This is a genomic window from Cognatundibacterium jejuense, assembly GCF_014284255.1.
In the GTDB taxonomy this organism is placed as follows: domain Bacteria; phylum Pseudomonadota; class Gammaproteobacteria; order Burkholderiales; family Burkholderiaceae_D; genus Undibacterium; species Undibacterium jejuense.
In genome coordinates, this window is the sequence record NZ_JACOFV010000002.1 from 346,030 (window position 1) to 403,700 (window position 57,671).

General features: G+C 46.2%; 60 protein-coding genes and 1 riboswitch (2 of these 61 only partly in view). Of the genes, 14 read left to right on the forward strand and 46 right to left on the reverse strand.

Annotation, left to right across the window (positions count from 1 at the left end; translation table 11 throughout):
- The 7 genes from H8K32_RS03940 to H8K32_RS03970 all read right to left on the reverse strand — a co-directional run.
- Positions 1-585, reverse strand: partial view of a hypothetical protein gene (locus tag H8K32_RS03940; protein ID WP_186911169.1) — the 5' portion only. 579 nt of this gene lie to the left of the window's left edge; the window shows 585 of its 1,164 coding nt (coding positions 1-585); the start codon lies at positions 583-585; its stop codon lies beyond the left edge, outside the window.
- Between the two features lie 35 nt (positions 586-620).
- A complete protein-coding gene (locus tag H8K32_RS03945; RefSeq protein WP_246447102.1) occupies positions 621-1,031 on the reverse strand; it encodes a type 2 periplasmic-binding domain-containing protein in 411 nt (136 codons plus the stop codon).
- Positions 1,032-1,448: 417 nt separating this feature from the next.
- The gene (gene metF, locus H8K32_RS03950) at positions 1,449-2,276 is read right to left on the reverse strand and encodes a methylenetetrahydrofolate reductase [NAD(P)H] (RefSeq protein WP_186911170.1); all 828 of its coding nucleotides are present in this window, start codon (positions 2,274-2,276) and stop codon (positions 1,449-1,451) included.
- Positions 2,276-2,617, reverse strand: a complete 342-nt coding sequence (locus H8K32_RS03955) for a phage holin family protein (RefSeq protein ID WP_186911171.1) — start codon at positions 2,615-2,617, stop codon at positions 2,276-2,278. The genes metF and H8K32_RS03955 overlap by 1 nt, the downstream gene beginning before the upstream one ends.
- A 70-nt stretch (positions 2,618-2,687) precedes the next feature.
- Entirely contained in the window at positions 2,688-4,097 is a 1,410-nt protein-coding gene (gene ahcY / locus H8K32_RS03960; RefSeq protein ID WP_186911172.1) for an adenosylhomocysteinase, read from the reverse strand.
- A 39-nt stretch (positions 4,098-4,136) separates the two neighbouring features.
- Positions 4,137-4,285, reverse strand: a riboswitch (S-adenosyl-L-homocysteine riboswitch).
- A 252-nt stretch (positions 4,286-4,537) separates the two neighbouring features.
- A complete protein-coding gene (locus H8K32_RS03965; protein WP_186911173.1) occupies positions 4,538-5,080 on the reverse strand; it encodes an adenine phosphoribosyltransferase in 543 nt (180 codons plus the stop codon).
- Between the two features lie 33 nt (positions 5,081-5,113).
- Positions 5,114-7,105 carry a monovalent cation:proton antiporter family protein gene (locus tag H8K32_RS03970; RefSeq protein WP_186911174.1) on the reverse strand — a complete coding sequence of 664 codons (1,992 nt, stop codon included), beginning with the start codon at positions 7,103-7,105 and terminating at the stop codon, positions 5,114-5,116.
- Positions 7,106-7,317: 212 nt separating this feature from the next.
- Here H8K32_RS03970 and H8K32_RS03975 point away from each other — a divergent pair, with 212 nt between their 5' ends.
- The 8 genes from H8K32_RS03975 (at position 7,318) to H8K32_RS04010 (ending at position 14,053) form a co-directional block, all read left to right on the forward strand.
- Positions 7,318-8,322, forward strand: a complete 1,005-nt coding sequence (locus H8K32_RS03975) for a KpsF/GutQ family sugar-phosphate isomerase (RefSeq protein ID WP_186911175.1) — start codon at positions 7,318-7,320, stop codon at positions 8,320-8,322.
- On the forward strand, positions 8,322-8,846 hold the full coding sequence (locus tag H8K32_RS03980; RefSeq protein WP_186911176.1) for a KdsC family phosphatase: 525 nt from the start codon (positions 8,322-8,324) through the stop codon (positions 8,844-8,846). Before H8K32_RS03975 ends, H8K32_RS03980 begins: the two co-directional genes overlap by 1 nt.
- Positions 8,843-9,466 (forward strand): LPS export ABC transporter periplasmic protein LptC, encoded by a 624-nt coding sequence (lptC, locus tag H8K32_RS03985; protein WP_186911177.1) that lies wholly within the window; start codon positions 8,843-8,845, stop codon positions 9,464-9,466. Before H8K32_RS03980 ends, lptC begins: the two co-directional genes overlap by 4 nt.
- 70 nt (positions 9,467-9,536) lie before the next feature.
- Positions 9,537-10,079 carry a lipopolysaccharide transport periplasmic protein LptA gene (gene lptA / locus H8K32_RS03990; RefSeq protein ID WP_186911178.1) on the forward strand — a complete coding sequence of 181 codons (543 nt, stop codon included), beginning with the start codon at positions 9,537-9,539 and terminating at the stop codon, positions 10,077-10,079.
- A gap of 1 nt (position 10,080) precedes the next feature.
- The gene (gene lptB, locus H8K32_RS03995; protein ID WP_186911179.1) at positions 10,081-10,845 is read left to right on the forward strand and encodes an LPS export ABC transporter ATP-binding protein; all 765 of its coding nucleotides are present in this window, start codon (positions 10,081-10,083) and stop codon (positions 10,843-10,845) included.
- 11 nt (positions 10,846-10,856) lie between these two features.
- On the forward strand, positions 10,857-12,341 hold the full coding sequence (locus H8K32_RS04000; RefSeq protein ID WP_186911180.1) for an RNA polymerase factor sigma-54: 1,485 nt from the start codon (positions 10,857-10,859) through the stop codon (positions 12,339-12,341).
- A 109-nt stretch (positions 12,342-12,450) separates the two neighbouring features.
- A complete protein-coding gene (gene hpf / locus H8K32_RS04005) occupies positions 12,451-12,795 on the forward strand; it encodes a ribosome hibernation-promoting factor, HPF/YfiA family (RefSeq protein ID WP_186911181.1) in 345 nt (114 codons plus the stop codon).
- Positions 12,796-12,958: 163 nt separating this feature from the next.
- Positions 12,959-14,053: an enoyl-CoA hydratase/isomerase family protein gene (locus H8K32_RS04010; protein ID WP_186911182.1), complete on the forward strand. Its 1,095-nt coding sequence runs from the start codon at positions 12,959-12,961 to the stop codon at positions 14,051-14,053.
- Positions 14,054-14,106: 53 nt separating this feature from the next.
- On the opposite strand, the gene H8K32_RS04015 is transcribed toward H8K32_RS04010, so the two are convergent.
- The 13 genes from H8K32_RS04015 to H8K32_RS04075 all read right to left on the reverse strand — a co-directional run bounded on the left by H8K32_RS04015 (position 14,107) and on the right by H8K32_RS04075 (position 30,649).
- Positions 14,107-14,835: an ABC transporter ATP-binding protein gene (locus H8K32_RS04015; RefSeq protein WP_186911183.1), complete on the reverse strand. Its 729-nt coding sequence runs from the start codon at positions 14,833-14,835 to the stop codon at positions 14,107-14,109.
- Positions 14,836-14,844: 9 nt separating this feature from the next.
- Positions 14,845-16,809, reverse strand: a complete 1,965-nt coding sequence (locus H8K32_RS04020) for a branched-chain amino acid ABC transporter ATP-binding protein/permease (protein ID WP_186911184.1) — start codon at positions 16,807-16,809, stop codon at positions 14,845-14,847.
- Between the two features lie 10 nt (positions 16,810-16,819).
- Positions 16,820-17,710, reverse strand: a complete 891-nt coding sequence (locus H8K32_RS04025) for a branched-chain amino acid ABC transporter permease (RefSeq protein ID WP_186911185.1) — start codon at positions 17,708-17,710, stop codon at positions 16,820-16,822.
- Positions 17,711-17,909: 199 nt separating this feature from the next.
- A complete protein-coding gene (locus H8K32_RS04030) occupies positions 17,910-19,067 on the reverse strand; it encodes an ABC transporter substrate-binding protein (protein WP_186911186.1) in 1,158 nt (385 codons plus the stop codon).
- A 319-nt stretch (positions 19,068-19,386) separates the two neighbouring features.
- Complete coding sequence (locus H8K32_RS04035; protein ID WP_246447118.1) at positions 19,387-20,043, reverse strand: DUF4197 domain-containing protein; 657 nt, start codon at positions 20,041-20,043, stop codon at positions 19,387-19,389.
- A gap of 114 nt (positions 20,044-20,157) precedes the next feature.
- A complete protein-coding gene (locus tag H8K32_RS04040) occupies positions 20,158-21,312 on the reverse strand; it encodes a deoxyguanosinetriphosphate triphosphohydrolase (RefSeq protein WP_390312840.1) in 1,155 nt (384 codons plus the stop codon).
- Between the two features lie 2 nt (positions 21,313-21,314).
- Positions 21,315-22,967 carry a bifunctional shikimate kinase/3-dehydroquinate synthase AroKB gene (gene aroKB / locus H8K32_RS04045; protein ID WP_186911188.1) on the reverse strand — a complete coding sequence of 551 codons (1,653 nt, stop codon included), beginning with the start codon at positions 22,965-22,967 and terminating at the stop codon, positions 21,315-21,317.
- An 81-nt stretch (positions 22,968-23,048) separates the two neighbouring features.
- Complete coding sequence (locus tag H8K32_RS04050) at positions 23,049-25,526, reverse strand: beta strand repeat-containing protein (RefSeq protein WP_186911189.1); 2,478 nt, start codon at positions 25,524-25,526, stop codon at positions 23,049-23,051.
- 56 nt (positions 25,527-25,582) lie between these two features.
- Positions 25,583-27,682, reverse strand: coding sequence for a type IV pilus secretin PilQ (gene pilQ / locus H8K32_RS04055; RefSeq protein ID WP_246447103.1), 2,100 nt, complete (start codon positions 27,680-27,682; stop codon positions 25,583-25,585).
- Positions 27,683-27,732: 50 nt separating this feature from the next.
- The gene (locus H8K32_RS04060) at positions 27,733-28,266 is read right to left on the reverse strand and encodes a pilus assembly protein PilP (protein WP_186911191.1); all 534 of its coding nucleotides are present in this window, start codon (positions 28,264-28,266) and stop codon (positions 27,733-27,735) included.
- Positions 28,263-28,916, reverse strand: a complete 654-nt coding sequence (locus tag H8K32_RS04065; RefSeq protein ID WP_186911192.1) for a type IV pilus inner membrane component PilO — start codon at positions 28,914-28,916, stop codon at positions 28,263-28,265. Before H8K32_RS04065 ends, H8K32_RS04060 begins: the two co-directional genes overlap by 4 nt.
- Before the next feature lie 24 nt (positions 28,917-28,940).
- Entirely contained in the window at positions 28,941-29,573 is a 633-nt protein-coding gene (locus H8K32_RS04070; protein WP_186911193.1) for a PilN domain-containing protein, read from the reverse strand.
- Entirely contained in the window at positions 29,573-30,649 is a 1,077-nt protein-coding gene (locus H8K32_RS04075) for a pilus assembly protein PilM (protein ID WP_246447104.1), read from the reverse strand. The genes H8K32_RS04070 and H8K32_RS04075 overlap by 1 nt, the downstream gene beginning before the upstream one ends.
- A gap of 397 nt (positions 30,650-31,046) precedes the next feature.
- Between H8K32_RS04075 and H8K32_RS04080 the strand changes: the two genes are divergently transcribed.
- Complete coding sequence (locus H8K32_RS04080; RefSeq protein WP_246447119.1) at positions 31,047-33,287, forward strand: penicillin-binding protein 1A; 2,241 nt, start codon at positions 31,047-31,049, stop codon at positions 33,285-33,287.
- A 64-nt stretch (positions 33,288-33,351) separates the two neighbouring features.
- Here H8K32_RS04080 and cyaY read toward each other — a convergent pair whose 3' ends face one another.
- Positions 33,352-33,663 carry an iron donor protein CyaY gene (gene cyaY / locus H8K32_RS04085; protein WP_186911196.1) on the reverse strand — a complete coding sequence of 104 codons (312 nt, stop codon included), beginning with the start codon at positions 33,661-33,663 and terminating at the stop codon, positions 33,352-33,354.
- A gap of 148 nt (positions 33,664-33,811) precedes the next feature.
- Between cyaY and lptM the strand changes: the two genes are divergently transcribed.
- Positions 33,812-34,024 (forward strand): LPS translocon maturation chaperone LptM, encoded by a 213-nt coding sequence (gene lptM, locus H8K32_RS04090; RefSeq protein ID WP_186911197.1) that lies wholly within the window; start codon positions 33,812-33,814, stop codon positions 34,022-34,024.
- A gap of 77 nt (positions 34,025-34,101) precedes the next feature.
- Here lptM and H8K32_RS04095 read toward each other — a convergent pair whose 3' ends face one another.
- The 6 genes from H8K32_RS04095 to H8K32_RS04120 all read right to left on the reverse strand — a co-directional run bounded on the left by H8K32_RS04095 (position 34,102) and on the right by H8K32_RS04120 (position 40,870).
- A complete protein-coding gene (locus H8K32_RS04095; protein ID WP_186911198.1) occupies positions 34,102-34,713 on the reverse strand; it encodes a 1-acyl-sn-glycerol-3-phosphate acyltransferase in 612 nt (203 codons plus the stop codon).
- 108 nt (positions 34,714-34,821) lie between these two features.
- Positions 34,822-35,445 carry a protein-methionine-sulfoxide reductase heme-binding subunit MsrQ gene (locus tag H8K32_RS04100; protein WP_186911199.1) on the reverse strand — a complete coding sequence of 208 codons (624 nt, stop codon included), beginning with the start codon at positions 35,443-35,445 and terminating at the stop codon, positions 34,822-34,824.
- A gap of 1 nt (position 35,446) precedes the next feature.
- Positions 35,447-36,427 carry a protein-methionine-sulfoxide reductase catalytic subunit MsrP gene (gene msrP / locus H8K32_RS04105; protein ID WP_186911200.1) on the reverse strand — a complete coding sequence of 327 codons (981 nt, stop codon included), beginning with the start codon at positions 36,425-36,427 and terminating at the stop codon, positions 35,447-35,449.
- A gap of 256 nt (positions 36,428-36,683) precedes the next feature.
- Positions 36,684-37,829 carry a c-type cytochrome biogenesis protein CcsB gene (gene ccsB, locus H8K32_RS04110; protein ID WP_186911201.1) on the reverse strand — a complete coding sequence of 382 codons (1,146 nt, stop codon included), beginning with the start codon at positions 37,827-37,829 and terminating at the stop codon, positions 36,684-36,686.
- Between the two features lie 60 nt (positions 37,830-37,889).
- Entirely contained in the window at positions 37,890-40,034 is a 2,145-nt protein-coding gene (locus H8K32_RS04115; protein WP_186911202.1) for a cytochrome c biogenesis protein ResB, read from the reverse strand.
- A gap of 167 nt (positions 40,035-40,201) precedes the next feature.
- Entirely contained in the window at positions 40,202-40,870 is a 669-nt protein-coding gene (locus H8K32_RS04120; RefSeq protein ID WP_186911203.1) for a c-type cytochrome, read from the reverse strand.
- Positions 40,871-41,076: 206 nt separating this feature from the next.
- Here H8K32_RS04120 and yihA point away from each other — a divergent pair, with 206 nt between their 5' ends.
- The 4 genes from yihA (at position 41,077) to sbcB (ending at position 46,133) form a co-directional block, all read left to right on the forward strand.
- The gene (gene yihA, locus H8K32_RS04125; protein ID WP_186911204.1) at positions 41,077-41,844 is read left to right on the forward strand and encodes a ribosome biogenesis GTP-binding protein YihA/YsxC; all 768 of its coding nucleotides are present in this window, start codon (positions 41,077-41,079) and stop codon (positions 41,842-41,844) included.
- A gap of 204 nt (positions 41,845-42,048) precedes the next feature.
- Positions 42,049-43,062: a porphobilinogen synthase gene (gene hemB / locus H8K32_RS04130; RefSeq protein WP_186911205.1), complete on the forward strand. Its 1,014-nt coding sequence runs from the start codon at positions 42,049-42,051 to the stop codon at positions 43,060-43,062.
- Positions 43,063-43,350: 288 nt separating this feature from the next.
- Entirely contained in the window at positions 43,351-44,601 is a 1,251-nt protein-coding gene (locus H8K32_RS04135; protein WP_186911206.1) for a sterol desaturase family protein, read from the forward strand.
- A gap of 101 nt (positions 44,602-44,702) precedes the next feature.
- Positions 44,703-46,133 carry an exodeoxyribonuclease I gene (gene sbcB / locus H8K32_RS04140; protein ID WP_186911207.1) on the forward strand — a complete coding sequence of 477 codons (1,431 nt, stop codon included), beginning with the start codon at positions 44,703-44,705 and terminating at the stop codon, positions 46,131-46,133.
- A gap of 51 nt (positions 46,134-46,184) precedes the next feature.
- Here the strand turns inward: sbcB and H8K32_RS04145 are convergent, their stop codons facing one another.
- From H8K32_RS04145 to rplE, 19 genes are all read right to left on the reverse strand, one after another.
- Entirely contained in the window at positions 46,185-46,823 is a 639-nt protein-coding gene (locus H8K32_RS04145; protein WP_186911208.1) for a peroxiredoxin, read from the reverse strand.
- 203 nt (positions 46,824-47,026) lie between these two features.
- Complete coding sequence (dsbD, locus tag H8K32_RS04150) at positions 47,027-48,838, reverse strand: protein-disulfide reductase DsbD (RefSeq protein WP_186911209.1); 1,812 nt, start codon at positions 48,836-48,838, stop codon at positions 47,027-47,029.
- Entirely contained in the window at positions 48,835-49,158 is a 324-nt protein-coding gene (gene cutA, locus H8K32_RS04155) for a divalent-cation tolerance protein CutA (protein WP_186911210.1), read from the reverse strand. The genes dsbD and cutA overlap by 4 nt, the downstream gene beginning before the upstream one ends.
- Positions 49,159-49,339: 181 nt before the next feature.
- Positions 49,340-49,732: a 50S ribosomal protein L17 gene (gene rplQ, locus H8K32_RS04160; RefSeq protein ID WP_186911211.1), complete on the reverse strand. Its 393-nt coding sequence runs from the start codon at positions 49,730-49,732 to the stop codon at positions 49,340-49,342.
- A gap of 122 nt (positions 49,733-49,854) precedes the next feature.
- Positions 49,855-50,832, reverse strand: coding sequence for a DNA-directed RNA polymerase subunit alpha (locus H8K32_RS04165; protein ID WP_186911212.1), 978 nt, complete (start codon positions 50,830-50,832; stop codon positions 49,855-49,857).
- A 103-nt stretch (positions 50,833-50,935) separates the two neighbouring features.
- Positions 50,936-51,559, reverse strand: a complete 624-nt coding sequence (rpsD, locus tag H8K32_RS04170; RefSeq protein ID WP_186911213.1) for a 30S ribosomal protein S4 — start codon at positions 51,557-51,559, stop codon at positions 50,936-50,938.
- 208 nt (positions 51,560-51,767) lie between these two features.
- Complete coding sequence (gene rpsK, locus H8K32_RS04175) at positions 51,768-52,172, reverse strand: 30S ribosomal protein S11 (protein ID WP_186911214.1); 405 nt, start codon at positions 52,170-52,172, stop codon at positions 51,768-51,770.
- A 31-nt stretch (positions 52,173-52,203) separates the two neighbouring features.
- Positions 52,204-52,569 carry a 30S ribosomal protein S13 gene (gene rpsM / locus H8K32_RS04180; protein ID WP_186884641.1) on the reverse strand — a complete coding sequence of 122 codons (366 nt, stop codon included), beginning with the start codon at positions 52,567-52,569 and terminating at the stop codon, positions 52,204-52,206.
- Positions 52,570-52,596: 27 nt separating this feature from the next.
- Positions 52,597-52,710 (reverse strand): 50S ribosomal protein L36, encoded by a 114-nt coding sequence (gene rpmJ, locus H8K32_RS04185; RefSeq protein WP_014004415.1) that lies wholly within the window; start codon positions 52,708-52,710, stop codon positions 52,597-52,599.
- A gap of 32 nt (positions 52,711-52,742) precedes the next feature.
- Positions 52,743-52,961: a translation initiation factor IF-1 gene (infA, locus tag H8K32_RS04190; protein ID WP_005663428.1), complete on the reverse strand. Its 219-nt coding sequence runs from the start codon at positions 52,959-52,961 to the stop codon at positions 52,743-52,745.
- 24 nt (positions 52,962-52,985) lie between these two features.
- A complete protein-coding gene (gene secY, locus H8K32_RS04195; protein ID WP_186911215.1) occupies positions 52,986-54,323 on the reverse strand; it encodes a preprotein translocase subunit SecY in 1,338 nt (445 codons plus the stop codon).
- A gap of 25 nt (positions 54,324-54,348) precedes the next feature.
- Positions 54,349-54,780, reverse strand: coding sequence for a 50S ribosomal protein L15 (gene rplO / locus H8K32_RS04200; protein WP_186911216.1), 432 nt, complete (start codon positions 54,778-54,780; stop codon positions 54,349-54,351).
- A gap of 28 nt (positions 54,781-54,808) precedes the next feature.
- Positions 54,809-54,988 (reverse strand): 50S ribosomal protein L30, encoded by a 180-nt coding sequence (rpmD, locus tag H8K32_RS04205; protein ID WP_186911217.1) that lies wholly within the window; start codon positions 54,986-54,988, stop codon positions 54,809-54,811.
- A gap of 10 nt (positions 54,989-54,998) precedes the next feature.
- Positions 54,999-55,517 carry a 30S ribosomal protein S5 gene (gene rpsE, locus H8K32_RS04210; protein WP_110255927.1) on the reverse strand — a complete coding sequence of 173 codons (519 nt, stop codon included), beginning with the start codon at positions 55,515-55,517 and terminating at the stop codon, positions 54,999-55,001.
- Between the two features lie 12 nt (positions 55,518-55,529).
- Complete coding sequence (gene rplR, locus H8K32_RS04215; protein WP_186884637.1) at positions 55,530-55,892, reverse strand: 50S ribosomal protein L18; 363 nt, start codon at positions 55,890-55,892, stop codon at positions 55,530-55,532.
- Between the two features lie 12 nt (positions 55,893-55,904).
- Positions 55,905-56,438: a 50S ribosomal protein L6 gene (gene rplF, locus H8K32_RS04220; RefSeq protein WP_186911218.1), complete on the reverse strand. Its 534-nt coding sequence runs from the start codon at positions 56,436-56,438 to the stop codon at positions 55,905-55,907.
- Between the two features lie 10 nt (positions 56,439-56,448).
- Positions 56,449-56,844 carry a 30S ribosomal protein S8 gene (gene rpsH, locus H8K32_RS04225; protein ID WP_186911219.1) on the reverse strand — a complete coding sequence of 132 codons (396 nt, stop codon included), beginning with the start codon at positions 56,842-56,844 and terminating at the stop codon, positions 56,449-56,451.
- Between the two features lie 14 nt (positions 56,845-56,858).
- The gene (gene rpsN / locus H8K32_RS04230; protein ID WP_186911220.1) at positions 56,859-57,164 is read right to left on the reverse strand and encodes a 30S ribosomal protein S14; all 306 of its coding nucleotides are present in this window, start codon (positions 57,162-57,164) and stop codon (positions 56,859-56,861) included.
- Positions 57,165-57,171: 7 nt separating this feature from the next.
- Positions 57,172-57,671, reverse strand: the 3' portion of a protein-coding gene (gene rplE / locus H8K32_RS04235) for a 50S ribosomal protein L5 (protein ID WP_186911221.1). Its footprint extends 40 nt past the window's final position; only the last 500 of its 540 coding nucleotides appear in the window; its start codon lies beyond the right edge, outside the window — the gene reads right to left on this strand; it ends in the stop codon at positions 57,172-57,174.

Genomic DNA, 57,671 nt, shown 5'->3' on the forward strand with positions numbered 1-57,671 from the left:
TGATACTGTAGTCGCCCAATCTGAGTCACCTAACTGCGTACGATAACTAACATTCGCACCGTTATAGGAATAAACAGGCCAGCCATACACGTCCGGTGCTGGTCTTACCCATGGATAAGCGTAACCAATATACAAATAGTCGCTGTAATAATACAAGGGAATACGAAAACGTCCGGCCTGGAAAGTCCAGTTAGAGTCCGCAGATGGCTGCCATGTCAAATATGCCCAATCCACAGTTGGCTTAGAACCTTGGTTAGGATTTTGAGAGCGAGCAACAACCTGGACAGTCGCCGATAGCGTCTGGCTGAATTCTTTTTTCAGTTGCAAGCCAACCAAAGATTCCTGATCAAATTGCCACCCTTTCGACTTCTCATAGACACCGGTATATTCCCAGTTTTGAATAGTGCACGGGCAATTATACTTTTGGTAGGTCCACGGAGCTGAGCTTCCCTGAGCTGAGCCGCTCATGACCTTTGCTCCAGTCAAATTATAAAATCCGGTGAGCTTCCAAGTTCCTTCGTCATCAAGATCGATCGCAGAAGCAAAGGCTGGAACCAGCATCAAAGCAAATAAAATTTTCTTCATTGCATATCTCCTAAAAGGTTAGTCAGTGATGTCGTTCAAGGAACGATAGCGACTACTTTTACCGTGTCATCCACAGAGGACTTGTCGATATATCCCATGGCGTTGGGAGTAGCACTGACAAACTTTTTAACTTCCGCATCCGTTTTAAATTCTTTGGGCGCTTTGGCTTTGCCCGTGAACAAAAGCTTTGACCAGATGGCTTGCACCTGCGCGGCATCTTTATCTAAGACTTTTTTGTAAAATTCTGCCCTGGCCGGAGAGTTTTCAGCCAATTCCACCGGAGCGAAGAGTGTGGAACCGCCAAGATAGAATTGCGCGACTTGCGCCAGATACATTTTGGTCGCAGGATTATCTTTATTCACAATCACGACAAGTTCAGCGTTGGCTGACATTGTGGCAAAGGAAAAAGATAACACTGGAATCAAGCAATAGAGTCTCAACTTCATTACCATTCCTCCAAAGTGAGCTGCGAAACGCAAGCACCTCTTTGCGAACACCCGCTATCACAGCAGACAGATTCCCCAAGATCGATTGATCAAAAGGTCCAAGATGTTCCGGTCTGATCGCAAAACTACATACAATCAGACTAAATGCTAATAAAACAATTTCGACAACCGGAAAATCCTCATTCCGGTCAGTACTTCACTGCTTATCCCTGTAAGAGGATGTAACACCATATTAGCCATAAGCGCAGGCAAGTAACAGGCTTATTTCAGTTCCGACCAAGAAAACAACAACAAAAATGCTGGGATAAACAACTGCTGAAAGAGTACAAATTAAAAATAAAAACGGATAGAAAAACCTTTCTATCCGTGAAAAAATCAGTCTGGAACCTTCGTATCTGAAGATCAAAATGTAGACAATTACACTAAACGTTCCCAGATCGCAGTGGTTGCAGCAGCTTGGTTGAGAGAGTAAAAATGCAATCCTGGCGCACCACCTTGTAACAATCGTTCACACATACTGGTCACAACATCGAGTCCGAACGCTTTGATCGACGCATTATCATCGCCATAACTATTGAGTTTGAGTCTTATCCAGCGAGGTATCTCAGCGCCACACATTTCCGAAAAACGTTGTAGCTGGCTGCTGTTGGTAATTGGCATAATTCCAGCAACGATCGGTGCAGTTACGCCCAATTTTTGCGCTTCTTCAACAAAACGGAAATATGCATCCGCGTTATAAAAATACTGGGTGATTGCGGCATCGGCACCCGCATTTATTTTGCGAACAAAATTGCTGAGATCATCTTGTGGCGAACGCGCCTGAGGGTGCATTTCTGGATACGCAGCCACCTCAATATGAAACCAGTTACCCGTTTCAGCACGAATAAATTCAACCAATTCAGCCGCATAGCGAAATTCACCGCCCATCCCATATCCACTCGGCAAATCGCCACGCAAAGCCACTAAGCGACGAATATCATGCGCTTGGTACTCGCGCAAAATGGTACGGATAGATTCACGTGTTCCACCAACGCAAGACAAATGTGGCGCAGCATCAAAACCTTCACGACGGATTTCGACGACGGTATCTAAAGTGCCCTGCTGTGTTGTACCGCCAGCGCCAAAAGTTACTGAAAAATATTTAGGATTCAGCGTCGCTAATTTGGCACGGGTAACACGCAACTTCTCTGTTCCCTCAACCGTTTTCGGGGGGAAAAATTCTATACTGAAATTATGCGGTTTCATTATTTTTGCAAAATAAGTGTCGAAAGTGTCCAAGAAATCACGCTATACAACAACGCACCGCCAACCGCAGCCCAAAACCCAGCAACATGGAAACCATCCACCATACTGGCAACCGCCCAGAACAACAGACCATTAATCACAAAGATAAATAAACCCATCGTAATTAAGGTGGCAGGTAAGGTCAGCAACACCAGCACTGGACGCAATACCGCATTGACCAAACCCAAAACCACCGCGACTAACAAAGCAGTTCCAAAACTATCAATCGATACCGAATGCATCAAATAAGGGATCGCCAATAAGGCGAGAGCATTGATTAACCAGGTTGCTAGCAAACGCATGAACACTCCAGACGTAAATGAGAAATAAAAAACTCCTCGTCACGCTTGGTGAAACGAGGAGTTATGTTACTTAGTAACGGTAGTGCTCAGGCTTGTATGGGCCTTCTTTGGTAACGCCGATATACGCTGCCTGCTCGTCTGTCAAAACACTCAATTGTGCGTTGAGTGTTTTTAACTGCAGACGCGCGACTTTTTCATCCAGATGCTTCGGCAAAGTGTATACGCCAACTGAATATTTATCGTTGTTCAAGAATAACTCAATTTGCGCAATGGTTTGATTAGCAAATGAAGAACTCATCACGTACGACGGATGACCAGTACCACATCCCAAATTCACCAGACGACCTTCGGCAAGCAAAATAATGCGTTTACCATCTGGGAAAACGACGTGATCAACTTGTGGCTTAATGTTTTCCCATGTGTATTTTTTCAGGGATGCAACGTCGATTTCATTGTCGAAGTGACCGATATTGCAAACGATCGCCTGGTTCTTCATCTTCACCATATGCGCGTGGCTGATGACGTGATAGTTACCCGTTGTCGTCACAAAAATATCGCCAAATTCAGCAGCGTATTCCATCGTCACAACGCGGTAACCTTCCATCGCCGCTTGCAATGCGCAGATAGGATCGATCTCTGTGACCCATACTTGTGCTGACAGAGCTCGCATCGCTTGCGCGCAACCTTTACCAACATCACCATAGCCAGCAATCACAGCCACTTTACCCGCGATCATCACGTCGGTTGCGCGCTTGATACCATCCACCAGAGACTCACGGCAGCCGTACAGGTTATCGAACTTCGATTTTGTGACTGAATCATTGACGTTAATCGCCGGGAAAGCGAGTTTGCCTTCTTTGTGCATTTGATACAAACGATGCACGCCAGTGGTAGTTTCTTCTGTTACGCCCTTGATTGCCGCAAGACGTTTGGAATACCAATCCGGCTCATTTTTCAAATGAGATTTGATCGCATTAAACAAGCAGATCTCTTCTTCTGACCCTGGATTATCGAGTACAGAAATATCTTTTTCAGCGCGAGTGCCGAGATGCAGCAACAATGTCGCATCGCCGCCGTCATCGAGAATCATGTTGGAGTAACCGCCGTCAGTCCATTCAAAAATACGGTGTGTGAATTCCCAGTATTCATCCAGGTTTTCACCTTTGAACGCGAACACTGGTGTGCCGCCTGCTGCGATTGCTGCAGCGGCGTGATCTTGTGTAGAGTAAATATTGCAGGAAGCCCAACGAACCTGTGCACCTAATGCATTGAGTGTTTCGATCAGTACGGCGGTCTGGATCGTCATGTGCAAAGAACCAGTGATACGCGCACCTTTTAACGGTTGGCTGGCAGCAAATTCTTCACGAATTGCCATTAAACCTGGCATTTCGGTTTCAGCAATTTGAATTTCTTTACGGCCCCAGCCGGCGAGACTAATGTCGGCAACGAGGTAATCTTGATGGGATGTTTGGGTAGTCATGATGGTGGCGTTCTCACGCCCTCCTTTCAATTGAAAAAAGTAACGTGAGCGCAGTTGTGGCAAGCGAAACCCGAAATATTCTCATTCTTCACATCAAAATTGATAAAAAGAAACCAAAACACACGGAAAACGCCTTTGACTCCAAGCCTGGCGAGAAAGTGATTCTCGTCGCAACGCTCCTTGGAAGATTTGAAGTATAGCGCAGCTTCTGCATTTTTGCATACGCCAGATGCTGCGCAATTAGCGATGTTTCAATCGGAGTCAACAATGACGTTCAATCAGCGCAAAAAACATCTGAACGATCAATTGCATTTTGTCATTACAATTATAAAAAAGCGATGTTCGTGATTGACTTTCCTACCAGAAATAACCTCTCGGACAAAAAAATACCTGATTCACGGTCAGGTATTTTTATGTGTCCAGGAAAATCTTAAGGCAAATCAATGCCCTTCGAAATTACATACAGTGAACAAAGGCAAACCACTGTCCTTAATGATTTTAGAACCGCCTAATTCTGGCAAGTCGACAATCACTGCGCCTTCAACCACCGTTGCGCCCAAACGCTCTAGCAATTTCTTACCTGCCATCATGGTGCCACCAGTTGCAATCAGATCATCGATCAACACCACGCGATCCCCTGCTTTGCAAGCATCGGCATGCAGTTCCACCGTTGCACTACCGTATTCAAGTTCGTATTGTTCGGAAACAGTGTGGAAAGGTAATTTGCCTTTTTTGCGAATAGGCACAAAACCCAAATTCAATTCATAAGCCAATACCGAACCGATAATGAATCCACGCGCGTCCAGACCCGCGACGACATCTATTTTTTCATCCATATAGCGATGTACAAACATATCGATCAAGACGCGAAATACCTTAGGATTCTGCAACAAGGGAGTGATATCACGGAACATCACACCTTCTTGCGGCCAGTTTGGCACGGTGCGGATATGTTGTTTAATGTATTCGGATGGATTTAACATCGCCAGATGTCCTTCAATTTTAAAAATAACCCGCTATTTTAACAGCCGCGCCTCTGCTCTAGCGACTGCTTCTGATGTACCGCGCAAAACTAATACATCACCGACCTGCAAGATAAGGGAATTTGTTAACTCAACCCGATTCTTGCCACGCCGGATTGCCTGTACATCTACGTCCAGTTCGGACAAGCGTAATTCGGGCAATAGTTTTCCGATAAACTGAGATTTATTGCTCAAAACGACAGTATGCAAACGAATTTGCATATGTTCAGGACTATCGGTCGCATCACTAATACCGTGGAAGAAACCGCGTAAGGACTCATAACGTGCATCGCGTGCCGCTTGTACCCGATGCACCACACGTCGCAATGGAACCCCGAGCAAAACCAGAGCATGAGAAGCCAGCATCAGACTGCCTTCCATGAGCTCAGGCACCACTTCTGTCGCCCCGGCCGCCTTCAGTTTGTCCAGATCGCTATCATCATGGCTACGAACAATCACTGGCAAACTTGGGTTCATCTCAGTAACGAAATGCAAAATTTTCAATGCCGACGCAGTACTTGTGTAGGTGACGACTAACGCTGCGGCACGATTAATCCCGGCGGCCATCAGGCTTTCACGTCGCGCAGCATCGCCATACGACACATTATCACCAGCAATTTGCGCTTCCTGCACGCGATCTGGATCCAGATCTAGTGCGTGGTAGTCAATTTTTTCTTCAGTCAGCAGACGCGCCAGACTTTGGCCGCTACGTCCAAAACCCGCAATGATCACGTGCTTTTTGGCGGTCATTGTCCGTGCTGCGATCTGCGTCAGTGCAAGAGATTGCATCATCCACTCATTGGCAGAGAACTTCATCACTATTGCATCCGATTTTGCCAAAATAAATGGCGATGCAAGCATAGACAAGACCATCGCTGCCAAAATAATTTGCATTAAGTTAGGATCAATCAAATGCAAATCACCAGTCTGACTCAGTAAAACAAAGCCAAATTCACCAGCTTGCGCCAATGCAAGACCAGTGCGTAAAGACACGCTGGTCGAGTTACCAAAGACTTTTGCTAAACCAGTGATTAGTACTAATTTAAGCAATATGGGAACGATAAACAACAATAACACCATCCAGATATTACTTAACACCACTCCTAAATTCAGCATCATACCTATTGTGATGAAGAATAACCCCAGTAACACGTCACGAAACGGTTTGATATCTTCTTCCACCTGATGCCGGTATTCCGTCTCTGAAATCAACATACCTGCAACAAAAGCACCGAGCGCCATGGATAAACCTGCTTTCTCTGTGAGCCACGCGGCGCCCAAGGTGACAAACAACAGATTGAGCATGAATAATTCTTGCGAACGCCGTTTGACTACAATTTTGAACCAGGTACGCATGATCTTTTGTCCAATGAACAATAAGATCAGCAAAGCCAATATCGCCTTAGCTCCTGCCCAGCCCAAGGTTTGCAAAATATCGCCGGAATGAGACGCCAGTGCTGGTACAAGAATCAATAGAGGTACTACCGCCAGATCCTGAAATAACAAAACGCTGATAATCTGACGTCCATGCAAGCTTTCTAATTCCAGGCGTTCTGTGAGCATTTTCGAGACAATTGCCGTGGAAGACATCGCCAGCGCGCCACCTAAAGCAAATGAAGCCTCCCAGCCTATCCGGAAAAACTGAGGTAACCATGTAGACGCCGCCCATGCAGCCAACATACTGACAACGACTGTCACAAATACCTGCGCCAAACCAAGTCCGAACACAGCTCTTCGCATTGCCATGAGCTTTGCCAGAGAAAATTCCAGTCCGATAGAGAACATCAGAAAAACTACGCCAAATTCAGCCAACTCATGGGTAACTACACCATCTTCTGCGACTTTAAGACCGAATGGGCCAATCAAAATACCAACGGTCAAATAACCTAAAATCGGTGGCAATTGCAACATGCGAAAAGCCACCACACCGAGCACGGCGGCGGCTAACAAAGCTAAAGTGATATCAAGCGCGTTCATAACTGACATTATTGCCGATTTACGTGAATCAACTGTCGTTTTCCTATGCTAAATTTACACTTAATTTGAACCACATTCGTACTTAGAACGTAATTTCAATCTCAGATTTTTCCCCTGTGTAATAACTTCGTTACATCTGGCAAAGTTTTTGCTTTATGGATTTCGTTTATACTATCGGGATGAACGATTTCAATGCATCCCAACCAAAAGACACTCAGACCATGTCTGACGTAGTCATCGATGATGCGGCACGACGTGCTGTTGAATTGGCATCAGAGACTTTGCAAATTGAAGCAGATGCTTTAATTGCTTTGCAGGCGCGACTCCAGAACGAAGATGCTGCCGGTTTTGCGCATGCGGTGCGTATGCTACTTTCTTGTAAAGGTCGCGTAGTTGTCTCTGGCATCGGCAAATCTGGTCACATTGCACGCAAAATCGCGGCGACGTTTGCTTCGACTGGCACCCCTTCATTTTTTGTGCACCCTGCCGAGGCTGCACACGGTGACCTGGGGATGATTACTTCGCAAGACATTTTTATTGCTATTTCATACTCAGGCGAAGCGGCAGAGTTGATGTCAATTTTGCCCATCATCAAACGCTTAGGCGTGAAACTGATTTCGTTAACTGGCAATCCTGCTTCGAGTTTAGCCAAGATCGCTGACGTGCATTTAAGCTTGCAGGTAGACAAAGAAGCTTGCCCATTAAACCTCGCCCCTACTGCCAGCACCACAGTCACCTTAGCGTTGGGTGATGCGCTCGCCGTTGCAGTGTTGGATGCGCGTGGATTTCGTGAAGAAGATTTTGCCCGTTCGCATCCAGGAGGAGCTTTGGGCAGGCGCTTGCTGACCTATGTCAAAGACGTCATGCGTACGGGCGACGCCATTCCAAGCGTCAGTCCCGATACAAAACTCACATCAGCATTGCTAGAAATCACCAAAAAAGGTATGGCGATGACCGCTGTGGTTGATACTGCACGCAATATCGTTGGTGTATTCACCGATGGTGATTTACGCCGCATGATGGAAGGCGTATGTGATTTCACGCAAATTAGTATTGGCGATGTCATGCACACCAATCCGCGCAGCATCCGTGCTGATCAGTTAGCGGTAGAAGCAGTCGAAGTCATGGAAACTCATCGCATCAATCAATTGTTGGTCACTGACGAACAAGGAAAATTAGTCGGTGCATTACATATTCATGATCTGACCAGAGCGAAGGTGATTTAATGAAGGATGCAATACAAAAAGCAGCGCGCATTAAACTGATGATCTTTGATGTCGACGGTATTCTGACTGACGGCAGCCTGCATTTTGGCCCTGATGGCGAAGCCTTAAAAACGTTCAACGTTCTCGACGGCCAAGGTATCCGCTTATTGCAAAATGCTGGCATTGCGACGGCGATAATCAGTGCACGCAGTTCAGCAATTGTTTCTAAACGAGCATCAGATCTTGGGATCACACATGTACGTCAAGGTATTCATGACAAAAAATCGACGTTTATGGACTTGCTCGCAGAGCTCAATCTTGCTGGCAACGAATGTGGATTTATTGGTGATGACGTTATTGACCTACCCGTATTAAGCAGAGTGGGTTTTGCCGCCAGCGTTCCCAACGGACACGCTGAAGTACGCTCTCGGGTCGACTACGTTACGAGCGCAACGGGTGGCAAAGGTGCGGTGCGAGAGGTATGTGATTTTATTTTAAAAGCACAAAATAAATATGAACTGGCTTTAGCCGAATATTTGGCATGAAACCACAGATTACTATAGACCGGGCACGTATCTGGATAGCCGTTGTTGCGCTAGGTCTTATTGCGCTTGGAAGCTTCTGGGTCGAAAACGCATTTCGTCAACGCGGAGAAGACGATGCACGAAAATCGTCGATAAGACTTGAACCTGATTATTACGTTGAGCATTTCAACTTCATCCGCTTGTCAAATAGTAGCAAAGCAAATTATCACTTGACCGGCGATCGCTTAATTCATCTGCCACGCACGGATCAGTACGAAATTACTCATCCGCATATTAATAGTTTTGACAGTACCCGCATGCCAGTGACCATCATTGCTGAGCGCGCTGTCGTCGATCAAAAATCTGAAGCCGTCAATCCTAAACGTGAACACGATATTGTGCACTTGTATGACACTGTCAGCGTAGAACGTCCGGAGGGACTTAATTCAAATTTTATGCGACTGGAAACTAATTACCTGATGTTGATACCAGATAATGATCTGGTGACATCGGATCACCCAGTCACCCTATTTACCAATGGGATGGAAGCTCACGCGATAGGCATGATCGCCAATAACTCGACTCAGCAATTGGAGTTATTAAGCAAAGTACATGCACGTTTAAAAAAACGCGGTAGCTGAAACCTCGACGTATCAGACAAAATTTAGAAAGAAAAAAATGCGCCTGCCTCTCTTTTGCTCTCATCAAATAATGAGTTCAATCTTACTGCTCGGCATGACGACAACGTTTTTATTGCCTGCTTATGCGGAAAAAGCCGACAGCCAAAAAGAAATGGTCATCGAAGCCGAACACCTGGTGAGTGATGGTAAAACCAACATTACCACTGCAACTGGTGACGTTGTTATTACCAAGGGCACGTTAATTGTGAAATCCGAACGCGCAGTCGCAACTAAAACCCCTGAAGATTTCCAACACGTTAATCTGTATAGTAAATCGGGTGGAAAAGTCAGATTCCGTCAGAAACGTGATGGTGGCCCGGATCTTTGGGTTGAAGGTGAGGCAGATCGTGCGGAATACGACGAAAAAACAGAGTTCGTCAAATTCATCTCTAAAGCAAAAGTGCGTTACCTAGACGGCAAGAAGGTTACAGATGAACAAGAAGGCGAATTTCTTTCTTACGACAGCAAAAACGATGTCTTCGTTGGCACCAACACAAGTAATGGCACGGTGGTTTCTGGCGGTGGCAGAATCAAACTGACGATACAACCAAAAACTGATAAACAGACAAATTAAGATGCCAGCCAACACTTCAGAAAAAAATAGCATTCTGGTCGTTAAAGGTTTGCAAAAGCGCTATGGCGCACGACAAGTTGTCAGAGATGTTTCTTTATCGGTAAAAAGTGGTGAGGTGGTTGGTTTGCTCGGCCCCAATGGTGCTGGTAAAACCACTTCGTTTTACATGATCGTTGGCTTGGTGCCATCAGATGGCGGAGAAATCAGTATCGATGGCGTGGCTATTTCAGGTTTACCTATACATCAACGCGCGGTCTTAGGTTTATCCTATTTACCGCAAGAAGCATCGGTATTCAGAAAACTGACGGTAGAAGAAAACATTCGTGCTGTTTTGGAATTGCAGAAAGATAAGAATAAAAAATATCTTTCAAAGCAGAAAATTGATCGGCGTCTGGATGCTTTGCTAGTGGATTTACAAATTGAAAAAATTCGCGAAAGCCAGGCGCTGTCATTATCTGGTGGTGAACGACGACGCGTCGAAATCGCCCGCGCATTGGCAACTAATCCTCGCTTCGTATTACTGGACGAACCATTCGCTGGTGTTGATCCCATTGCCGTGATTGAGATACAACGTATCGTAAGATTCCTGAAAGAGCGTGGTATAGGCGTATTGATTACCGATCACAACGTGCGTGAGACGCTGGGCATTTGTGATCATGCTTATATCATCAACCAGGGCGCGGTGTTGGCCAGCGGTAAGCCTGATGACATCATTGAGAACGAATCAGTGCGTCGGGTTTATCTAGGAGAGCATTTCCGCATGTGACGGAAAGCATCATGAAACAAAGCCTGCAACTACGTACTTCCCAACATCTGGCATTAACGCCGCAATTGCAACAGTCGATCAGATTATTGCAATTGTCGACGCTGGAGTTGCATCAGGAATTAGAGACACTACTCATAGAAAATCCCTTGCTGGAACGTGTAGACGATCCTATGGACAATGCTCTACGTCTACTTGCAGATGGTGCTATCAATACATCAAGTAACACACCTGATGCCGGCATGGAGACTTCTAGCGCCAGAGAAAATACCAATAGTGCTGAAGAAACACCATCAGACAGCGAAATTGTACCCAATGACAGTGTCAGCGCCAACGAAGAAGAATGGAGCTTCAACGACGCGCCAGCAGGTCAGCACAGCGCTGAAGATGATGATGGTTACCGGCAACTAGAAGCCGCCCATATCTGCCTCCGAGAGCACTTGCTCGAGCAAATGCGTCTGAGCCTGCGCGAACCACGCGACCTAGCATTAGTAGAACTGATTATCGATGCAATTGACGATAATGGTTACCTTTCAGAGACCCTTGATGAAATTCATTCCAGCTTGCCAATAGAACTCAGCGTCGAGCCCGAAGAATTATCATTCGCGTTATCGATGGTACAAAGCTTTGATCCGTCAGGGGTTGGTGCCAGAAGTGCTGCCGAATGTCTTGCAATACAGATAAAACGTTTACCCCAAATCCCATTTGTCACACGACGTCTGGCATTAGCTATTGTTGAAAAACAATTAAATTTATTTGCACAAAGAGATTTCACGAAATTAAAAAAAATCTTTGATTGCGATGACGAGGATTTGCGCGAAGCACAAATTGTCATACGCGCATGTCACCCTAGACCAGGGTATGCATTTGCCAAGAGCAGTTCTGACTATGTTGTGCCCGACGTTATCGTTAAAAAAACTGCGCATGGCTGGCAAGTCTCGCTCAATCAAGATGTGATGCCCAAGCTGCGCGTCAGCAGTATGTACGCCAATCTGATGCGGCAACATCGCGGAGAGAACGGACTTGGTGCACAGCTTCAAGAAGCACGCTGGCTCATCAAAAATATGCGGCAGCGCTTTGAGACAATTTTGCGCGTTGCACAAGCGATAGTAGAAAGACAGCGTAATTTTTTCACCCATGGCGCCGTCGCAATGCGTCCCCTTGTTTTGCGCGAAATAGCTGATACACTAGGATTACACGAGAGTACTATTTCCCGTGTTACGACCCAAAAATACATGTTGACCCCACATGGCATGTTTGAGTTAAAGTATTTTTTCGGCAGCCATGTCGCGACGGAAACCGGGGGGGAAGCATCGTCCACCGCGATACGAGCACTTATCAAGCAGTTAATAGGAGCAGAAGACCAGAAAAGCCCACTCTCTGACAGTAAAATCGCAGAAATGCTGGGTGAACAGGGTATGGTAATTGCCCGACGTACAGTCGCCAAATACCGCGAAGCTCTGAAAATTCCACCCGTCAGTATGCGTAAATGTTTGTAACAAAGTCCTTGTAATTCCGGTTTAAATTGCTATATATGATTTAGCTCAAGACACTTCCGATGAAATGAGCGCATCGTAATAGCAAGCAACATTACCATAGGAGCACAGTATGAATCTCACCATCAGTGGACATCACGTCGAAGTAACTCCTGCAATCCGCGAATACGTACACACCAAGCTGGAAAGAGTCCGGCGACACTTCGATCAAGTCATTGATATTGCCGTCATCCTGACGGTTGACAAGCTCCGCGAGAAAGACAAACGCCACAAGGCGGATATCAATCTGCACATCAGCGGTAAAGATATCCATGTAGAAAGTCTGGCGCATGATTTGTATGCAGCCATTGATGCACTGGTAGACAAACTGGATCGTCAAGTGATCAAACACAAAGACAAGATTCAAGAACATCACCACGATGCAATTAAACACATGCCAGATCCGGCATCGGCATAATCGCCACCCCCTGTTCATTCAGGGTCACTAAAACAAGGACGCTATCTGGCGTCCTTTTTTATTGCTATCCCACACATCACTCAATCCGCACTAAAGACCGTGACGGCAAGCGCGCAGCAGCATAAAATACCAGCTTTACCACGATCAATTTATTGGTATCCCTATGAGCGAATACGTTGTCACTTCTGTCAAAAATCAAATCGGCTTCATTACATTAGATCGCCCCAAAGCACTCAATTCCCTATCATTGGACATGGTAAGAAGTATCACGGCTGCCTTATTGAAATGGCGTGATGATAACGAAATCCGTGCAGTGTTTATTCATAGCAGCAGCGAAAAAGCTTTATGTGCTGGTGGTGATATCCGTTTTTTTTATGATGTCGGAACCTCTACTCCGACAGGCGACAGCGCATTGCTGGAAGATTTTTTTTCTGAAGAATACGCATTAAACCATTTAATTCATTTCTATCCAAAACCGTATATTGCGCTGATGAACGGCGTGGTGATGGGGGGTGGCATGGGGATTGCACAAGCGGGCCCTGATAGTTGCTTGCGCATCGTGACTGAGCGTACCAAGATGGCAATGCCAGAAGTGAATATTGGCTTATTTCCAGACGTTGGCGGTGGTTATTTTCTGTCACGTACGCCAGGACAAATCGGTACCTATCTGGGTTTAACTGGAGAAATTATCGGTGCTGCTGATGCGCTGTATGCTGGTTTGGCAGATGTATTTATTCCAACCAGCGAAATTTCTGGCTTAATGGAATTATTGAGCAATAGTGATACATCCGATTTGCGCAAAGCAATTCACGATTTCGCCCGCCCTTACGCGACACAAGCTGAACCAGCGCAAAGTAAACTGGCGGCGCAACGTACTGAAATAGATGCGCTATTTTCTGGCAATAGCGTGATGAATATTGCCGAAACACTCAAAAAGAACGATGGTGTATTTGCCCAAAGCACACTGGCCACCATGGAAAAGCGCTCACCGTTACTGATGTGTGTGACCCTCGAACAACTTCGCCGCAGCGCCAGCATGTCCGTGTCAGATTGCCTGCGCATGGAGAGAAATATGGTCCGACATTGCTTCAAACATGGCGAAGTACTCGAAGGGGTACGTGCCTTGGTAGTTGACAAAGACAATCAACCCAAATGGTCACCAGCGCACTTGTCTGAGGTCAGTGAAGACATGGTGGCAGGTTTTTTCAACGAAGTATGGCCAGCATATGCCCATCCTCTGCGCTCTTTGAATGGATAATTGACTCATGTAGGGCGGATGCAACCCACCCTACATTTTGCACTGCTCTAAACTTAATGCTGCGAATTACCACCAAGGTACGCAGCTTTGACAGCCGGATCATTTTGCAGACTAGCGGCCGGACCATGCACAGAAATTTTGCCATTTTCTAAGACATAGCCATAATCTGCGACGGCTAACGCCGCAGCCGCAAATTGCTCAACCAACAGCATTGTCATGCCCTCATGCTTCAGACGTTGGATGATACGGAACACTTCATCCACCAAAATCGGCGCCAGCCCCATCGATGGCTCATCCAGCAAAATAACTTCCGGATTTAACATCACGGCACGCGCCATCGCCAGCATTTGCTGCTCACCACCAGATAAAGTACCTGCGAGTTGATCACGACGTTCGCGTAAGCGTGGGAACAGCTCCATCGCCTTTTGCAAATCAGTGTCAATATCACCGCGGTTACGCGAGCCGGTAAAGCGTGGGAAAGCGCCTAACAGCAAATTGTCTTTCACCGTCATCGTCGCAAACACGCGCCGACCTTCAGGTGAGTGAGCTAATCCAGCACGCGCAATTTTATGTGAATCAAGTCCGGTGATATCTTTACCAGCCAGACTCACTGTGCCCTCCTTCGGTTTCAACATGCCGGAAATTGCTCGCATGGTCGTTGTTTTACCAGCGCCATTTGAACCGATCAACGTTACCACTTTTCCTTTTGGGACGTCCAAAGAAATACCATGCAATACCTGCACCTTACCGTAAGCGGCGTGTAAATTTGAAATCGTTAACATAGGTTTTCCTTACACCGCAGCTACGGGATGAACCGCGCCGCTCAGTTCTTCACTCACACTACCTCCCAGGTACGCTTCAATGACTTTGGGATCCGCTTGTACATCAGCTGGCTTACCTTCACAAATCTTCTGACCAAAATCAAGTACGGTAACGACATCACATAAGGACATCACAACATCCATATGATGTTCGATCAGAATAATCGTGATCCCATGCTCACGGATTTTACGAATAATAGCGATGAGCTCTTTGATATCGGGTGCAGTCAAACCGGCAGCAGGCTCATCCAGCAACAACAATTGTGGATTCAAACCAAGAGCACGACCGATTTCTAACAAACGCTGTTTGCCATATGGCAGGTTGCGCGCCTCTTCATTCGCCAGATCGGATAAGCCGACAAAGTGCAAAATACTGGCTGCACGTTCACGCGCAGCACGCTCTTCACGCAAGTACCGTGGCGTATGCGCCATCGCATCAAACACGTTGCTACGGAAAGTACTATGCAAACCAACCAGCACGTTTTCAGTCGCTGTCATTTCACCGAACAACTGCACGTTTTGGAAAGTACGAGCAACTCCACCTAAGGCGATTGCAGAAGGCGTTGTGCCTGAAATTACCTTACCGCTAAATTCAACCGCACCATCGGTAGGTTTATAAATCCCCGTCAGCACATTCATCATCGTGCTTTTGCCTGAACCGTTTGGTCCGATCAACCCATGTACTGTTCCTCTGGCAATTTGCAAGTCAACATGGTTCAAGGCTTTTAAACCACCAAATTGCATTAATAACTGACGTGCATTAAGTAATACTTCAGTACTGTCACCACCCGCTTTAGCGATCGCCAGACTGTCGCCAATTTTATCTGCGTCTGCAGATGCCATCAGATGACGTGGACCTTTACCAAACATGGCACTAACAAACCCAACAATCCCATCTTGCAAATAGTAGACGACAAACAAGGTCATCAAGCCAAAGATGGTCAAACGCCAGTCCGTAATATTTTCCAGCTTATAAGAAAACAAGGCCATGCCTACTGTTGCTACGACAGGCACCACCAGCTCACGTCCTGTTTTGCGCTTCTGAACCAAGGCCACGATTGCGCCTATCACTGCAATCACTGCGGCACCGGTAGAAATCTGACGGAACAAGTCAATATCCGCCAACAACGAAGGCAGCATCACGACAATAAACGCACCGAGTAACGAACCAATCCGGCTCTTACGCCCGCCCATGATCACCGCTAGCAGAAACAAAATCGTCAGTTCAAAATTGTAGGTATTCGGTGAAATATATTGTTCAGAATACGCGTATAAACTACCTGCTAAACCTGCCAAGGCTGCACTAATGACGAACGCATATACTTTGTAACGATATACCGATACGCCCATACAGTCAGAAGCAATCGGACTATCACGCAGCGCCTGAAATGCCCGACCTAAATGCGAACTCAATACCCTGTGCACAACAATAAGGGCCAACACCATCATCACCGCCACCAGATAGTAAAAACCTACCTCAGTCATTTTTTGACCAAACCACACTGGCTTAGTGATTTGTATGCCCATCGGACCTTCGGTTAAGAAGCTCATTTCATTGATCAGGATTTGCGTGATCGTACCGAACGCCAAAGTCACCATCGCCAGATACGGCCCGGTAACTCGTAAGGCAGGTAAGGCCATAACCGCGCCAAACAAAGCCGCAACCACGATACTGGCTGGAAGCGCGACCAAAATTGGCATCCCTAACTTAAGAAACAACACTCCTGTCGTGTAGGAACCAATGCCAAACAATCCAGCATGACCTAACGACACTTGACCGGTATAACCAACCACGATATCGAGACCAAACAACAAAATCGCGTAAATTAAAATTGTCTCTGCCAGATGCAAATAATACGGATTGTGCATAAAGACGGGGAACAAACCCAGCGCAGCGATACCAACAACAGAAACCGCTAAGGACTTTATATTCATGGCTTCTTCCTTATACTTTCTTGATCGCGGTTTTACCAAACAAACCCGCTGGTTTTATCGCTAATACCAGCAATAACAAAACCAGACCAGGTACTTCTTTGTAACCTGTAGAAACGTAGAAACCGGTCAGCGTCTCAGCAATACCTAAAATCAAGCCACCGACAATGGCACCAACACCGGAAGTCAATCCACCAATAATCGCCACAGCAAACGCTTTTAAACCCAACGAAGAACCCATTGTCGCACCAGTCAGTGTCAAAGGTGCCACCAGCACCCCTGCAAACGCGGCAGTCGCTGATGACAGTGCATATGAAAACGTAATGACCATGCTGGTATTGATACCCATTAAACCTGCAGCATCTCGGTCATTCGATGTTGCTACGACTGCTTTTCCATAAATCGATTTACGATTAAATAATTCAACCGCTAACATAATCGCTAAGGCGCCAACAATGACCACGATTTGCATAGGTTGTACATTCGCACCAAAAATTTGGAACGGTTGCGCCGACAAGGGTGAAGGGAAGGTCAAATCATCTTTGCCCCAGATATTTTCTGCGACATTTTTAAAAATGATAGCCAAAGCGATGGTGGACATAATCCAGCCAAATTCTGATTTGATTTTGATCGACGGGCGTACGGCGATCCACTCCACCACCATCCCTTGTAAACCGCCAAACAGAATCACCAGCGGTATCATCAACCAGTAATTCATATACGGGCCGCCATGAATACTACCTACCAGACTCAAACCAACCAGCGCGCCTAACATCAGCGACTCCCCCTGTCCAAAATTAAGGGTGCCGGAGGTGGCAAAGGTCAATTGATAGCCGAAAGCAATAACAGCGTAAATCATGCCAAGGGCAATGCCACTGAACACGAGTTGTAATAAGATTTCCATTTTTCAATGCCTTAATGGAGCGCACAGCGTCGAACCTCACCCGGTAAGGCTACTTCCATACCAGGTCTTACAAGCGTCAAAACAGTGCGGTTGCGGGATAAATAAAAATGAACCAGGCGATAAAAACGATGATTCGTTTTCAGCCTGGTTCCGGTATTACTCAGAAATACTTTGCATGCATCAACTACCCAGCAATATCTTATTTTGACAAGACAATATGACCGTCTTTCGCTTCGCCCATTACTGGCACACCGGCTTTAATCGCTTCGTGATCATCGTGGGTAAATGGTTTGTTGTAAGTCATCACAACGCCATCAACTTTTTCAGTCAGGTTCTCTAAAGCCTCGCGTACTTTTGGTCCATCCGTCGTACCTGCCTGCTTCATTGCTGCTGCCAAGAGATAAATCGAGTCATATCCTTGCGCTGCAGAAACTGGTGAGGGAATACGATCAATTTTGTAGGTTTTTTGGTAGGCCTCGATGAAGGCTTTACGTTTTGGTGTATTTGGATCTTGGATAAAGGTTTGTGGCATGGTTGCACCATTGCCATTTTTACCTGCGTTATCAAGGAAGTTACCCATCGACAAAGTCCAGCTGCCGATCATCGGGACTTTCCAACCCAGTTTTTCCATACCATTAGCGATCTGTGCTAATTCAGGACCGATACCATAAGTGAGAATGGCTTGTGCGCCCGCTTGCTTAGCTTTGAGCAACTGCGCTGTCATATCTACATCTTTGATATTAAATTTTTCAACGGCGACAGGTTTAATCCCTTTTGCGTTTAAAGTTCTTTCCAGATCTTCACGTCCGAGTTGGCCGTAGTTTGTGGAGTCAGCCAGAATCGCGACTTTAGTCAATTTACGCTTAACGATAGCCTCTTCTACGATCATCGCCGACTGCACGGTGTCGTTAGCAGCATTCCGGAAAATATAGTTATCCGGAAACTCAGGTGCATTAAATTGTTTTGTGACGATAGATCCTGTCGCAACATTATCCATGACCGGAATTTTGGCAGCCTGATAAAAACGCTGAGAGGCAATGGCTACGCCGGTATTGATATATCCAACTGTAGCAACAACTCTTTCTTTATTAATCAATTCTTGTGCAACTTGCACACCTCGTTCATTTTTCGCCTCATCATCACGTTCGACCATTTGTAACTGCCGACCCAACACACCACCCTTCGCATTGATTTCTGCCACAGCCAATTTGACGCCATCGCGCATAGATATACCCATCGGTGCGGAGCCACCGGTAAATGGACCAGCCACACCAATTTTAATAGGTTCAGCAGCAATACCAGCCATTGACCAGCTTACCAGTGTGGTCGCAATCAGTGTTTTCATTTTGTAGGACATGTTGGTCTCCGATATGTGAATGTAAATCTTTTTATTGATTTATTGTAGGGCAAACAGCGGCATCTCAGTCAAAAAATAACCCGGCGAAATAATCTTTATCATTTCAAATGCGCTGTGCTTGTGCGATAACTTACCAGAAAAAATGATACTGCGTTGCAACATTATCTACGTAAGTAAAACTACGTAGATAATATTTCTTGTTGCAAGAGCTAACTTGGCGCTCTGCGGTCAGTGCAAAACCGCAGGAAAAAATGTCTTTTTTATGGCTTTTGATATGTGTTGCGCTAGCCTTTTCAGCCAGCGCAACACAATTTTTACATTACTTCAGCAAACTAAAAACTTTGCTAATCGCTGCGCTACCAGCGGCAACTGGGTCGCGACGAATTTCTTTCTCTTCTTCACCGATCATCAAAAACAAACCATCGAGGGCCTTCTGTGTAACATAACCCTCAACGGTCGCCTCTTGTTCCGGAACGACGCCAAATTTTTGTGCTTGCCCCATCACCGCATTGTATTTTGACGATAAGCCCGCTTTGTCAGTGACGCCTTTCACCAGGGGCAAAAATTTAACCGACAATGGCGCTGCCGTTTTCTGTTTAAAGAAGTCAGTCACCGAAGTTTCGCCACCGGTCAAAATATTTTTTGCATCAGTCAGACTCATCGATTTGACGGCATTAACCAACAAGGGTTTTGCCATAGGCACTGCGGCTTCAGCGGCACGATTCATAGAAACGACTAATTCATCGAGTTGTTGGCCTTTCCCTGTCATCTTCAAAATTGGCATAGCTTTTTCCAGCACGGACGGGAGTTGAATTTTTACCTTATCATTATTCAAGAATCCATTTTCCACACCAAGCTTGCTCACGGCTACAGCCGAACCTTTATCCAATGCCGCTTTCAGGCCTGCACTAGCATCCTGGTTGCTCAAATCGTTCAAGGACAAGGCATGCGCAGATATTGCCACCCCGACTAACATACAAGCTACTGCGCGACGAGAAAACGAAAGAGGAATTGAGCGTTGAAGTTTCATAACAATCTCCGAAGAAAAATTAAATTAAATTAGGGATGAATCAAGAGCGAAGTTTTGGTCTCAAATTTCATCAATTGAAAACAGTCGCCGATGTTCACGAATGGCATAGCGATCCGTCATGCCAGCAATGTAATCAGCAATTTTTCGAGCTTGCATCAGGACTTTTTTCTGCTCATCTTCCGCCGCTTTTATTTGATAATCTGGTGGTAATAAATTTGGTTCTGTCATTAATGCGTCGAATAATTCATGAATAATCCGCCGCGCTTTAGACATCATGCGGTTCACCTGGTAATGCCGGTAAAGATGTTGATGTAAAAAGTGTTTCAGAACTTTTGCTTCTTGAAATTGCGCATCTGAGAAACCAATCATTTTCCCCATGCTTCGCACATCATCGACTGATTGTGGAGCGTGCTCTTGGATGCGCGCCGAGGAGGTCTTAATCAGATCAGTGATCAACGTATTAATCATGCGACGAATTGTTTCCGAAATAGCCCGACGCCCGGACAACCCCGGGTAGGCGGCTTCGACCTCCGCTCTATGCCGGGCAAAGATATCAACCTCTAGCAATTGCTTTTCGGTAATCAAGCCCGAGCGCAGACCGTCATCAATGTCATGGTTGTTGTACGCAATTTCGTCAGCCAGATTGGTCAATTGCGCTTCTAGTCCGGGCTGTGACTTTTGAATGAAACGTTTTCCAAGATCGCCTAAAGTTTCTGCATTATTGACTGAGCAATGTTTGAGTATACCTTCGCGGGTTTCAAAGCAAAGATTGAGACCATCAAATGCGGCATACCGCTCTTCGAGCTTATCAACTATACGCAGACTTTGCAGATTATGTTCAAAGCCACCGTATGGTTGCATACATGCATTGAGCGCATCTTGTCCAGCGTGACCGAAAGGCGTATGACCAAGATCATGTGCAAGTGCAATCGCTTCCACCAAGTCTTCATTCAAACGTAAGTTTCTCGCGATGGAACGCCCAATTTGTGCGACCTCTAAACTATGCGTCAAACGGGTACGAAACAAGTCTCCTTCATGATTTACAAAAACCTGCGTCTTATACTCAAGTCGTCGAAACGCGGAGCAGTGGATAATTCGATCGCGATCACGCTGAAATTCACTACGCGAACTAGACGTTGGCTCAATAAAAAGCCGCCCTCGCGAAGTTGCAGATTGGGCGGCATATGGCGCTAGATGGTGGTCGCTAAAGATCATCGCTATTCTAAAATGCAGTGACGTAAAGTTTCTAATAAAACTGCTTCCGGTACACTAGTTATTATTGCTGTTCCTAACGGCTTAAGCAGGATAAATTTGATTTTCCCACCCTCATTTTTCTTATCGACTTCCATCAATTCCAGCCAGCGTTGCTCACCGAGATCGGGCGCAATGACCGGTAAACCAGCATCTGCAATCAATTGCTTTATCCGTGTCTTACTGACAAAATCAATATAACCAAGGCGGAACGATAACTCCGCAGCCATTACCATACCACAACCGACAGCAGCTCCATGCAACCAGGTACCGAAGCCTAAGCCTGCTTCAATCGCGTGACCAAACGTGTGTCCAAAATTGAGAATCGCACGCAAACCACCTTCACGTTCATCTTGTTGCACGACGTTGGCTTTGATCTCACAAGAGCGTGCTATGACGTAGGCAAGAGCGTCAGGATCTTTGGCACGCAATCTGGACATATTTTGCTCTAACCACTGAAAAAATCCAGTATCAATGATTGCGCCATGTTTGATGACTTCTGCTAGTCCTGCTGACAACTCCTCATCCGGTAAAGTATTCAATGTCGACGTATCCGCTATCACAGATTGCGGCTGGTAAAACGCACCGATCATATTTTTACCCAAAGGATGATTGATGCCAGTTTTACCGCCAACCGAAGAATCCACCTGCGACAATAAGGTTGTAGGAATTTGAATAAATGGAATTCCACGCATGTAGGTTGCAGCGGCAAATCCCGTCATATCGCCGATCACACCTCCACCTAAAGCAATCAAAGTAGTTTTACGGTCGCACTTATTGGCCAACAAATGATCAAAAATCAGATTCAGATGTTCCCAATTTTTATGCACTTCACCATCTGGCAAAATGACCGCACTACAAGCTTTACCCAGTGCCTTAAACTGCGCTTCCAAGCCTTCCAGATATAGGGGCGCAACCACCGTATTAGTAACAATCACAACATGTTGGCCACGGATTTTTTCGGCTAACAAAGCCGCATTACTTAGTAGCTCCTGGCCAATAGAAATCGAGTAGCTACGCTCCCCGAGATGAAGGTTCAAAACCTGTATATTGCCGCTTTCTACAGAGTGCATGCCAGATTCATGAGCTTGAAAATATGTTTCCACATGGGTTTTCGGTAATTTTTCGAGGATACTTTGTACCAGATGCTGTACGTTTGGACGGCCAGTCTCAATAATTAAATGAGCCGCCTGCTGATAAAGAGGATGACGCTCCGCCTCTAATTCTTCCAGCTTTTTACGCGGATCGGCAGTGCGCAACAACGGACGATTTTTATCGTTCCGAGTACGTTGCAAGATACTGTTAATGCCAGCACGTAAATAGATTACAGTACCACGTTCGTGCAGGTACCGCAGACTGTCAGGGTTTAATACGGCTCCGCCACCAGTCGCCAAAACAATTCCACTTTGGGCAGTTAAATCGCGGATGACATCCGCTTCGCGTTGACGAAAACTAGCTTCACCTTCTATCTCAAAAATCACAGGAATTGAGACACCGGTTCGTGCCTCAATCTCGTGATCAGAATCAATAAAACGTTTATTCAGTTTTCTTGCCAGGGCCCGACCGACTGTCGTCTTGCCGGACCCCATAAGACCTACTAAGAAAATATTGCCAGACATCGCAATTTCCCGGGCAAATTAAATTCAGCGCCTGGACACTTACAAAGTCTCCTGCACAACTTTTTCAACAACAAAACTACGCTAGCAACCTGGCAATATTTTCATATTACTAGTAGCGACCGCATTTGCTGCATCAATCACAGTAAACGTCACTGTTACCGGGGACGAACTTCCAGTACAGAAATTACCGGATGAGGTCACGTTCGCACCTGCAACAGTCAACTGGGTCAAAGTCGGTGCCGTCGCTGCGGGGAAAAATCCTGCAGTGACCGTTGTATTTGGCGTAATAGTTGTATAAGTCGCTGGCGTTGTAAATACTTGATAAGGTGAAGTACCTCCATTGACAGTCAACGCAGGAATAGCACCAGAATACGTGGACAAAATCGACCATGATTGAGGTGTTATAGACAAGGTCGTTGGGAGCTTAGCTGCGATCGCAGAAATGGTTATCTGTTGTGCATTACCATTTTTATCATTAACTAAAATAATTACGCCTGATGATGAAACGGCTCCCATCGTTGCTGAGAATGTCCCATTCGTAATATTGGAACCGTTATTGACATTTGCTAACGACGGGTTATTTGACGTTGCAGTATATGGTGCCGTACCGCCAGTCACCACAAAATTCAGGGTATCACCAACGAATGCCTGAGCCACTGTAGCCGGTGCAACGCTCATAGTTGAACTCGTTGTACCGACAACCGTTACATTTGTTGAAACTTTTCCGCCGTTACTATCAACAACGTTAACCGCTATTGGTCCGCCTGGGGAAACCCCAGTGATTACCAGTGAATTCGTATTGCCGCTTGTTGGAACAGTCGCCGTGACCACTGAACTGTTAGCTGAAGACGCTGTATAAGGAGGAACTCCGCCACCCAGCACATAGGTTCCGGTATTGTTAGAAGTTACCCCAAGCGAAATAGCACTTGGCGCCGATGTATAAAATGATATAGCCGTGCTAGTACCAACAGTGACACTAATAGTTACTGGCTTCGATCCCGCGGAGTCATTGATTACCACATTGGATGTTCCGGCAGTAATGCCTTGAACTGTATATGTGCCGCCACTCAACGATACTGTCGCAATCGATGTGTTGCTACTCACTACACTATAAGGTGGGACACCACCAAATATCTGATATTGCGGAGCCAATGCTGCTGACGATATTTGAATATTCACGGCAGTTGGCGCCGTGGTGTAAAGCGCATTTGTTGACCCACCCGAAACTGTCACTGTGATTAAGGGTAAAGCTGTACCTGTTGCATCCTTAATTGTTACTGTTGCGGTACCAGATGCAAGTCCAGTTAAGGTCAGCGAAGTACCGCTGGTCGTCGCTGTTAATACTGTTGAATTATTGCTCACTGCGGTATATGGCGCGACACCACCACCAATAAAATAGCTCGCAACCGCACCTGTTACGCTCGCTCCACCAGTGGTCAGAGTAATCGCGACTGGCGCGGTGGTAAATAGAGGCGTGACTGAACCAGTTACGGTTACACTAATTTGTACAGAATTGCCGCTCGTATCAGTCACATTGACAGTGGTAGAACCCGCACCGACTGGTGTAATGATAAATGAACTGCTATTGGTTGCGTTAATACTTGCCGTAGCAACTGCGTTATTCGCACTATTAACAGCGTACGTCTGACTACCGCCACCAATAGTAAAATTCACTGGATTAGATCCAGCTCCAAGCGTAATTGCACCAGGAGCGGAAGTGAATAACTTCGAAGAAGATCCTACCTGAACTGCTATCGTCACGGAATTTGATAATGAATCCTGGACGATGATATTCGCTTGTCCAAGAGAAACGCCAGTTACCGTCAAAGTCCCCCCTACAACATTTGCTGTGACCACGCCTTGATTACTACTTCCGACCGCATATGGAGCGGTGCCCCCTTGAACTGTATAGGTCGTTGAACTACCAACACCAACAGTAATACTTGTACCTGCTGTTGTCGAAAGAGTACCTGATACACTGCCAACCGTGACGGTGATTTTTACCGAAGCACCCAAAGTGTCTGTCACCGTAACAATTGCTGTTCCGGTCGAAATACCAGCAATTGCGAATGTATTTCCAGTAGAAACTGCACTGACAGCGGCAACTGATGTACTGCTGCTTGTCACCGTATAAATACCACTACCACCGCCAATTTGAATAGGTGTGGAAGTAGCTCCAACTCCAACAGTCATCGTTGCTGCAGAAGTATATAAAGCTAAACCAGTACCTATTGTTATAGAAATGGAAACTTTTGTATTTGCGGCATCTGTAACCACAACGGTTGCTGAACCACTGCCAGTTGCTGTAATCGTTAAAATATCCTGCGATACACTTGTCGTCAGTATAGAAATGATACTTGAACTAGCTGTATAAGATGGTACTCCACCACTAACTTTATAGGTTACGGTTTGACCAGGAAGTAAATTTATATTTGATGGGGCCGTCGTACCTAAGGGTGATTTAGACCCAGTAGCCCCCGGCGACCCGCCCCCGCCGCCACAGGCGGACATGAGTGCCAATAACAATAAGCCAGAGATGATCCGGAAGAAGCTTTTCATGTAACACCTGTAGTTGAGCGAAAGCATTTGTATGGTTCTATTTTAAAAAGTTAAGGTTACTTCAAACCTAAGCGGTCAGTCATAATTTTTGGCGTAATGAAGATCAATAATTCTGTTTTTTGATTACTTTTGCCAGTCGTTTTGAATAAATTTCCTAACAACGGAAGGTCACCAAAGAACGGGATTTTAGTCACATTATCTGCTTCGGTTTGCTGGTAAATTCCGCCCAGCACAACTGTGCCTCCATTTTCTACTAACACCATGGTCTTTACTTCCTTAGTATTAATTGCAAAACCCATCGTTGTTTGCTGACCAACAGAATCTTTGTGTACTTCCACATCCAAAATAATATTTCCGTCAGGCGTAATTTGCGGAGTGACCTCTAGGCGCATGGTCGCTTTTCTAAAAGTAATCGAAGTCGCACCACTTGAGGTTGCAACTTGGTACGGCAACTCCGTACCTTGTTCAATAAGTGCTTTCAACTGATCGGCTGTGACAACGCGTGGACTGGAGATGACCTTACCTTTACCATCCGCTTCAAGAGCAGAGAGTTCAAGATTCAGGAAGCGGTTTGCGGCAGAAGAGAATAAGCTAACAGCCAAACTACCAGGATTTAAACCGCCAATCCCAGCTGCCGGTAAATTCACAAATTGAGAGTTTGGTGCATAGCTACCGCTTGTTACTGTTGCCTGACCAGTTTGCTCTCCGACGCCTAAGTAATTTCCGGTCAAAGCGACGCGTTGATTGCCACTGACCTGATATCCAGCATTGCCCCCGTTAATTCCTCGCAAATCAGTAAACCCGAGCTTCACGCCAAGATTTTTACTAAAACTGTCGTCTGCTTCAACGATACGCGCTTCAATCATCACTTGTTTCGAAGCAATATCCGTCTTCTGTATCAGCTTACGAACTTCCTCTATCTTCGAAGGGATATCGGTAATAAACAATTGATTAGTGCGAGGTTCAATCACAGCACTACCACGTTTAGACAACAGACGATTTGTGGACTGCCCATCAACACCAAAAACTTGCTTAAACGCTTCGGCTTTTTGGTAATTGAGTTGGAAAGATTCGGTTTTTAACGGCTCTAAATCCGCAATTTGTGCCTTTTGTTCCAATTCAAGTTTTTCTTTAGTCAGCAACTCATCTTTGGGTGCAACCCAGATAACGTTACCATTCTTACGCATATCAAGTCCCTTGATTTGCATAATATTATCCAATGCCTGATCCCATGGGACATCCTTCAAGCGCAAGGTAATGGTTCCAGTCACCGTATCGCTTGCGATAACGTTCAACCCGCTCACTTCGGCAATAATTTGTAAGATCGCACGAACTTCAATATTCTGGAAGTTGAAGGACAATTTTTCACCTCGGTAACCTTGCGTACCCTGGGTCAATTTGTTCGGATCTTCTTTAATCGGTTTTACCTCTAAAACAAACTGGGTATCGCTTTGATAAGAGCTTTGCTCCCACAGCCCTTTAGGCTCGATCACCATCTGAACATTTTCACCGGATGGCGTTGTGGTGATGGTCTGCACTGGAGAGCCAAAATCTGCAACATCTAAGCGCCTGCGCAAGACATCCGGCAAACCGACTTTGAGGAAAGTAACGTAAATTTTTTGTCCTTGCTGATGCACATCCACGGCAACCTGATTCAATGGCAGATCAACGACAACCCGCCCTTCTCCACCGACTCCCCGGCGGAAATCGATATCATGGAGCATAGACTTACTCGACAGTAAAGGTGTCGAGTCATTATTTACTGGCAACCCTTGAGAGTTTACCGGCGTAGCAATCCCTCCGGATCCGTCAATCGTCACAATCAGAAATTTTCCCTCTATCGTTGCTGCGTAGTTAAGGGGTTTATTTAAGTTAAAAATCATCCTCGAACGACCAGTCGCTTCAACTAGCGTCACTGTTCTCAGCTCACCTGTATTGATGTCAATAGACGTTTTTCCTGTGCCATTTGAGACATCAGCAAAATCCAGAGCAATACGTGCGGGACTGGCTATAGAGAACCCTACCGGCAATTTTGCCAATGGACTCTTCATAGCGATTTTTACTATGATGTTTGCACCTTGCTGATTAGCAACGATGGATTCGATACTATTTGATTGTGCGAACGCTAACTGGCTTATTCCTACAAGCAGCAACATACAAGCTCTAACAAACATAGCGCCCCTTTTACTTTTATTTATCAACGCATTCATTTTTGACTCTCCTGCAACTCAAGCTTGACCTTACGTTCAACCCACTCTCCCGCCGCATCTTGTACGGTTTCCTTTATATCAACACCATCTTCAGCAATCCCTGTTATCAAGCCGAAATTTTGACCTATATACCCGCCTACTTTCGCCTGATAGACAGTTTTATCTGCTTGAACCAAAGCTTGCTTCAGTCCGCCCTTTTCTATTGTTCCGACCATTTTGAGTGAATCAAGGGGGAAGGCTTCAAGTGCCTCTTTCCGGCGCTCCATATCGGGACCATTGTTAGAGTCTGCTTTCATTCGGGCGAGTACAGCCAGCAATTTTGAAGCATTAAAAGGATCCAACTCGTCTTTTTGAGTATACCCAGCCGGCACAAAAACTTTTGGCGGCACAAGCTTAGGCGTAGACAATTTCATCTCTTTTCTGGCTGTCGCCATCCATTCAGTCAGTTCGCTTGAACCGTTATCGCCGCAAGCGCTAAGAAAGCTTAAAGGCACTAGTAGCAATAAAAATGTAAACTTATTAAACGTCATTTTTTCGAGGCCTTTTTCAGGTTGGCCTGAGCCAAAACTTCATCTTTATCCAGATAGCGGAATGTCTTAGCAACAACTTCCAACGTCAAATTACTATCTTTCGTATTACTTGAAATACTTAAGTTATTTAAGGTAACAATCCTTGGTAACTTAGCAATATCAGCAACAAATTCACCGAGATCATGATAATTTCCTGTCAATTTGATATCAATCGGTAATTCAGCGTAATAATCTTTTACCGACACAAGGCCTGGCTTAAATGAGTCAAACTGTAAACCGCGTCCTGCACCAGCCTGATTAATATCCGACAATAATGCGTCCATTTCGGCTTTACTAGGAAGCTGTTTTTCCATTGCCGCAACGTACTGTTGCACCAATACCCTCTGATCCTTTAAAGCATCAAGATTTATCGCTTGCTGCAATTTTTCTTTATATTCTTGCTTAAGTTTCACTTCCTCTTGTTGCTTTTGGTTAATTTCTTCGTTCTGCCCATCCCAATAAAAGAACCAACTCAACAAAATAACGACGGCCAACACAGCCAGCGCAGCTGCCATCCTCGGGACTATAGGCCAAAGCCCCGGGTGTAAGCCATTCAAATCACGAAATTGGGCACCAATATCGTCAACAAGCTCTTGTACATTAATTGCCATTCCTGACCTTCCAATTCTTTTATCTTAATGACCAGGAGTTGGTCGATTCTTGTCCTGCGCCTGACCAGCCGCAGCACCTGAAGCCACATCTTCTTTCTCTCTCGGGCGCTTGATCGCAACATTAATCGAGAATTCGTACACTTTTTTTGCATCCCTTCCCTGACCTAGCCCAGAGGAATGAATGTCAACAAGTTCAGGTTTATACATCCATTCAGACTTACCTCCTAAACTACGAATGTAATCAGCAACGCGCTCTTGCGATTGAGCATAACCATTTAATGTAATCTTTTGTCCATCCTGTTTTAATTGACGCAAATATACGCCTTCAGGAGTGTATTTAACCAACTCATCTAGCAAATAGACTGGTTGATTTCGATCCCCCTGCAAATCTTCAACCGCTTGCTGCCTTGCCTTGAGCGAATCAATCTCTTGCTTCAAATTAACGATTTCTTTAATTTTCTCGTCGAGTTTGCCGTTTTCTTTTTTGATGAAATTAACCCTGTCTGTTTGCGTCCCAAGTTCACTAGCATTGATAGCGCCAACGACAATAGCAATTAATGCTCCAAGAATTGCCGCCAGCAATAACAAAGAGTAAAAATCTTTTTTGAGCTGTTTGCGTTTTTCTTCCCGGTGCGGAAGAAGATTGATTTTTATCATCAGCCAAATCTCCGCAGGGCCAGACCGCAAGCGATCGTGTAGGCTGGGGCATCATTGCGTAATACTTTTTCATTAACTCCAGCAGCCAGCTCCATCCCTTTAAATGGACTAATGACCGCAGTAGAAATTTTGGTTCGCTCAGCAACGATATCAACCAAACCAGTCACTACCGCACAACCACCCGTTAAAAATATTTGATCAACTCTGGTGTAAGGCGTAGACGTAAAGAAAAATTGAATAGCGCGAGTAACTTCGAGTGCAGCGTTTTCTAAAAATGGTTCAAGTAATTCCATTTCGTAACTATCTGGTAAATCCCCAGTTTTCTTCTTTAATTCGGCTTCCTCTTGTGACAAGCCATAATTACGAACGATATCTTGGGTCAATTGACTACCGCCAAATTGTTGTTCACGCTCATAAACCACTTCGCCATTGAGCAATATGTAAATATTCGTTCGTTTTGTACCTATTTGAAAAATCGCGTAAATTTGATCACGACCTTCGTTTGCCTGCATTTCAATCAATCGCACCATGGCAGCACGAGCAGCATAAGACTCAACATCCATCACTTTAGCCTGCAAACCCGCCGCTTGCGCAACAGCCACGCGATCTTCAATCTTTTCTTTACGGGAGGCAGCTAACATGACTTCAACGTCTTCTTGGTTAGGCGCAGGTCCGATAACACAAAAATCCAAACTTACCTCATCCATTGAAAACGGAATGTATTGACTCGCTTCCGATTCAACTTGAATTTCCAAGGCCTGATCGCTTAATGTTGCAGGCAGCAATATTTTTTTAGTAATTACTGCTGCCGCTGGCATTGCCAAAGCTACATTTTTAGTGTTGGCACCGCTTCTTTTTACTAATTTACGAATCGTTTCGGAAACTTGCTCGATATTTTCTATATTGCCGTCCTGAACCGCACCTTTTGGCAAAGGTTCAGAGGCATAACGTTCGAGACGATACGCCTTATTGCTGCCCTCAGTAAGCTCAACAAGCTTGATGTCAAACGAACTGATATCCAGCCCTATAAGCGGCGGATTTTTTCTGCCTAGCAGTGAAGCAAGATCAAAAGCCAAGAATATCCCCTCATAAACACTTTTGTGTGTATTTTTTACAAATTGAAACAAAGCATGCATCCTGGATGCAAGTTTTTGGAAATTCTCTTTAAAAACCGCTATTTACGAGACACTTATCCAATCCTACATGAAATCGTAGCAATATAGCCCGCATTGGTAAAGGACTTTCCTCAGAGCACGTTCAGAATGCGTTGCCAAATTTCCACTCGATGTATAAATTACATCTGATTAGAATTAATCCAGCAACCTTTAAAGGGATAAACGACGACAACCGTTATAATGTGGTTTGCTATTGCCACACTAGAAACTCATGTCAGATAAAGAAATTTCCTCTTCCAACGAGAATCAACAAAAAACGACAGCGAAGCCCAGTATTGGCAAGCGTATCCTTGTCGCGATGCTCAGTATCGTGGTTGGTTCAGCTGTTGCGATTGCACTCATCATAGGCTTCGCTCTCACTTTGGCCTATCCTAATTTACCTGAACTCGATTCAATTACGAGTTACAAACCCAAAATGCCGCTTCGGATTTTCTCTGCGGACAATGTATTAATAGGTGAGTTTGGTGAGGAAAGGCGTAACGTTGTTCGCTTTGATCAAATTCCTGAAATCATGAAGAAAGCAGTGCTGGCGATCGAGGATGATCGTTTTTACGAACATGGGGGTGTTGATTACTTAGGTATTACCCGTGCGACATTACACAATCTGACAGGGGGTGCAAAACAAGGCGCATCCACCATTACACAGCAAGTTGCCCGTAACTTTTTCTTATCGAGTGAACAGACTTTCAAACGAAAAATTTACGAAATATTATTGGCGTGGAAAATTGAACAAAATTTAACGAAAGATCAGATTCTTGAAGTCTATATGAATCAGATTTATCTGGGGCAACGTGCTTATGGTTTTGCTTCGGCTGCACAAATTTATTTTGGAAAAAACATTAAAGATCTGACGATCGCGGAAGCTGCGATGTTAGCGGGTCTACCCAAAGCGCCGTCAGCATACAACCCGGTAGCCAATCCACGCCGTGCAACAGTACGTCAACAATATATTTTGTTGCGCATGCATGATTTGAAATACATCACCGACGCACAATACGAACAGGCCAAGAACGAAGAAATTATCACGAAAACCGACAGCAGTGAATTTGGCATTCATGCAGAATACGTTGCTGAAATGGCTCGTCAATTAGTCTACGAACAATTCAAAGAGGACACCTATACCCGCGGACTGAATGTCTACACAACCATTACCAAGGCGGATCAGGATGCCGCTTACTTGTCTTTAAGACGTGGCGTCATGGACTATGAAAAACGCCATGGATATAGAGGCCCTGAAGCGATCATCGCGATCCCGGAAGGCAAAGAAGCCGCAGATGATGCAATTGAAAAGGCATTAGCGGAACACTCTAATAGCGACGATTTGCAGGTCGCAATGGTACTTGATGCGAATCCAAAATCTGTTCGCGCAGTCTTGGCTGATGGCGAAGAAATTCATATAGATGAAGCTGGCATTAGTTTTGCGGCAAGCGGCTTAAGTACTAAAACCCCTGCCAACAAACGCATCCAGCGTGGCGCAGTCGTACGCGTGATGCAAGAGGGTAAAAATTGGGTTATCACCCAAATGCCAGAAGTACAATCCGCATTCATTGCAACTGATACGCATGACGGCGCAATTAAAGCACTGGTTGGCGGTTTCGACTACAACCTCAACAAGTTTAATCATGTGACACAAGCATGGCGTCAACCTGGCTCGAGCTTTAAGCCCTTTATTTATTCCGCTTCTCTGGAAAAAGGTCTTTCTCCAGCAACAATCATTGACGATGCACCTATCAGTTTTGATGCTGGTCAGACTGGCGGGCAAGCGTGGGAACCAAAAAACTACGATGGCAAATATGAAGGTCTTATGACCATGCGTAAAGGTCTGACGAAGTCAAAAAATATGATTTCGATCCGGATTTTGCATAGAATCGGCGCGAAATATGGCCAGGAATACACGACACGATTTGGTTTTCTGCCTGAAAAAAATCCACCTTATCTTACCCTTGCACTAGGCGCTGGTGCTGTTACACCTTTGCAGATGGCAGGTGCTTACTCGGTCTTCGCAAATGGCGGATATAAAATCAATCCTTACCTGATCAATAAAATTACCGACAACAACGGCAATATTCTGGTGCAAGCAAAACCAGACAAAGCGGGTGATGAAGCTAATCGCGTGATCGACGAGCGCAATGCGTTCCTGGTTGATAGCATGCTCAAAGACGTGGTGCGTTATGGTACTGCGGCGAAAGCGATGGTATTAAAACGAACCGACCTGGCGGGTAAAACAGGTACCACGAACGATTCTTTTGACGCTTGGTTTGCTGGCTACCAATCCAAATTGGTCGGTATCGCATGGATAGGTTTTGACCAGCCAAGAAACCTCGGTAACCGCGAAACCGGTGGGGGTCTGGCTTTGCCAATCTGGATAGGCTACATGCAAAAAGCACTCAAAGATGTACCAATGGAAGAGCGACCTGTTCCAAATGGAATCATTTCGGCGAATGGGGATTTCTACTATGCTGAAAATCCACCCGGAGTTGCCGTACAGGATTTAACTACGCCAGCTATCATTGATGAAACGAGCCCAACGACGAACTAAGTGAAGCACTGAAAAGTTATTAGCTTCTAAACAAAAAGGGGAATCGAATGATTGCCCTTTTTGCTTACTTCCCTTGTTCTTTTCCTAATGCCGATAAAGTCATAAACAATTCGCTACCATCTCTGGTATTTAACCAGTGCTGCCCATCATATTTGTAATGAAAGCCGCCGCTACGTGCCGCCAGCCACATTTCTTGCATTGGCGCCTGGCTATTAACGATCATTTTCGAGCCGTTATTGACAAATTCTATCGTCAAAACATTGCCGCTACGGCTACACTCAACATCTAATTCGTCGTTGTCGAATGCTTTTTCAAACATTTCTTCCACCTGCGCCAGGCAAGACTCCGCCAGTATCAGGAATTCAGATTCAGTCATGCTACACTCCTTTGATTGATTCATGCTTTAATTCACGCGTTGATTTACGCTGTGATTTACGCTGTGATTTACGCTGTGATTTACGCTGTGATACACACGTTGATTCACACTTAAAACGCCATTCTATACGTTGTTAGACAAATTCAAGATGCGACCACTTATTTACTCTCTGATTTTAGCTGCCATCTCGGCAAGCCTGCTTGGTGCATGCGGTGCGCGTGGCCCTTTGTATATGCCAAATAAAGCCTTAACCAATGAATTGCCGATTTCCAGACCGGTAACCACACCAGCTCCAGACGCAGCGCGTACAACTGCCAGTAGCTCTGCGGAAGGCACCAGCATGACTCCTGAGAAAAAATAAGAGCGGAGCGAAATAAAAAAACACCTCTTTGCACTTGATGTCAAAGAGGTGTTTTTTACTTCCAGGTCTCGCCTAATTTAATTTTCACGGAATTGTATGGCTCCAGCCTGTTTTGGCCGGCAACCTTGAACGCCAGCGTAGACGTCACGAATTTTTTGTAAATCGGTGTTCGTGTCACCGCTGAGTTCCATGTAATCGACCAGACTGATTTCTTTGCGCGAAAAATCGAAATATGCGCAGCCCAATGGAACTTTGGCTGCGAGCGCAATGTGATAAAAGCCACTGCGTAAGTAAGGACGGAAACTACGCGTACCTTCTGGTGTAATAGCTAACCAATACCAATTGGAACGATTAATTTTCTCTGCCAATCTGGCAATAGCACCTGTAGATACGCCACGCTCTATTGGTTCACCGCCCAACTTGCGAATGATGCGGCCGATAGTGGCGCCGGTAATTCCTTCAAACAAACTCGATTTAGCAATGAAATGAAATGGCATCCCTATCGCGAGTTTAGCCAAAATACCGATAGCAAAATCCCAATTAGATGTATGTGGGTAAACGATAATGACCCCTAAAGGTCCCGGTAATGGCCGGTAATTTACTTTCCAGCCTATGCTGTTTAACACTCGGATAGCACAACGTTGGGTGAGTGTCTCCGCTTGCTCTTTTTGTAGTTGATATGTCGTCATACTTGGTCAGCCGCTCTTGCCGAATAAAATGAGAGCTGAACATTATGCCGTGTAACACCTCGGGAAGCAAAAGCAGTGCAGCATTTCTTGCCCCCCCCTGCATATTCCCTAAGCGCTAGCCTGATTGCGCGCTGTCGCTGACCAATGCCACCAAACCCGTGCCAGCAACAAGGTGCCGACCAAGGCAGCAAACATCAATGGTTGTGTTAAATCATGCTTGCCGGATTTCATCCAGTAATAATGCAAAACGCCAAACGGTACGATCACATAAACCAGCTTATGCAACAGTTGCCAACGTTTGCCGCCGAGACGTTTGATCATCCCATTGGTACTGGTGAGAGCGAGTGGTAGCAAGCCTACGAAAGCGATAAAACCCACAGTAATAAACGGGCGTTTGAGTACATCTTTCCACATTTCCTGTACGTCAAAAAAATGATCGAACCACAAGAAAGTCAAAAAGTGCAGACTTGCATAAAAGAAGCCATACAGACCCAACATACGGCGCAGCTTTAATAACCACGGCACATTCAGCAGCCTGCGTACTGGCGTCACTGCTAAAGCAATACATAGGAAATACAAGGTCCAGTCACCGGTATTGCGGGTAATAAACTCGACTGGATTGGCACCAAGTTTATCGAGAAACGCGAATGCCACGAGACGAAAAAAAGGTAGCAGCGCCAGCAGAAAAATAACTGCTTTGATGCCCGAAATTTGCTTTTGTGAGAGTGCCATATCAGAAAAATTTTTTCAGATCCATGCCGGAATACAAGGAGGCCACTTCAGAATACCCATTAAACATCAGGGTTTTACGCTTGCGTGCAAATAGACCATCTTCACCAATCCGGCGTTCTGTCGCCTGCGACCAGCGCGGGTGATCGACCTCAGGATTGACGTTAGAATAAAAACCGTACTCACGAGGAGCCGCACTATTCCAGGCCGTGCGCGGCTGGTCTTTTACAAAACGGATTTTAACAATCGATTTCGCGGATTTAAAGCCATATTTCCAAGGCAAAGCGATTCGAACTGGCGCCCCATTTTGGTTTGGCAATACCTCGCCGTACATGCCAAAGGTCAGCAGAGCCAATGGGTGATTTGCTTCATCCAGACGCAAGCCTTCGACGTACGGCCATTCGAGCACCGGACTGCGCAAACCTGGCATCTGTTTTTTATCATCCAAGGTGATGAATTCTATGTAACGCGCGTTCGCTGTCGGCTCAACTTTTTTGATCAGATTTGATAAAGAATAACCTATCCATGGAATCACCATTGACCAACCTTCTACGCAACGAAGACGATAAATGCGCTCTTCAAGCGGAGCCAATTTAATCAGACTATCGATATCCAGCGTGATCGGTTTCTTGACCTCACCTTCTATCGTGACCGTCCATGGTCGCGTTTTCAGGCTGCCAGCGGTTTGGGCAGGCTCTGACTTATCGGTGCCAAATTCATAAAAATTATTGTAGGTCGTGGCATCTTTGTACGCCGTTTTTTTCTCGATCAGCGCATACGCAGGATTGAGTGTGGCGGCCATTTTTTGTGCGCCCAGTGTTTGCGCAAAGGCTTCACGATTGGCCATTTCGTACAAAGAAGTACCAGCGATCGAACCAACGGCTAATTGGCGGATAAAGTCACGTCGCGACTCGAATATTGCGCGCGGTGTGATTTCGGAAGAAAGCGGCAGATCGATGCCGTCAGGGCGAGATTTAATCAGCATATTGAACTCCGTAGTTGAGATGCCAGGCAAAACAGTCATCGTTCTGACCGCTGTTTTGCTACTTAGTTTCTCATGAGTCGAAGAACTCTGCTGATCCTTACATTTTTCAGGGATTCGCGAACAAGTACCGTAGCAAAAAACAAATGCCAGCAGTGTTGATGTTCGGAAAGGCTTAGAGAAAACTAACTTTTTCTCTAAGCCTCTGCATTAAGGAGTTTGAAGTTTATTTAGAAACGCTACTTATAGAGCAAACTACTTATAAGGTTCCGTAAGAATGCAAACCTGACAAGAACATATTCACGCCAAGGAAAGCAAACGTCGTGACCAGCAAGCCCACCAGTGCCCACCATGCGGCGACCTGGCCACGCAAGCCCTTCATGAGACGCATATGCAACCATGCCGCATAATTCAACCAGACGATGAGCGCCCAGGTTTCTTTCGGGTCCCACGACCAATATCCACCCCAAGCCTCTGCTGCCCATAACGCACCAAGGATAGTGGCGATAGTAAAGAACGTAAAACCAACCGCAATCGCCTTGTACATCACGTCGTCCAACACTTCGAGGCTAGGCAGACGATCTTCGAGGTAACCCTTGGATTTGAGTAAATAAGCCAGACCGACCATCGCAGCCAATGAAAACGTACCGTAACCAATAAAGTTCGCTGGCACGTGTATCTTCATCCACCAGCTTTGCAATGCTGGTACCAAGGGCTGAATATCCGCCGCATCACGGCTCACCGTGTACCACAGCAAGAATCCGACAGCGGCAGAGATCACCAGCAAGACAAAAGGTCCTAGTTGTAAAGTGGCGTATTGTTGCTCATAGTACAAATAGAACAAAGCGGTGATCATCGAAAACAAAATAAACACTTCGTACAAATTAGAAACCGGGATATGCCCGACATCCATCCCCACCAGATACGATTCATACCAGCGCACCAACATTCCGGTAAAACCCATGATCACGGCCGCCCAGCATAGAACCGAACCGACCGATGAGCCAAAATTGGAACGCGCAATCAAACCGCCCCAATAGAATAGCGTGGATAAAAAGAACAGCGTTCCCATCCACAAAATCGCCGATTGGCTCGACAACAAGTATTTCAGGAAAAATTTCTGATTTGCCATGTCCAGCGAACCACCATACAAATGAATCGCGAACAAACTCAGCACGGCTAAGAGAGGTATCAACCAGCGCACCGGCTTCCAATGCCAGCCCAGCCAGGCAAAGGTCGGTGCGGCGAGCAACAAAACGCCTTTTTCGTACACATCCATAAAGCCGCCAAAACGGCTTAAAGCAAACAGTGACGCCATACTCAGGGCAACAGCGTAAAGCCAATCAAGCACTGTCAGTCGCTTGAAAAAGCCCTGATATGGCGTGTAGTTCTGCGTTATTTCCATTTTATGTCCTCAAACAGCCAACCCTGACTGTCAGTGTAGTCGATCATTGGGATTTCGTTCTCACGCTTGTCCGTGATGAACGATTTGTCCTAATTGTATTTTTAACTGCTCAAATTCTTTCTCAAAATCCAGCGTCTTTCGCTGTGAGCTTAAGGCCATCAGTATAGTCGTTGTAGCGGCATCGTCTTTGAGCCAGATCCATAAACGACGCTCGCGGATATAGAACATCGAAAATACGCCCAATACTAACAACAAACAACCAAGATAGACGACTTTTTTGCCCGGTGAACGAGTCACTTGCAATACCGAGGCTTTGACTTCTTCAAAACTCTTTAGTTGCAAATACACCGGCGCACCGTAGAAAAATGCGTCAGACATCGCCCCTGTGGCTAATAGTAAAAAGCGCGCATGTTTGTCGTCCAATTCCAGCTCAGGCAAACCGTCTTGGGCGCGCGCCATTTGCCATAAATCCCACATGCTGCCATTCAAAATTTTCATGAACACATCGGCCGCTTTGGCTTGATCGTTGGCGGGAATTTGCTCCAGGAATTTAGAAATGGCGACAAAGCCTGCTTGTTTGCCATCACCCGCAAAAATCGACAAACTCTTTCTGGCTGATTCTGCCAGTTGGGTTTGCAGTTGTTTGGCATTCGGCACAGACGATGACATCGCACGTGCCGCATAACGTTGCGCAGCAGCATCGCGTAAAGCCGGGTTATTCATGGCGGCACGCAGGCGCATCCATTCATTGACGGTATCGTTATCGTCTGCCGGAATACGCAGATAACGGAAGGCATCAGCAGGCGAATCCCGCGTACCAGCAAGGAACATATAATCGCCATCGATCAACAGCGATTGCATGTAGTTGCTGAATTCTCTTGCCTGTCCGGTCTTATCGCGCAATTTGTACTGCACGCTGGGACCGACATTTTTTAAATCTTTGTTATTGGCGTTTTTACCAGCTGAGCCCAGGTGCTTATTCAAATCGGTACTGAATTGCTCATTAAACGTTTGCTTGGCATTGGCAGCACGCACATCTGCGCCATTGCGTGCCATGTTCTCGACGTTGAACGGTCTGAATCCTGACCATTCTATCGTCATGTCGTTACCATCCTGACCTGACAATGGTGTTGAACCGCCAATTTCTCCAGCGACTTCAAATGGTTTTGCTTGTCCACCGGACATAGGGAAGGCAGCGAGCTTCAATCGACTACCGCCATCTTCAAAGCTTGACTGATAGACGGCGATGCCCTTGTAGATCAAAGGCTGATTCACCTTGATCGTTGAAGAAAAGCTTTTTCCGGTGTCGTGATCCACAATTTCTACATCGCTGGCGAAGAGCTTAGGCATGCCCGTTGTATAAAAATCGATGGTGAATTTTTTGAGGCGAATAGTGAACGGCAAATCCTGAATAAACACGCCGGTTTGTTGTGGGATGATCGCGGTGTCGCTGCTCGCGCCTTCCGGAATCATGGTATTACCGCGGAAAGTAGGATTAGCCAACGACAGTCGATGTTGCTCAGGAATTTTAGCAATGATGCCATTGCCGTCAAACGGTACCTTGCCCATAAACCATTGCTGAAAATGGATGGGCATTTCGGAATCGAGCATACCGCCTATGCAAATGATAACGATCGCGCTGTGGGCAAAAATGTAACCCCACTTATTTGCCGCCCCTTGCTTAGCGGTGATTAATGTCGCGCCATCTTTTTCTATCAATTTGAAGCGATAGCCAATACGTGCCAGATGGGCGGTCAGTGCCGGAACTATTGCGGTGCGGGTTTCTTTTGCTTGCCATTCAGCCTTATGGTGAAAATTACGTAGTGACTGCTCACGCACATTTTCACGCCAGCTGCGCATGTCTTTCAACATCTTGGGCGCATTACGAATCAGACACAAGCTGGTCGATAAAACCAGAAAACCCATGATGGTCAAAAACCACCAGGCTGTATACACCGAATACAAACTAAACGACTTAAAGACTTCAAACCAGAACGGCCCAAATTGATTGACGTAATTTGGCATTGGTTCATTTTGCTTCATCACGGTACCGATGACGGAAGCAATCGCGATCAACGTCAGCAAACTAATCGCAAACCGCATCGATGAAAGTAATTCTATGGCATCCGCCAACCAGGCTTTGCGGGTGTTGATGTGTATGCCGCCGGTGGAAGTCGCCAGTTCGGCATCGATCTTATTGTCCATACTGCTCCGAGAATAACCTGAAAAAAAGGGGATGGCATTTCGCCACCCCCTCCGTATTGCATGTCAAAAATAGCGGATAACCTCTACTCAATCTTTCTACAGCAACTGTGGCAGCTACTGCAACTGGGTCACAGCGAGCGAAAGAGGTGATAATCCGATTTTTTGAATTATTTTAAGCCAGCGACGTAATCCGCAACGGCTTTCATTTCATCGTCAGACATTTTTTTGCCGATGGAAACCATCTGTGCACTGTTTTTACGAGCGCCAGTGCGGAAGTTGGTCAACTGCGCAATGGTATAATCCTGATGTTGTCCAGCAATACGTGGGAACTGTGCAGGAATACCAGCGCCGTTAGGACTATGGCAACCAGCACAGGCAGGCACGTTTTTCTCAGCAATACCACCACGGTAAATTTGTTTACCCAGTTCAACGATGTCTTTATTTTTCGCGGCACCTGGGGCAGATTTTTGTAGCGATAAATAAGCAGAGACGTTTTTGACGTCTTCTGGTGTCATTGCTTTGGCAAATGTTGTCATAACCGGATTATTACGATCAGCGCCGGTAAAGTCATGCAATTGCTTAGAAATGTAGGCTTCGTGCTGTGCCGACAGTTTAGGATTGACTGAAATAGTAGAGTTGCCGTGCTCACCGTGGCAAGAGACGCAGGCAACAATGCCACGTGCTGCATCACCATTGGTGAATAAAGCCTCGCCTTTGGCCGGATCGGCTTTGGCTGACTTAGCTGCTTCGTTGGCATACGCCACAGAAGTAATAGAAGACATAGCCAAAATGGCAATGCTAATGGATTTCAAAACTGGTAAGAAAGCACGGTTCATTCATACACCCTGAGACTAAGTAATAGAAATCGGCCCTGATGGCGACACGTAGCTACTAATTTGGCTTGATGCGAATCAAACCGATATTGATATCCAGAGTAGGACTGGACTTGTTTACTTCTGCCCATATCTAACCCCTTATTGTACAATAGCTTTTAAGCGTTTTTACCGCTGACTGTTGCATTTTTCAATCTTTCCTTTCCTCTATGTCTATCCTCTGGCAAGCCCGCTTCTTTACTACGGTAAATCATTTACGTGATCTACCGCGTTCCCACGTACCGGAAATCGCATTCGCCGGCCGATCTAACGCTGGCAAATCGACCGCCATTAATACCCTATGTAATCAAAAGAAACTTTGTTTTGCATCAAAAACTCCTGGACGAACCCAGCACATTAACTATTTTTCCATCGGCGGCGCCCACGTCGGTCAGCATCGTAAAGACGAAACACGGGTCGATGAGATCCGTGCGCTGATCGTGGATTTGCCTGGATATGGTTATGCGGAAGTACCAGGAGCGGCAAAACAACACTGGAATCAGTTGCTCGGTGCGTATGTACAGCGTCGTACGCAACTGGCAGCATTGGTGTTAATCATGGATGCCCGCCGTCCTTTCACTGATCTGGATATCCAGATGCTGGAGTGGTTTGCGCCGACTGGCCGCCCGATCCATTGCATTTTGACCAAAGCAGACAAATTAAACCGCAATGAATGCACCAATGCTTTGCGCCAGGCCAAAGAAGTGTTATCTCAGTACGTAGATAATGAGGGACCTTTGTTCCCGTTCACGATCCAATTATTCTCTGCCCTGAAACGAATCGGCATAGAAGAAGCGGACGCAACGATACAAAGACTGGTCGGACTTGACCGTGAGCCGGAACTGCTGAATGACGGCGCAGAAATCGATGATGCTGACCACGCTTCTGAGGAAATTGACAGCACAGGTAAGGCTGAAGACAATCCTGAAGCACAGTAATTAAAGGAAAAAAGCCCCGACTCATGTAGGAATCGGGGCAATAACACCGTTTAGCATAGGGACCAACGGTGCCTGCTCAGGGAAAGGAAGCAGTAGGTCAGGAGACGCTCTTAACCTAAGCGATCAGATGCAGTAAGTCGGAAAAAGTTTCATCGAAGTTCGATTATTATTTGTTTTTTGGCCTCAATTCTTTTTTTAAAAATTATGTCCCATCATAAAACTACCCAATTCCCCGCTGTGCGTATGCGTCGCATGCGCAAGGACGTCTTCTCACGTGCGATGATGCGTGAAAACATTGTGACCGCTGCCGACTTGATTTATCCGGTCTTTGTTATTGATGGCGTCAATCAATGCGAAAAAGTCGCATCCATGCCAGGTGTTGAGCGTGTCTCTATCGATGTCTTGTTAGGTGTGGCGGAAGATTGCGTCGCTTTGGGCATTCCGGTGATGGCACTGTTTCCGGCAATTCATTCCAGCTTAAAAACACCGGACGGCATTGAAGCGACGAATCCTGAGGGTTTGATTCCACGCGCGATCCGCGAATTGAAAAGCCGTTTCCCGGAATTAGGCATTTTAAGTGACGTAGCTCTTGATCCTTACACCAGCCACGGCCAGGACGGTTTGCTGGATGCGAACGGCTATGTCATGAATGACGAAACCACCGAGATGCTGGTTAGGCAGGCGCTCACGCATGCGCGCGCGGGTGCAGACATTGTGGCTCCTAGCGATATGATGGATGGCCGCATCGGCGCAATCCGTCATGCTTTAGAAGCAAACAATTTCATCCATACACGCATCATGGCTTACTCGGCTAAATATGCGTCAGCGTTTTACGGTCCTTTCCGTGATGCTGTGGGCTCCGCTGCTAATCTGGGCAAAAGCGACAAAGCCAGCTACCAGATGGACCCAGCCAATAGTGATGAAGCCTTGCGTGAAGTGGCACTCGATCTGGAAGAAGGCGCTGACATGGTCATGGTCAAACCAGGTATGCCGTATCTGGACATCGTTCGTCGCGTGAAGGATGAATTCCGCGTACCGACTTTTGCTTATCAGGTTAGTGGTGAATACGCGATGATCAAAGCAGCTGCGCAAAATGGCTGGCTCGACCATAACAAAACCATGATGGAATCCATGCTGGCATTTAAGCGTGCGGGTGCCGATGGTGTACTGACTTACTTTGCACGTGATATTGCGCGTTTATTGAAACATCCAGATTAATTTTCGTTTCAAAAAAATCAAAACCTTCTGGCGTCTGGACGCCGAAGTGAAGAGGCACAGAATAAAAGCCAGAGAAAGCCATCGCGGTTTTCATCACTTTTATTCTGTGCTTTTGTCTTTGATGCATCTTTGTCTTTACAAAAGTATTGGCGGATTCAATTCATACAGTTTTCACTGAATTTAAGCGATTTTCTATCATATTGATAAATCATATAAATAAATTCGTCTTGCCCTCAAGCGCAAAGCTAATTAGCATGTTCCAGATAGATTTTCATTCTGGGGCAACACATGCAAGAAAAAATTATCCTTTTCGCGAGCCCGGTATTTTTCGTATTGCTTGCGACTGAATTCATCGTCGCCTTACGTCGTCAGCGTCACACTTACCGGATCAACGATGCAATCAGCAGCATCAGTCTGGGCATCATGAGCCAGATTTCCGCGGTATTTTTAAAAGTTTTTGTGATCGGCATTTATGCCTGGGTCGCGCGCCATTTTGCACTTTTTCAATTGTCAGCAGACTCGGTCTGGGTCTGGGTCAGCGGCTTACTGTTGTACGATTTTTTGTATTACTGGCTGCACCGCATGGGGCATCACACGAATTTGCTGTGGGCTGCACATGTCGTGCACCACCAAAGCGAAGAATACAATTTATCGACGGCATTACGGCAAACCAGCACTGGCCCGCTGTTTGGGTGGATTTTTTATATGCCCCTGGCAATTCTGGGCTTTCCCCTGCAAGTGTATGTCGTCGTTGCCTTAATCGATCTGATTTATCAATTCTGGATACACACGCAGCAGATCAATAAGCTTGGCTGGTTTGATCGTGTTTTTGTCTCGCCGTCCAATCATCGGGTACACCACGCCGTCAACGACTTGTATCTGGATAAAAATTTTGGCGGCATTTTAATTATCTGGGACAGGATTTTTGGTACCTATGCGCAAGAGCAAGATGCCCATCCGGCGGTCTTCGGTACACGCAAACCCTTACAGAGCTGGAATCCGCTGTGGGCCAATCTGGAAGTCTATCAGGCCGTTGCTTTAGATGCGTGGCGTACCAAACGTTGGAGCGACAAATTCAAAATCTGGCTAATGCCACCAGGCTGGTTACCTGCAGATCTGGCGAGTCAGAACAAAACTACGCCATTTAACTTAAACCATCCCGTTTACAATCCGCCGCTCAGTACAGGCATGCTGTGGTATTGTCTTGCCCAATTTACTATGACGATGCACACCACCACGCATTTCTTGCTATCGGCACCGTCCGCAAACTTTGCATCAAGTGCCTTGTATGCGTTCTGGCTATTCGCGGGATTTTGGATCGTTGGAGGATTATTAGAACAAAAGAGAAAATTCATCGTTCTGGAATCCTTGCGCCTGATGCTGGGTGCAGCAATGGTGGTATATAGCCCAATGTGGTTCGGCATTGTGTACTTACCACTTTGGGCACAAGTAGGTATCATTGGCACTTGCCTGATATCTTTGTTTTCTCTCGGAATGATCGTCCGGAATTCCTCAGTATCAGTTTTACATACCAATTAATACAGGGTGGGAGTATCAGTTAAAAATGGTCTGACGAGCTTTGTTCGTATAGATATTTTTAAATACTCCCCCTACCATTAATAACGAACAAACTTTAACGCATGCAAGACTACACATTTCTGTGGCACGACTATGAAACCTTTGGCGCCGTTCCGCGCCGTGATCGCCCGGCACAATTTGCTGCGATACGCACCGATGCGGAATTAAATGAAATCGGTGAAGAAATCATGGCCTATTGTCAGCCTGCAACAGATTTTTTACCTGAACCACAAGCTTGCCTGATCACCGGTATCACACCACAAACTTGCCTGGAGCGAGGCGTACCCGAATACCAGTTTGCACAAACAATTGAAGCTGCGTTTGCCCAATCCGGCACCATTGGCGTCGGCTACAACACGATACGCTTTGACGATGAAGTCACCCGTTTTTTATTCTGGCGCAATCTGATCGATCCCTATGCGCGTGAATGGCAAAATAATTGCAGTCGTTGGGACATCCTGGATGTGGTTCGCACTGCTTATGCTTTACGCCCTGATGGCATACATTGGCCGAAAAATTCTGAAGGCAAAACCAGCTTCCGTCTTGAACATCTCAGTGCAGCCAATGGGCTGAGCCACGAAGCTGCGCATGATGCTTTATCCGACGTCCGTGCGACGATCGCGTTTGCACGTTTGCTGCGTGAGAAAAATCCACGCCTGTTTGATTTCTGTTTGAGCTTACGAAAAAAAGATCGCGTGATGGAAGAGATAGGCTGGCCCGTCAAACGCCCCTTACTGCACGTCACTGGCATGATTCCGGTCGAACAGGGTTGTCTGACTGTGGTCTGGCCTTTGGCGATGCATCCTAGCAATAAAAACGAAATCATCGTCTGGGATTTACAAGCGGATCCTACAGAACTATTTTCCCTGACAGCCGATGAAATTCAATTGCGTATGTTCAGCAAAGCCAGCGATCTGCCAGAAGGCGTACAGCGTTTGCCAATAAAAACCATCCACATCAACAAATCGCCTATCGTCATCAGCAATTTAAAAACCCTGAGCGCAGAACGTGCCGCGCATTGGTGCATAGCGATGGATCGCATCATGGCGCATGCCGACATCGCCGCCACCGCACCTGACATGAGCGCCATTTGGGATGCCGTTTTTGATCGCCCGCAACTCGCAGCTAATGATGTCGATGAAGACCTCTACAACGGCTTTATCGGCGCTGGTGACCGTCGCTTACTCAACGACCTGAGGCACATGTCGGCAGCGCAGTTAACGCAAGCACAGCCATCGTTTCAAGATCCACGCCTGGAAGAATTATTTTTCCGCTACAAAGCCAGAAACTTCCCTGAAAGTTTGAATCAAGATGAGCTTGAACAATGGGAAGAACACCGCGCCCAGCGCCTGCACGAGGGTATCGGCAATGCTTTAACAGTAGAGCAGTATTTTGAAAAGATTGATCAATTGTCGGAAGAGGCCGATGAGCGCACGGAAGAAATTTTAGGAGCGTTGTACGACTATGCCGAGCATGTAACACCCTCGCGTTGAATTTGTTGATGGCAAAAAAAACCCGACTTAGCGTCGGGTTTTTTTCGAAAATTACTTATTCGGTTGTGGTGTAATACGCAGATAAGGCTTAGGTGCGCTATAACCTTTTGGATATTTCTGCTTGATGACTTCTTCATCTTTGATCGACAAAGGAATAATCACGTCATCGCCATCGCGCCAGTTGCCTGGTGTAGCGACAGTGTAGCCATCGGTCAGTTGCAAGGCATCGATCACGCGCAGGACTTCATCAAAATTACGGCCTGTCGATAATGGGTAAGTAATGATCAGACGTACTTTTTTCTTAGGATCAATGATGAAAAGCGAACGCACTGTCACTGTTTCAGATTGATTTGGATGAATCATATCGTACAGAGTCGCAACCTTGCGATCTGCATCAGCGACGATAGGGAAGCCAACCACGGTCTTTTGTGTCTCTTCAATGTCTTTGATCCATTGAATATGAGAAGCAGCTCCGTCTACTGACAGAGCGATCGCTTTGACATTACGCTTATCAAATTCTGGTTTGAGTTTTGCAGTCAGGCCTAACTCTGTGGTGCAGACTGGGGTGAAATCTGCAGGATGGGAAAACAATACTACCCATGAATCACCAGCCCATTCGTGGAACTTCAGATGTCCAATCGAAGAATCTTGCTCAAAATCTGGTGCGGTGTCGCCTAAACGTAAAGTCATGTTTCTCTCCAAAAAAGCATAGGGTTTAACTATAAAACTTGCTTACTGACGATTCAAGAACAGAGAAGTTGCAAGCTTATACCTTATTAAATATATAAAAATAAGATGGCCTCAAAACACAATAAATTCATCACAGCAATGCATCCTGTTTGCAACTTCATTACAAACTACCAAAAACTTCCAACTACGATTCTGCAGGTTGGTTATTTACCTTCATTTTTCAATAATGATTGCAAGAATTTTTCAGCATCCTGAAAGCCAACCACGCGTCCATCCGGTATTTCTGTGCCCATAGGATTAAAGAATATAATCCCGGGCGGTCCAAATAGATTAAAACGTTTCAGCAAAGCTTTATCATCTGCATTGTTTGCTGTCACGTCGACTTGTAACAACAACATGCTGTCCAGTTTAGCCTTGACCTGTGGATTAGTGAAGGTCAATTTTTCCATCTCTTTACATGAGACGCACCAGTCTGCGTAAAAATCCAGTGTCGCCATCTTGCCTTTATTTTGCGCAAGAGCGGCGTCTAATTCAACGACGGTACGAATTCTGGTGAAAACGACTTTCTGCGTCTCGGTTCCCAAAACGTGAGCGAGCGGGGCGTAGATATCTCGACCACCTGTGCTAACACCAACCAACTGCGTCGCCCCCAACAACACAAACACCACGGCAATGCCCTTGGCGAACAAACCTGAGCGATGGAAAAATAACAGGTAGCCGCCATAGCCGATCAAGAGCACCGCCCAACCAAGCATTTGCACCCAGACAGGCAACACAGGTGATACCATCCACAAGGCCATCGCCAGCATTAACACGCCAAAGAAACGTTTGATACTTTCCATCCATACGCCAGCGCGGGGCAACAAGCTACCAGCTGACAAACCCAACAGCAACAGTGGAACACCCATACCGATCGCGATCGCAAACATCGCAGCCCCACCAACTAACACATCACGAGTTTGACTGATATACACCAGTGCACCCAACAGGGGTCCGGTAACGCAAGGACCGACGATCAACGCTGAGATCGAACCCATCAAAAATACGCCAAACAACTTGCCCAGTTTACTATTACGTTGACCTTCCGATACTTCGGTCAGTTTAGTTTGCAATGCGGCCGGCATTTGCAATTGATACACATTGAACATGGACAGCGCAAATACCACCATCAAAGCGGCAAACGCACTCAGAACCCAAGGGTTCTGCAAGGTCGCTGCCAGACCTTCGCCAGCCAGCCCAGCCGCAACGCCCATACCGGTATAAACCAGCGACATCCCTAACACATAAGCGACCGACAACAAAAACGCACGGGTGCGGCTAACACCAACACCTTCACCGACAATAATAAACGACAGAATAGGCACCATGGGCAATACGCACGGTGTCAGCGATAAGCCCAAACCAAGCACGAAAAACAGCGGCAAGATCACCAGCAATTTGCCGCTTTTCAACGCCGCGCTAATGCTGCTGGTCTCAGCGTCGCCAGCGCCCGCATTCGATGAGATAGTAGCATCCGCCTTTGTTGGCTCACCAACAGCTCCTTGGGTGCCGGCAATACCAGTAATCGGCAATTTGAATACGCTTTCCATCGGTGGATAGCAAAGCCCCTGATCCGCACAACCCTGACGAACAACCTTCAGGCTGAATTCGTGACTCGCTTTGACCGGAATTCTGACCACAACAGCGTGACGATAGGTTTCGACCTCCTTTTGGAAGGTCTCGTCGAATTTAACTTTCCCTTTTGGGAGAACGGGTTCACCCAATTGCGCGTCTTCTGACGTAAATTTCAAACGCTCGCGATAAAGGTAATAACCTTCAGCAATGTTGAGCGTTACTTCGGCAGTGCCAGCATCAACCATCTTGGCGGAAGCAGTAAATGCAACTTCCGGATCTAGAAAATCTTCGGCCTTCACCAGCGCACTAGCTAACAAACACGCCGCAACGAACACTACTTGCAGCAAGAGGGTAAAGGAATGTTGTATGCGTAAAAACGCTGGCGTACTTTGCAGTTTCATTGACGTCCTGTTTGTTCATTAACCCATTGCAAATAGGCGGGTAGGCCCGCCACAACGGGGATTGCTATGATTTCGGGTACTTCATAAGGGTGAGCTTCAGTAATGCAATTTTGCAGGGCCGAAAATGCTTCGTTTGTCGTTTTTATTTGCAACAACACTTCAGTCGTCACCTCCTGCTTGCCAGCCCATGTGTATAGAGACATGACTTCGGGCAAGACGTTCACACACGCCGCCAACTTATTTGCTAACACTTTTTCAGCAATCACCAACGCTGTCTGTTTGTCGGGGCAAGTGGTGATAACTAACAAAATCTGATTCATATTTCCCCTAAGCAGCTATTTTAACAAGAGTGCGCGATTTAAGAGCAGCGTCAATCAAAAACCAATGGCGATTCGTGACGCATTCCTTTGATAGAAGAGTAAATTAAATGCATAGACGAAAAAAAACCGCTCAGTCAGACTGAACGGTTTTCTTGTATGAAGGCACAGGTCCTTCAATTACTTATGCTTCTGGTGCATCAGCGATGTCAGAAACTTCTGGACGATCCAGCAGTTCAACATATGCCATAGGAGCATTGTCACCAACGCGGAAACCCATTTTCAGGATACGCAGGTAACCGCCGTTACGATTTGCGTAACGTGGGCCCAATTCAGCAAACAATTTAACAACCATTTCGCGGTCGCGCAGACGGGAGAAAGCCAAACGCTTGTTTGCCAGTGTGTCTGTTTTACCCAAGGTCAGAATCGGCTCAATAACGCGGCGCAGTTCTTTTGCTTTTGGCAAAGTTGTTTTGATTGCTTCGTGACGCAACAGGGAAACTGTCATGTTGCGCAACATTGCTAAACGGTGGGAAGATGTACGATTCAGCTTACGTAAGCCGTGACGATGACGCATGGTAATTCCTTTTAAAGTTTTAAAAAAGCCAGCTCTTCTATCGCTAACGCATATTTTTTCGTCAGCGCGGGCCGGTCGGTACTACTGTTAAATCGGGCAGCAACGCTGCCCGAGGGACCAAATTATTTTTCCAAGCCAGCTGGTGGCCAGTTTTCCAACTTCATGCCCAAAGACAAACCACGGGACGCGAGTACTTCTTTGATTTCGTTCAAAGACTTACGACCCAGATTTGGTGTCTTCAACAATTCGTTTTCGCTACGTTGGATCAGATCACCAATGTAGTAAATGTTTTCTGCTTTCAGGCAGTTAGCTGAACGAACTGTTAATTCCAGATCATCCACTGGACGCAACAGAACTGGATCAACTGCAGGTGCACGGGATGGCGCTTCAGCAGCAGCTTCAGTACCTTCAAGTGCAGCAAATACATTCAACTGATCAACCAACACGCGTGCGGATTGACGAATTGCTTCTTCTGGAGAAATCACACCGTTTGTTTCGATGTTAATGACCAGTTTATCCAGATCAGTACGCTGTTCAACACGAGCGGACTCAACTGCATAAGAAACACGACGTACTGGAGAGAAAGAAGCATCCAAAATCATACGACCGATGGTTTTGTTCGCATCTTCTGAGAGACGACGAACATTACCTGGTACATAACCACGGCCTTTTTCTACTTTGATCTGCATGTCAAGTTTGCCGCCAGCAGTCAAATTAGCGATCACGTGATCTGGGTTGATCAGTTCCACATCGTGTGGCAGATCGATATCGGAAGCCAAAACTGCGCCTTCGCCATCTTTCTTCAAAGTCAGAGTGACTTCATCACGATTGTGCAACTTGAATACAACACCTTTCAAGTTCAACAGAATATCAACTACGTCTTCTTGAACGCCATCGAGGGAAGAATACTCATGAACGACACCAGCGATGGTGACTTCAGTCGGTGCGTAACCAGTCATCGTCGACAACAGAACACGACGCAGAGCATTGCCCAGCGTGTGGCCATAGCCGCGTTCAAACGGTTCCATAGTCACTTTAGCGTGACCAGCACCCAGCATTTCCACATCAATAATACGTGGCTTCAACAGATTGTTTTGCATGAAATGTCCTTTTCAATACCCTCGGTTCGTTACACCGATAAGGCTGATGGCATTAAAGAAAAAGCCTGCCAGTCGCGAAACAGGCAGGCGGAGAAACTTAATATTAACGAGAATACAATTCAACGATCAGAGATTCGTTAACATCGTGAGCGATGTCGCTGCGATCTGGCATGGACTTGAAAGTACCTTCCATTTTCTTCGCATCAACAGCAACCCAAGTCGGCATGCCGCCTTGTTCTGCCAGAGACAGCGCCTCAACGATACGAACTTGCTTTTTCGCTTTTTCACGAACTGCAACGACGTCACCAGCTTTAACCTGGTAAGAAGCGATATTCACAACGATACCGTTCACTGTGAAAGCTTTGTGGCTCACCAATTGGCGTGCTTCAGCGCGTGTAGAGCCAAAGCCCATACGGTAAGCAACGTTGTCCAGACGGGATTCCAACAATTTCAACAATGTTTCGCCAGTATTGCCTTTTTGACGATCAGCTTCAGCGAAGTAGCGGCGGAATTGACGTTCCAGAATGCCGTACATACGTTTAACTTTTTGCTTTTCGCGCAATTGGTTACCGAAGTCAGAGGTACGAGCACCGGAAGTGCGACCATGTTGACCTGGTTTAGCGTCGAGTTTGCATTTTGAATCTAAAGAGCGACGTGCGCTTTTCAGAAACAGATCCGTGCCTTCGCGGCGGGATAACTTAGCTTTTGGTCCGATATAACGTGCCACAGTATTTTCCTTTAATTAATGACGCAGAATGAGCTGCGCTAGTCTGATCTACCTGCAACCAGACAGTGGTCTTAAAGACATAAGTACTAGAAATAACTAGCCTTTTAATGTCTGAAATAAAAATTCCCAACACAAAACCCGCCAACAAAATGGCGGGCTTGCATTCTAACGGAAAAACCGTCAGAACGCCAGCAGCAAATGCTACTGCTTAGATACGACGACGCTTTGGAGGGCGGCAGCCGTTATGTGGAACTGGTGTTACGTCTTGGATCAAAGAAATCTTGATACCGAGATTGTTCAATGCGCGAACTGAAGATTCACGACCTGGGCCTGGGCCCTTGATGCGAACTTCCAGATTTTTGATACCGCATTCAACAGCAACTTTACCTGCTGCTTCCGCTGCAACCTGCGCTGCGAAAGGAGTAGATTTACGTGAGCCTTTAAAACCAGCACCGCCAGCAGTTGCCCATGAAAGCGCATTGCCTTGACGATCAGTGATCGTGATGATGGTGTTATTGAAAGAAGCGTGAACGTGTGCAATACCTTCTGCAACGTTCTTTTTAACTTTCTTACGAGCACGTGCTGCTGCTGCGTTGTTAGATGCTTTTGCCATAATGATTTCCTTGGATCCGGGCTAGCCTGGATTATTTCTTCAAAGATTGAGCTGCTTTACGTGGGCCTTTACGTGTACGTGCGTTAGTACGTGTACGTTGACCACGGCAAGGCAAGCCTTTACGATGGCGCAAGCCGCGATAGCAACCCAAGTCCATCAAGCGCTTGATGTTCATGGACAATTCACGACGCAAGTCGCCTTCGACGATAAATTTACCGATTTCGTCGCGAAGCTTCTCGAGTTCGTTGTCATCCAGATCTTTAACCTTTTTATTGGTCAAAACACCTGTTGCTTCACAGATTTTCTGTGAGCGTGGACGGCCAATACCATAGATAGCTGTTAAGCCGATTACGGTATGCTGATGATTTGGGATATTAACCCCTGCGATACGTGCCATTCGTTATTCCTCGTTCAATAACGTTAATTAACCTTGGCGCTGTTTATGGCGTGGTTCTGTGCAAATAACACGAACAACACCTTTGCGCTTGATGATTTTGCAGTTGCGGCAAATCCGCTTAACTGATGCGAGAACTTTCATTTTTGCCCTCTTCCCTTTTAATACAATTTAATTTACTTGGTACGGAACACTATTCGCGCCCGGCTCAAATCATAAGGCGTCAATTCCACTGTCACCTTATCACCTGGAAGAATACGAATATAGTTCATTCGCATCTTCCCGGAAATATGGCCTAGTACAACATGCCCGTTTTCCAACTTAACTCGAAATGTCGCATTCGGAAGATTCTCAAGAATCTCGCCCTGCATCTGTATAACGTCGTCTTTTGCCATTCGATCTGCTGTTCCTTCAGGCAATTACCGAGAAGGAATCCCGCCCTTGAAATTTGCTTTACGAAGAAGCGATTCATACTGCTGAGACATTACATAGTTCTGAACTTGTGCCATGAAATCCATGGTAACGACCACAATAATCAACAGCGATGTGCCACCGAAATAAAATGGTACCTTCCACTTGGCGATCAAGAATTCAGGTAATAAACAAACCAGCGTAATATAAACCGCACCGGCCAGTGTCAAACGCATCAAAATCTTATCGATATAGCGTGCTGTCTGATCACCTGGACGAATTCCCGGAACAAACGCGCCACTCTTCTTCAAGTTGTCAGCCGTTTCTTTGCTATTAAATACCAAAGCGGTATAGAAGAAGCAGAAGAAAATAATTGCAGCTGCATACAACAAAGCGTGAATCGGCTCGCCTGGTGCCATCGACGCTGCTAGATCTTTCAAGAAGGTAATGAAACCGCTTGAAGAATCGCCTGCGCCTTTAGTGAACCAGCTGGTAATCGTCGCCGGGAACAAAATAATGGAAGAAGCAAAAATCGGAGGAATTACGCCCGCCATGTTCAACTTCAGAGGCAAATGACTACTTTGCCCACCATACACTTTATTACCGACCTGACGTTTTGCGTAGTTGACCAGGATCTTACGTTGGCCACGTTCCACAAACACCACCAGGTACGTTACAGCCGCAGCAATCACACAAATCAACAATACTGATGCCGGATGCATAGAGCCTGTCCGAACCAGTTCAAACAAGTTACCCAAGGCATTCGGGAGGCCAGCAGCGATACCGGCGAAAATAATGATAGAAATACCATTACCTAAACCACGCTCCGTAATCTGCTCGCCCAACCACATCAGAAACATCGTTCCAGTTACCAACGTTACTACAGTAGTCAATCGGAAAGCCATACCAGGATCAAGAACCAAACCTGGCTGAGCTTCCAGACCAAACGCAATAAAATATGCCTGCACCGTCGCTAACAGCAAAGTGCCATACCGAGTATATTGTGTAATCTTTCTACGACCGGATTCGCCTTCTTTTTTTAGCGCTTCCAGTTGTGGAGAAACGATAGACATCAACTGCATGATAATCGATGCCGAAATATACGGCATGATACCGAGTGCAAACACGGTGAACCGTGACAATGCACCACCGGAGAACATGTTAAACATACCCAAAATACCACCTTGGTTTTGCTTAAACAAGTCCGCCAATGCAGTTGGATCTATACCAGGAACTGGCACATGAGCACCAATCCTGTAGACAACCAGTGCTGCAAGCAAAAACCAGAGTCGCCCCCAGGGAAATCCGCTTGCTGCACTTTTAGCTTGTTGTGGAGATGTTGCCAATTATTGCTCCGGTGTCTGCACTGAATTAAGCGATTGTTCCGCCAGCAGCTTCGATTGCAGCTTTAGCGCCTTTAGTGACGATCAAGCCGTTCAAAGTAACTTTCTTGGAAATTGCGCCAGACAAGATCACACGAACTACACGTGCGAGCTCGGAAACAACACCAGCTTGTTTCAAAGCTAAGATGTCAATTTCAGTGACTGGCAGATTTTCCAGGTCTGTCAAACGAACTTCTGCTTTAAACGGGGTTGCCAGTGATTTAAAACCACGTTTTGGCAAACGACGTTGCAGAGGCATCTGACCGCCCTCGAAACCGACTTTATGAAAGCCGCCTGAACGGGATTTTTGACCTTTATGGCCGCGACCCGCTGTCTTACCTAAACCTGAACCGATACCACGACCAACACGACGTTTGTAGTGTTTTGCGCCATCAGCAGGTTGGATGTTATTCAATTCCATAATTTGCTCCGAACATAAGCCTTACGACTTACGCTACAACCTTCACAAGATACGAGACTTTGTTGATCATGCCGCGTACTGCTGGTGTGTCTTCCAATTCAGAAACTGAATTAACACGACGCAGACCCAAACCACGTACGGTAGCACGGTGATCTTGGCGTGTGCCGATCAGACCTTTGACCAATTGTACTTTTACTGTCTTAGTCATCGCGCTCTCCTTAACCGAGGATTTCTTCAACGGTCTTGCCACGCTTTGCAGCGATTTCAGATGGAGTACTCATCTTAGCCAGACCATTTAAAGTCGCACGAACCATGTTGTAAGGATTTGTGGAACCGTTGGATTTAGCAACGACGTTCACAATACCCATTACTTCAAAAATCGCGCGCATTGGACCACCAGCAATAACGCCAGTACCTTCTTTTGCTGGAGAAATCATGACGGAAGATGCGCCGTGCTTACCAGTAACGGTGTGCTGCAATGTACCGTTCTTTAAAGTCACTTTGATCATCTTACGACGTGCTTCTTCCATCGCTTTTTGTACAGCTACAGGAACTTCTTTCGATTTTCCCTTGCCCATACCGATACGGCCATCGCCGTCACCTACGACTGTCAGCGCCGCGAAACCCATGATACGACCACCCTTAACCACTTTGGTTACACGGTTGATCGCGATCATTTTTTCGCGCATGCCATCATCCGGCTTGTCGGCTGCTGTTTTTGCTTGCATTTTTGCCATGACAAATTTTCCTTAGAACTTCAAGCCAGCTTCGCGGGCAGCTTCTGCAAGCGCCTTGATGCGGCCATGGTAACGGAAACCGGAGCGGTCAAACGCAACTTCGGTAACCCCTGCTTTGATTGCCTTCTCTGCTACACGCTTGCCGATCAAAGTCGCGGCTGTGGTGTTGCCACCAGCACCGGACTTGCCAGCCAACTCTGCACGTACTTCTGCTTCTACTGTAGAAGCAGATGCCAACACTTTGGCGTCTGGGCCAATGATGTTTGCGTAGATGTGCAAGTTGGTGCGATGCACGGCCAGGCGGTTCACTTTGAGTTCTGCGATCTTGGCACGGGTTTGACGTGCGCGGCGCAGACGTGATTGTTTCTTGTCCATCGTCAACCCCTATTACTTCTTCTTGGTTTCTTTAATCACAACCACTTCGTCCGCATAACGGACACCCTTGCCTTTATAAGGCTCTGGGCTGCGGTATGCACGGACTTCAGCTGCCACTTGACCTACTTGCTGCTTATTAACCCCTTTGATCAGGATTTCAGTAGGTGTTGGCGTAGCACACGAAACGCCAGCTGGCATTTGATGTACAACTGGGTGTGAAAAACCTAAAGACAAATTCAATTTGTCACCTTGAGCTTGCGCTTTGTAACCAACGCCGACCAAAGTGAGTTTTCTTTCGAAGCCTTTAGTAACACCGTTAACCATGTTGTTGACCAGAGCACGTAAAGTGCCTGTCATTGCATTAGCTTCACGGCCATCATTGGCTGGTGAAAAACTCAAAGTGCCGTTGTCGTTCGCAATTGCCACTAAGCCGTTTAAGCTTTGTGTCAATACGCCCATAGGACCTTTTACTGTAATCTGCTCTGCTGAAATTGCAACTTCTGCACCGGCCGGCAAAGCGATTGGCATCTTACCTACTCGAGACATCTTTCACTCCTTAGGCGACGTAGCAAATAACTTCGCCACCGACACCGGTTGCGCGCGCTTTGCGGTCAGTCATGACGCCTTTTGGTGTGGACACAATGGCCACGCCCAAACCGTTCATCACGCTTGGAATCTCGTCTTTACCTTTGTAAATACGAAGACCTGGACGTGAAACACGTTCCAAACGCTCAATAACAGGACGTCCTGCATAATATTTCAAGCCGATTTTTAATTCGGACTTACCTGCAGTTTCCAAAACTGCGAAATCTTCAATGTAACCTTCGTCTTTAAGTACGTTTGCAATTGCAATCTTTACTTTAGAGGACGGCATCGCAACTACAGTTTTTTGAACAACTTGTGCGTTACGAATGCGGGTCAGCATATCGGCGATAGGATCGCTCATACTCATTGCTTATTCTCCTATTACCAGCTGGCTTTAGTCATACCCGGGATTTCACCACGCATGGCGACTTCACGGAGTTTAATACGGCCCAATCCGAATTTACGGAATGTGCCACGTGGGCGACCTGTCAAAGCGCAACGATTACGCTGGCGGGTCGGATTAGAATTACGTGGCAAAGCCTGCAACTTCAGACGAGCGATGTAACGCTCTTCTTCTGTCTTTGATTGGTCATCAATGATGGCCTTCAATTCGGCGCGCTTGCCAGCGAATTTCTTCACCAAGTCTGCACGCTTTTGCTCACGATTAATCAGTGCCAATTTTGCCATGGCGACCTCAGTTTCTGAACGGAAATTTAAATGCGGCGAGGAGTGCTTTCGCTTCTTCGTCGGTCTTTGCTGTTGTCGTGATACTGATATTCATACCACGCAATGCGTCGATCTTGTCGTACTCGATTTCAGGGAAAATAATCTGTTCCTTGACACCGATATTGTAGTTACCACGACCATCAAACGCACGACCAGAAACACCACGGAAGTCACGTACACGTGGCAATGCCACAGTGATGAAACGATCCAGGAATTCATACATCTGAGCGCCACGCAAAGTTACCATACAACCGATTGGGTAGCCTTCACGGATTTTAAAACCTGCAATCGCTTTACGTGCTTTAGTCACGACTGGCTTTTGGCCAGCGATTTTAGTCAAGTCACCAACAGCGTGCTCAATGATCTTTTTGTCAGCAATTGCTTCAGACAAACCCATATTCAGGGTAATCTTCAAGATACGTGGTACTTCCATCGAAGACTTATACGCGTACTTTTCAGTCAGCGCCG

Excerpts from the sequence above, each read along its gene's own strand:
- H8K32_RS03955 (WP_186911171.1), bottom strand. The coding sequence starts at position 2,617 with ATGCGTTTGCTAGCAACCTGGTTAATCAATGCTCTCGCCTTATTGGCG.
- H8K32_RS03970 (WP_186911174.1), bottom strand. The coding sequence starts at position 7,105 with ATGTCAGTTATGAACGCGCTTGATATCACTTTAGCTTTGTTAGCCGCC.
- H8K32_RS04010 (WP_186911182.1), top strand. The coding sequence starts at position 12,959 with ATGAGCGAATACGTTGTCACTTCTGTCAAAAATCAAATCGGCTTCATT.
- rplR (WP_186884637.1), bottom strand. The coding sequence starts at position 55,892 with ATGGACAAGAAACAATCACGTCTGCGCCGCGCACGTCAAACCCGTGCC.
- H8K32_RS04060 (WP_186911191.1), bottom strand. The coding sequence starts at position 28,266 with ATGACGTTTAATAAGTTTACATTTTTATTGCTACTAGTGCCTTTAAGC.
- metF (WP_186911170.1), bottom strand. The coding sequence starts at position 2,276 with ATGAAACCGCATAATTTCAGTATAGAATTTTTCCCCCCGAAAACGGTT.
- rpmJ (WP_014004415.1), bottom strand. The coding sequence starts at position 52,710 with ATGAAAGTTCTCGCATCAGTTAAGCGGATTTGCCGCAACTGCAAAATC.
- dsbD (WP_186911209.1), bottom strand. The coding sequence starts at position 48,838 with ATGAAACTGCAAAGTACGCCAGCGTTTTTACGCATACAACATTCCTTT.
- lptB (WP_186911179.1), top strand. The coding sequence starts at position 10,081 with ATGCCAGCCAACACTTCAGAAAAAAATAGCATTCTGGTCGTTAAAGGT.
- H8K32_RS04035 (WP_246447118.1), bottom strand. The coding sequence starts at position 20,043 with ATGTTAGTCGGGGTGGCAATATCTGCGCATGCCTTGTCCTTGAACGAT.
- H8K32_RS04050 (WP_186911189.1), bottom strand. The coding sequence starts at position 25,526 with ATGAAAAGCTTCTTCCGGATCATCTCTGGCTTATTGTTATTGGCACTC.
- ahcY (WP_186911172.1), bottom strand. The coding sequence starts at position 4,097 with ATGACTACCCAAACATCCCATCAAGATTACCTCGTTGCCGACATTAGT.
- H8K32_RS04030 (WP_186911186.1), bottom strand. The coding sequence starts at position 19,067 with ATGTCCTACAAAATGAAAACACTGATTGCGACCACACTGGTAAGCTGG.
- cutA (WP_186911210.1), bottom strand. The coding sequence starts at position 49,158 with ATGAATCAGATTTTGTTAGTTATCACCACTTGCCCCGACAAACAGACA.
- infA (WP_005663428.1), bottom strand. The coding sequence starts at position 52,961 with ATGGCAAAAGACGACGTTATACAGATGCAGGGCGAGATTCTTGAGAAT.
- rpsK (WP_186911214.1), bottom strand. The coding sequence starts at position 52,172 with ATGGCAAAAGCATCTAACAACGCAGCAGCAGCACGTGCTCGTAAGAAA.
- rplO (WP_186911216.1), bottom strand. The coding sequence starts at position 54,780 with ATGGAATTGAATAACATCCAACCTGCTGATGGCGCAAAACACTACAAA.
- ccsB (WP_186911201.1), bottom strand. The coding sequence starts at position 37,829 with ATGGAAATAACGCAGAACTACACGCCATATCAGGGCTTTTTCAAGCGA.
- H8K32_RS04100 (WP_186911199.1), bottom strand. The coding sequence starts at position 35,445 with ATGGCACTCTCACAAAAGCAAATTTCGGGCATCAAAGCAGTTATTTTT.
- rpsN (WP_186911220.1), bottom strand. The coding sequence starts at position 57,164 with ATGGCAAAATTGGCACTGATTAATCGTGAGCAAAAGCGTGCAGACTTG.
- H8K32_RS04120 (WP_186911203.1), bottom strand. The coding sequence starts at position 40,870 with ATGAACCGTGCTTTCTTACCAGTTTTGAAATCCATTAGCATTGCCATT.
- H8K32_RS04000 (WP_186911180.1), top strand. The coding sequence starts at position 10,857 with ATGAAACAAAGCCTGCAACTACGTACTTCCCAACATCTGGCATTAACG.
- H8K32_RS04025 (WP_186911185.1), bottom strand. The coding sequence starts at position 17,710 with ATGGAAATCTTATTACAACTCGTGTTCAGTGGCATTGCCCTTGGCATG.
- rplF (WP_186911218.1), bottom strand. The coding sequence starts at position 56,438 with ATGTCTCGAGTAGGTAAGATGCCAATCGCTTTGCCGGCCGGTGCAGAA.
- sbcB (WP_186911207.1), top strand. The coding sequence starts at position 44,703 with ATGCAAGACTACACATTTCTGTGGCACGACTATGAAACCTTTGGCGCC.
- H8K32_RS04095 (WP_186911198.1), bottom strand. The coding sequence starts at position 34,713 with ATGACGACATATCAACTACAAAAAGAGCAAGCGGAGACACTCACCCAA.
- rpsH (WP_186911219.1), bottom strand. The coding sequence starts at position 56,844 with ATGAGTATGAGCGATCCTATCGCCGATATGCTGACCCGCATTCGTAAC.
- rpmD (WP_186911217.1), bottom strand. The coding sequence starts at position 54,988 with ATGACTAAGACAGTAAAAGTACAATTGGTCAAAGGTCTGATCGGCACA.
- H8K32_RS04165 (WP_186911212.1), bottom strand. The coding sequence starts at position 50,832 with ATGCAAAACAATCTGTTGAAGCCACGTATTATTGATGTGGAAATGCTG.
- H8K32_RS04080 (WP_246447119.1), top strand. The coding sequence starts at position 31,047 with ATGCTCAGTATCGTGGTTGGTTCAGCTGTTGCGATTGCACTCATCATA.
- lptA (WP_186911178.1), top strand. The coding sequence starts at position 9,537 with ATGAGTTCAATCTTACTGCTCGGCATGACGACAACGTTTTTATTGCCT.
- H8K32_RS04065 (WP_186911192.1), bottom strand. The coding sequence starts at position 28,916 with ATGGCAATTAATGTACAAGAGCTTGTTGACGATATTGGTGCCCAATTT.
- H8K32_RS04070 (WP_186911193.1), bottom strand. The coding sequence starts at position 29,573 with ATGATAAAAATCAATCTTCTTCCGCACCGGGAAGAAAAACGCAAACAG.
- lptC (WP_186911177.1), top strand. The coding sequence starts at position 8,843 with ATGAAACCACAGATTACTATAGACCGGGCACGTATCTGGATAGCCGTT.
- lptM (WP_186911197.1), top strand. The coding sequence starts at position 33,812 with ATGCGACCACTTATTTACTCTCTGATTTTAGCTGCCATCTCGGCAAGC.
- H8K32_RS03975 (WP_186911175.1), top strand. The coding sequence starts at position 7,318 with ATGTCTGACGTAGTCATCGATGATGCGGCACGACGTGCTGTTGAATTG.
- pilQ (WP_246447103.1), bottom strand. The coding sequence starts at position 27,682 with ATGTTGCTGCTTGTAGGAATAAGCCAGTTAGCGTTCGCACAATCAAAT.
- H8K32_RS04115 (WP_186911202.1), bottom strand. The coding sequence starts at position 40,034 with ATGGACAATAAGATCGATGCCGAACTGGCGACTTCCACCGGCGGCATA.
- H8K32_RS04145 (WP_186911208.1), bottom strand. The coding sequence starts at position 46,823 with ATGACTTTACGTTTAGGCGACACCGCACCAGATTTTGAGCAAGATTCT.
- H8K32_RS03945 (WP_246447102.1), bottom strand. The coding sequence starts at position 1,031 with ATGAAGTTGAGACTCTATTGCTTGATTCCAGTGTTATCTTTTTCCTTT.
- aroKB (WP_186911188.1), bottom strand. The coding sequence starts at position 22,967 with ATGTCTGGCAATATTTTCTTAGTAGGTCTTATGGGGTCCGGCAAGACG.
- msrP (WP_186911200.1), bottom strand. The coding sequence starts at position 36,427 with ATGCTGATTAAATCTCGCCCTGACGGCATCGATCTGCCGCTTTCTTCC.
- hpf (WP_186911181.1), top strand. The coding sequence starts at position 12,451 with ATGAATCTCACCATCAGTGGACATCACGTCGAAGTAACTCCTGCAATC.
- H8K32_RS04135 (WP_186911206.1), top strand. The coding sequence starts at position 43,351 with ATGCAAGAAAAAATTATCCTTTTCGCGAGCCCGGTATTTTTCGTATTG.
- rplQ (WP_186911211.1), bottom strand. The coding sequence starts at position 49,732 with ATGCGTCATCGTCACGGCTTACGTAAGCTGAATCGTACATCTTCCCAC.
- H8K32_RS03980 (WP_186911176.1), top strand. The coding sequence starts at position 8,322 with ATGAAGGATGCAATACAAAAAGCAGCGCGCATTAAACTGATGATCTTT.
- H8K32_RS04020 (WP_186911184.1), bottom strand. The coding sequence starts at position 16,809 with ATGAATATAAAGTCCTTAGCGGTTTCTGTTGTTGGTATCGCTGCGCTG.
- cyaY (WP_186911196.1), bottom strand. The coding sequence starts at position 33,663 with ATGACTGAATCTGAATTCCTGATACTGGCGGAGTCTTGCCTGGCGCAG.
- yihA (WP_186911204.1), top strand. The coding sequence starts at position 41,077 with ATGTCTATCCTCTGGCAAGCCCGCTTCTTTACTACGGTAAATCATTTA.
- rpsM (WP_186884641.1), bottom strand. The coding sequence starts at position 52,569 with ATGGCACGTATCGCAGGGGTTAATATCCCAAATCATCAGCATACCGTA.
- H8K32_RS04015 (WP_186911183.1), bottom strand. The coding sequence starts at position 14,835 with ATGTTAACGATTTCAAATTTACACGCCGCTTACGGTAAGGTGCAGGTA.
- rpsE (WP_110255927.1), bottom strand. The coding sequence starts at position 55,517 with ATGGCAAAAATGCAAGCAAAAACAGCAGCCGACAAGCCGGATGATGGC.
- H8K32_RS03965 (WP_186911173.1), bottom strand. The coding sequence starts at position 5,080 with ATGTTAAATCCATCCGAATACATTAAACAACATATCCGCACCGTGCCA.
- H8K32_RS04040 (WP_390312840.1), bottom strand. The coding sequence starts at position 21,312 with ATGATCTTTAGCGACCACCATCTAGCGCCATATGCCGCCCAATCTGCA.
- hemB (WP_186911205.1), top strand. The coding sequence starts at position 42,049 with ATGTCCCATCATAAAACTACCCAATTCCCCGCTGTGCGTATGCGTCGC.